The 57,671-nt window shown below is 39.7% G+C and carries 53 protein-coding genes and 1 other RNA gene (1 of these 54 only partly in view); 35 read left to right on the forward strand and 19 right to left on the reverse strand.

The window, feature by feature from the left end; translation table 11 throughout:
• Positions 1-268 precede the first annotated feature (268 nt).
• From AC0VXV_RS01555 to AC0VXV_RS01585, 7 genes are all read right to left on the reverse strand, one after another.
• Entirely contained in the window at positions 269-580 is a 312-nt protein-coding gene (locus tag AC0VXV_RS01555; protein WP_475530046.1) for a hypothetical protein, read from the reverse strand.
• Positions 581-685: 105 nt separating this feature from the next.
• Positions 686-1,246: an SLOG family protein gene (locus AC0VXV_RS01560; protein ID WP_475530047.1), complete on the reverse strand. Its 561-nt coding sequence runs from the start codon at positions 1,244-1,246 to the stop codon at positions 686-688.
• Positions 1,247-1,316: 70 nt separating this feature from the next.
• Positions 1,317-2,513, reverse strand: a complete 1,197-nt coding sequence (locus tag AC0VXV_RS01565; protein ID WP_475530048.1) for an ornithine--oxo-acid transaminase — start codon at positions 2,511-2,513, stop codon at positions 1,317-1,319.
• 66 nt (positions 2,514-2,579) lie between these two features.
• Complete coding sequence (gene norA / locus AC0VXV_RS01570) at positions 2,580-3,743, reverse strand: multidrug efflux MFS transporter NorA (RefSeq protein WP_475530049.1); 1,164 nt, start codon at positions 3,741-3,743, stop codon at positions 2,580-2,582.
• Between the two features lie 112 nt (positions 3,744-3,855).
• Entirely contained in the window at positions 3,856-4,689 is an 834-nt protein-coding gene (locus tag AC0VXV_RS01575) for a MerR family transcriptional regulator (protein WP_475530050.1), read from the reverse strand.
• Between the two features lie 118 nt (positions 4,690-4,807).
• Positions 4,808-5,992 (reverse strand): YbfB/YjiJ family MFS transporter, encoded by a 1,185-nt coding sequence (locus AC0VXV_RS01580; RefSeq protein ID WP_475530051.1) that lies wholly within the window; start codon positions 5,990-5,992, stop codon positions 4,808-4,810.
• A gap of 156 nt (positions 5,993-6,148) precedes the next feature.
• Positions 6,149-7,423 carry an L-lactate MFS transporter gene (locus AC0VXV_RS01585; protein ID WP_475530052.1) on the reverse strand — a complete coding sequence of 425 codons (1,275 nt, stop codon included), beginning with the start codon at positions 7,421-7,423 and terminating at the stop codon, positions 6,149-6,151.
• Between the two features lie 808 nt (positions 7,424-8,231).
• Between AC0VXV_RS01585 and AC0VXV_RS01590 the strand changes: the two genes are divergently transcribed.
• From AC0VXV_RS01590 to AC0VXV_RS01665, 16 genes are all read left to right on the forward strand, one after another.
• Entirely contained in the window at positions 8,232-8,843 is a 612-nt protein-coding gene (locus tag AC0VXV_RS01590) for a flavin reductase family protein (RefSeq protein WP_475530053.1), read from the forward strand.
• Between the two features lie 18 nt (positions 8,844-8,861).
• Positions 8,862-9,971, forward strand: coding sequence for a mandelate racemase/muconate lactonizing enzyme family protein (locus AC0VXV_RS01595; protein WP_475530054.1), 1,110 nt, complete (start codon positions 8,862-8,864; stop codon positions 9,969-9,971).
• Positions 9,972-10,649 carry a GNAT family N-acetyltransferase gene (locus AC0VXV_RS01600; RefSeq protein WP_475530055.1) on the forward strand — a complete coding sequence of 226 codons (678 nt, stop codon included), beginning with the start codon at positions 9,972-9,974 and terminating at the stop codon, positions 10,647-10,649.
• A 616-nt stretch (positions 10,650-11,265) separates the two neighbouring features.
• Positions 11,266-14,397 carry a BTAD domain-containing putative transcriptional regulator gene (locus tag AC0VXV_RS01605; protein WP_475530056.1) on the forward strand — a complete coding sequence of 1,044 codons (3,132 nt, stop codon included), beginning with the start codon at positions 11,266-11,268 and terminating at the stop codon, positions 14,395-14,397.
• 287 nt (positions 14,398-14,684) lie between these two features.
• Positions 14,685-15,938, forward strand: coding sequence for a substrate-binding domain-containing protein (locus AC0VXV_RS01610; protein ID WP_475530057.1), 1,254 nt, complete (start codon positions 14,685-14,687; stop codon positions 15,936-15,938).
• A gap of 265 nt (positions 15,939-16,203) precedes the next feature.
• The gene (locus tag AC0VXV_RS01615; protein ID WP_475531381.1) at positions 16,204-16,962 is read left to right on the forward strand and encodes an ABC transporter ATP-binding protein; all 759 of its coding nucleotides are present in this window, start codon (positions 16,204-16,206) and stop codon (positions 16,960-16,962) included.
• Entirely contained in the window at positions 16,955-17,662 is a 708-nt protein-coding gene (locus tag AC0VXV_RS01620; RefSeq protein ID WP_475530058.1) for an ABC transporter ATP-binding protein, read from the forward strand. Before AC0VXV_RS01615 ends, AC0VXV_RS01620 begins: the two co-directional genes overlap by 8 nt.
• A gap of 13 nt (positions 17,663-17,675) precedes the next feature.
• Positions 17,676-18,539 carry a branched-chain amino acid ABC transporter permease gene (locus AC0VXV_RS01625; protein ID WP_475530059.1) on the forward strand — a complete coding sequence of 288 codons (864 nt, stop codon included), beginning with the start codon at positions 17,676-17,678 and terminating at the stop codon, positions 18,537-18,539.
• 4 nt (positions 18,540-18,543) lie between these two features.
• Positions 18,544-19,569, forward strand: a complete 1,026-nt coding sequence (locus AC0VXV_RS01630; protein WP_475530060.1) for a branched-chain amino acid ABC transporter permease — start codon at positions 18,544-18,546, stop codon at positions 19,567-19,569.
• Positions 19,566-20,570 carry a 3-oxoacyl-ACP synthase gene (locus AC0VXV_RS01635; protein ID WP_475530061.1) on the forward strand — a complete coding sequence of 335 codons (1,005 nt, stop codon included), beginning with the start codon at positions 19,566-19,568 and terminating at the stop codon, positions 20,568-20,570. The genes AC0VXV_RS01630 and AC0VXV_RS01635 overlap by 4 nt, the downstream gene beginning before the upstream one ends.
• 1 nt (position 20,571) lies before the next feature.
• Complete coding sequence (phaZ, locus tag AC0VXV_RS01640) at positions 20,572-21,471, forward strand: intracellular short-chain-length polyhydroxyalkanoate depolymerase (RefSeq protein ID WP_475530062.1); 900 nt, start codon at positions 20,572-20,574, stop codon at positions 21,469-21,471.
• 17 nt (positions 21,472-21,488) lie between these two features.
• On the forward strand, positions 21,489-22,220 hold the full coding sequence (gene fabG / locus AC0VXV_RS01645) for a 3-oxoacyl-ACP reductase FabG (protein WP_475530063.1): 732 nt from the start codon (positions 21,489-21,491) through the stop codon (positions 22,218-22,220).
• Between the two features lie 15 nt (positions 22,221-22,235).
• Complete coding sequence (locus AC0VXV_RS01650; protein ID WP_475530064.1) at positions 22,236-23,711, forward strand: class I adenylate-forming enzyme family protein; 1,476 nt, start codon at positions 22,236-22,238, stop codon at positions 23,709-23,711.
• A 146-nt stretch (positions 23,712-23,857) separates the two neighbouring features.
• Positions 23,858-25,960, forward strand: coding sequence for an MMPL family transporter (locus tag AC0VXV_RS01655; protein WP_475530065.1), 2,103 nt, complete (start codon positions 23,858-23,860; stop codon positions 25,958-25,960).
• A gap of 104 nt (positions 25,961-26,064) precedes the next feature.
• A complete protein-coding gene (locus AC0VXV_RS01660) occupies positions 26,065-26,733 on the forward strand; it encodes a response regulator (protein ID WP_475530066.1) in 669 nt (222 codons plus the stop codon).
• The gene (locus AC0VXV_RS01665; protein WP_475530067.1) at positions 26,730-28,103 is read left to right on the forward strand and encodes a sensor histidine kinase; all 1,374 of its coding nucleotides are present in this window, start codon (positions 26,730-26,732) and stop codon (positions 28,101-28,103) included. Before AC0VXV_RS01660 ends, AC0VXV_RS01665 begins: the two co-directional genes overlap by 4 nt.
• 51 nt (positions 28,104-28,154) lie before the next feature.
• On the opposite strand, the gene AC0VXV_RS01670 is transcribed toward AC0VXV_RS01665, so the two are convergent.
• The 3 genes from AC0VXV_RS01670 to madL form a co-directional block, all read right to left on the reverse strand.
• On the reverse strand, positions 28,155-29,093 hold the full coding sequence (locus AC0VXV_RS01670) for a carbohydrate kinase family protein (RefSeq protein WP_475530068.1): 939 nt from the start codon (positions 29,091-29,093) through the stop codon (positions 28,155-28,157).
• 273 nt (positions 29,094-29,366) lie between these two features.
• Positions 29,367-30,128: a malonate transporter subunit MadM gene (gene madM, locus AC0VXV_RS01675; protein WP_475530069.1), complete on the reverse strand. Its 762-nt coding sequence runs from the start codon at positions 30,126-30,128 to the stop codon at positions 29,367-29,369.
• 1 nt (position 30,129) lies between these two features.
• Positions 30,130-30,537 (reverse strand): malonate transporter subunit MadL, encoded by a 408-nt coding sequence (gene madL / locus AC0VXV_RS01680; protein ID WP_475530070.1) that lies wholly within the window; start codon positions 30,535-30,537, stop codon positions 30,130-30,132.
• A 193-nt stretch (positions 30,538-30,730) separates the two neighbouring features.
• Here madL and AC0VXV_RS01685 point away from each other — a divergent pair, with 193 nt between their 5' ends.
• The 7 genes from AC0VXV_RS01685 to AC0VXV_RS01715 are packed head-to-tail and all read left to right on the forward strand — an operon-like array spanning position 30,731 to position 37,390.
• Positions 30,731-31,381, forward strand: a complete 651-nt coding sequence (locus AC0VXV_RS01685; protein WP_475530071.1) for a GntR family transcriptional regulator — start codon at positions 30,731-30,733, stop codon at positions 31,379-31,381.
• Positions 31,382-31,405: 24 nt separating this feature from the next.
• Entirely contained in the window at positions 31,406-32,332 is a 927-nt protein-coding gene (locus tag AC0VXV_RS01690) for an ACP S-malonyltransferase (RefSeq protein ID WP_475530072.1), read from the forward strand.
• 2 nt (positions 32,333-32,334) lie between these two features.
• Complete coding sequence (gene mdcA, locus AC0VXV_RS01695) at positions 32,335-33,984, forward strand: malonate decarboxylase subunit alpha (protein WP_475530073.1); 1,650 nt, start codon at positions 32,335-32,337, stop codon at positions 33,982-33,984.
• Positions 33,985-33,996: 12 nt separating this feature from the next.
• On the forward strand, positions 33,997-34,866 hold the full coding sequence (locus tag AC0VXV_RS01700) for a triphosphoribosyl-dephospho-CoA synthase (RefSeq protein ID WP_475530074.1): 870 nt from the start codon (positions 33,997-33,999) through the stop codon (positions 34,864-34,866).
• Complete coding sequence (locus AC0VXV_RS01705) at positions 34,820-35,116, forward strand: malonate decarboxylase subunit delta (protein ID WP_079523867.1); 297 nt, start codon at positions 34,820-34,822, stop codon at positions 35,114-35,116. The genes AC0VXV_RS01700 and AC0VXV_RS01705 overlap by 47 nt, the downstream gene beginning before the upstream one ends.
• Entirely contained in the window at positions 35,109-36,797 is a 1,689-nt protein-coding gene (locus AC0VXV_RS01710; RefSeq protein ID WP_475530075.1) for a biotin-independent malonate decarboxylase subunit beta, read from the forward strand. Before AC0VXV_RS01705 ends, AC0VXV_RS01710 begins: the two co-directional genes overlap by 8 nt.
• Positions 36,788-37,390, forward strand: a complete 603-nt coding sequence (locus AC0VXV_RS01715; RefSeq protein WP_475530076.1) for a malonate decarboxylase holo-ACP synthase — start codon at positions 36,788-36,790, stop codon at positions 37,388-37,390. The genes AC0VXV_RS01710 and AC0VXV_RS01715 overlap by 10 nt, the downstream gene beginning before the upstream one ends.
• A 131-nt stretch (positions 37,391-37,521) precedes the next feature.
• Here AC0VXV_RS01715 and AC0VXV_RS01720 read toward each other — a convergent pair whose 3' ends face one another.
• From AC0VXV_RS01720 to AC0VXV_RS01735, 4 genes are all read right to left on the reverse strand, one after another.
• On the reverse strand, positions 37,522-38,052 hold the full coding sequence (locus AC0VXV_RS01720; RefSeq protein WP_475530077.1) for a GNAT family N-acetyltransferase: 531 nt from the start codon (positions 38,050-38,052) through the stop codon (positions 37,522-37,524).
• Between the two features lie 175 nt (positions 38,053-38,227).
• A non-coding RNA gene (ssrS, locus tag AC0VXV_RS01725) (6S RNA) lies at positions 38,228-38,419 on the reverse strand.
• 157 nt (positions 38,420-38,576) lie between these two features.
• Positions 38,577-39,221, reverse strand: a complete 645-nt coding sequence (locus AC0VXV_RS01730) for a YfbR-like 5'-deoxynucleotidase (protein WP_475530078.1) — start codon at positions 39,219-39,221, stop codon at positions 38,577-38,579.
• Positions 39,222-39,581: 360 nt separating this feature from the next.
• Positions 39,582-39,770, reverse strand: coding sequence for a YjfB family protein (locus AC0VXV_RS01735; protein WP_079523864.1), 189 nt, complete (start codon positions 39,768-39,770; stop codon positions 39,582-39,584).
• 550 nt (positions 39,771-40,320) lie between these two features.
• On the opposite strand from AC0VXV_RS01735, the gene AC0VXV_RS01740 reads away from it, so the two are divergent.
• The 7 genes from AC0VXV_RS01740 (at position 40,321) to AC0VXV_RS01770 (ending at position 47,228) form a co-directional block, all read left to right on the forward strand.
• Positions 40,321-41,064 carry a 3D domain-containing protein gene (locus AC0VXV_RS01740; protein WP_475530079.1) on the forward strand — a complete coding sequence of 248 codons (744 nt, stop codon included), beginning with the start codon at positions 40,321-40,323 and terminating at the stop codon, positions 41,062-41,064.
• Positions 41,065-41,149: 85 nt separating this feature from the next.
• Positions 41,150-41,689, forward strand: a complete 540-nt coding sequence (locus AC0VXV_RS01745; RefSeq protein WP_475530080.1) for a superoxide dismutase family protein — start codon at positions 41,150-41,152, stop codon at positions 41,687-41,689.
• Between the two features lie 324 nt (positions 41,690-42,013).
• Positions 42,014-43,036, forward strand: coding sequence for a TAXI family TRAP transporter solute-binding subunit (locus AC0VXV_RS01750; protein ID WP_475530081.1), 1,023 nt, complete (start codon positions 42,014-42,016; stop codon positions 43,034-43,036).
• Between the two features lie 107 nt (positions 43,037-43,143).
• The gene (locus AC0VXV_RS01755; protein ID WP_475530082.1) at positions 43,144-43,662 is read left to right on the forward strand and encodes a DUF1850 domain-containing protein; all 519 of its coding nucleotides are present in this window, start codon (positions 43,144-43,146) and stop codon (positions 43,660-43,662) included.
• Positions 43,649-45,664 carry a TRAP transporter permease gene (locus AC0VXV_RS01760; protein ID WP_475530083.1) on the forward strand — a complete coding sequence of 672 codons (2,016 nt, stop codon included), beginning with the start codon at positions 43,649-43,651 and terminating at the stop codon, positions 45,662-45,664. The genes AC0VXV_RS01755 and AC0VXV_RS01760 overlap by 14 nt, the downstream gene beginning before the upstream one ends.
• A gap of 165 nt (positions 45,665-45,829) precedes the next feature.
• Positions 45,830-45,967 (forward strand): hypothetical protein, encoded by a 138-nt coding sequence (locus AC0VXV_RS01765; RefSeq protein WP_475530084.1) that lies wholly within the window; start codon positions 45,830-45,832, stop codon positions 45,965-45,967.
• Between the two features lie 148 nt (positions 45,968-46,115).
• Positions 46,116-47,228: an amidohydrolase gene (locus AC0VXV_RS01770; protein WP_475530085.1), complete on the forward strand. Its 1,113-nt coding sequence runs from the start codon at positions 46,116-46,118 to the stop codon at positions 47,226-47,228.
• Positions 47,229-47,525: 297 nt separating this feature from the next.
• Here the strand turns inward: AC0VXV_RS01770 and AC0VXV_RS01775 are convergent, their stop codons facing one another.
• Positions 47,526-48,233, reverse strand: coding sequence for a Fe-S oxidoreductase (locus AC0VXV_RS01775; RefSeq protein ID WP_475530086.1), 708 nt, complete (start codon positions 48,231-48,233; stop codon positions 47,526-47,528).
• Between the two features lie 208 nt (positions 48,234-48,441).
• On the opposite strand from AC0VXV_RS01775, the gene AC0VXV_RS01780 reads away from it, so the two are divergent.
• The 4 genes from AC0VXV_RS01780 to AC0VXV_RS01795 all read left to right on the forward strand — a co-directional run bounded on the left by AC0VXV_RS01780 (position 48,442) and on the right by AC0VXV_RS01795 (position 52,117).
• A complete protein-coding gene (locus AC0VXV_RS01780; protein ID WP_475530087.1) occupies positions 48,442-48,870 on the forward strand; it encodes a DUF4395 domain-containing protein in 429 nt (142 codons plus the stop codon).
• A gap of 368 nt (positions 48,871-49,238) precedes the next feature.
• On the forward strand, positions 49,239-50,516 hold the full coding sequence (locus AC0VXV_RS01785) for a polysaccharide deacetylase family protein (RefSeq protein ID WP_475530088.1): 1,278 nt from the start codon (positions 49,239-49,241) through the stop codon (positions 50,514-50,516).
• A gap of 26 nt (positions 50,517-50,542) precedes the next feature.
• Positions 50,543-51,037 carry a sigma-70 family RNA polymerase sigma factor gene (locus AC0VXV_RS01790; protein ID WP_475530089.1) on the forward strand — a complete coding sequence of 165 codons (495 nt, stop codon included), beginning with the start codon at positions 50,543-50,545 and terminating at the stop codon, positions 51,035-51,037.
• A 3-nt stretch (positions 51,038-51,040) separates the two neighbouring features.
• Positions 51,041-52,117 carry a S26 family signal peptidase gene (locus AC0VXV_RS01795; RefSeq protein WP_475530090.1) on the forward strand — a complete coding sequence of 359 codons (1,077 nt, stop codon included), beginning with the start codon at positions 51,041-51,043 and terminating at the stop codon, positions 52,115-52,117.
• Between the two features lie 25 nt (positions 52,118-52,142).
• Here AC0VXV_RS01795 and AC0VXV_RS01800 read toward each other — a convergent pair whose 3' ends face one another.
• From AC0VXV_RS01800 to AC0VXV_RS01810, 3 genes are all read right to left on the reverse strand, one after another.
• Positions 52,143-53,108, reverse strand: a complete 966-nt coding sequence (locus AC0VXV_RS01800) for a DMT family transporter (protein ID WP_475530091.1) — start codon at positions 53,106-53,108, stop codon at positions 52,143-52,145.
• 97 nt (positions 53,109-53,205) lie between these two features.
• On the reverse strand, positions 53,206-54,429 hold the full coding sequence (gene pepT, locus AC0VXV_RS01805; protein WP_475530092.1) for a peptidase T: 1,224 nt from the start codon (positions 54,427-54,429) through the stop codon (positions 53,206-53,208).
• A 30-nt stretch (positions 54,430-54,459) separates the two neighbouring features.
• Complete coding sequence (locus tag AC0VXV_RS01810) at positions 54,460-55,122, reverse strand: lysoplasmalogenase (protein ID WP_475530093.1); 663 nt, start codon at positions 55,120-55,122, stop codon at positions 54,460-54,462.
• A 171-nt stretch (positions 55,123-55,293) separates the two neighbouring features.
• Here AC0VXV_RS01810 and AC0VXV_RS01815 point away from each other — a divergent pair, with 171 nt between their 5' ends.
• Positions 55,294-56,973 (forward strand): hypothetical protein, encoded by a 1,680-nt coding sequence (locus AC0VXV_RS01815; RefSeq protein WP_475530094.1) that lies wholly within the window; start codon positions 55,294-55,296, stop codon positions 56,971-56,973.
• Between the two features lie 44 nt (positions 56,974-57,017).
• On the opposite strand, the gene nfsA is transcribed toward AC0VXV_RS01815, so the two are convergent.
• Positions 57,018-57,671: the 3' portion of an oxygen-insensitive NADPH nitroreductase gene (nfsA, locus tag AC0VXV_RS01820; RefSeq protein WP_475530095.1), read on the reverse strand. 81 nt of this gene lie beyond the right edge of the window; only the last 654 of its 735 coding nucleotides appear in the window; its start codon lies beyond the right edge, outside the window; the stop codon is at positions 57,018-57,020.

Raw genomic sequence — 57,671 nt, forward strand, 5'->3', positions numbered from 1 at the left:
TTATCTTTTCGAAATATGAGAAAAGTAATTAATGAGTTTCGAATCTGAACTGGGGGGAACAGTATCGAAAAGGTTTTATTAACCTTACGATGATAATGATAATCTTTATCAATTGGAAAGTCAAGGCTTTTATTAAACAAATTTTTAGAAAATTCTATTTGCTGAATCTCCCAATATGTAAAACAACGCCGAAAGCACCGAACCGAATAGGATACTTTAGACGTTGTTGTTTTTGGTAATCACTTAGGAAGTCATCCCCTTAATTTTGTTAAACTATTTTTACATAAAAGTCGCGACCGTTTGTCAGTTCAGGAATTTCTACATTTTTTTCGTTCTTATAATAGTCTGAAATAATATTTGCAAGACCGGCATAGCCATTTAACAATGTTCCTTGTTTAATTTCTTTTGCAATGTTATGGAACTCAAAATAGTGAAGTGCATCATCGCTCAGCCCATACAAAATTCTTTCTATATCTGCAAGGGGAATGTTGATGCCTCTCGTATATCGGCACTCACGCTTATATGTATGGTGCGCGATATTTATTGGTGTTGTTTCATTAATCATCGTCAATTGGTTCATAATGTGGCCTCCTTGAATAGTAAATATAATTTGTTTAATATATTATACCCCAAAACGAACGGCTGTAATCAGAATATTTACTAAATTTAGACATCTACATAGCTTTTACCAATCATCTCCTTGCTGCATTTCCTCAGCTACCATTTGTAAATCATATGCATTGATCATCAATAGCTCGTATTCCTCATGCTGCTCCATATACTTTTGGATGAGGCGAAGCACATACTTTGGGGACCCTTCATTTTCTACATCGTAGACGAGCAATGTCGCATCTGTATTATCGATAATGAATTTATCCTTTTCGATAAACTGCCATGGTGCTTCATAAGGGCGCTTCGTCACGCTTGTCACAAAATCGGCATTACTTACTATATGCATAAAGGTCTCTTGTTTATGCTCATTCCAATTTTTTTCCTGTTCCAAGAAGGGGGTAATAATGGAGTATTTGAGTTGCGGGTAGTCGTTTTTAAGTTCAAGTACAACTTGTGCCGCCCATGTTTCAACGCCTTGCTGGCCGCTGATTACGACCCACTCGAGCCCATCTTCTATAAGAATGCGCAGCTGGTTTTCCAGCGCCTTTTTAATAACCGGGACACCAGGATGCTTGTCATTAAATATGCCTAGTTCATGTGGACGGTAGCCCGTAATATAAAGTGATTTCATCATAAGTCTCCTTTGCTAACCATCAATAAAATAAGGGCACTATGCATAACACAGCGCCCTTTAAATATACTATCTATTCACTAAAAACAGCTTTAATCTGCTCAATTGCCCAATCTAAATCATCTTTTGAAATGATTAGCGGTGGAGCGAAGCGGATTACAGTGTCATGTGTTTCTTTGCAAAGCAATTTGCGTTCTGCCAGCTTTTCGCAGTAGGGGCGAGCTGATTCGTGAAGCTCAACACCTATGAAAAGACCGCGCCCGCGAACTTCTTTAACCATCGGGTTCTCAATTGTCTGAAGCTGTTCTTTAAAGTAATTTCCAAGCTCCAATGAACGCTCTGTCAGCTTTTCATCTATTAATACATCAATCGCTGCAATTGATACGGCACATGCAAGCGGGTTACCGCCGAATGTTGAGCCGTGTGAACCTGGATTGAACACACCTAGAATATCATCGTTTGCAACAACTGCTGAGATCGGATAAACACCACCGCCAAGCGCCTTACCTAAAATGTAGACGTCCGGTGTAACATCTTCCCATTCACAAGCAAACAGTTTTCCTGTCCGTGATAAACCTGTTTGGATTTCATCTGCAATAAAAAGAACATTATTTTCTTTACATAAGTTATACGCTGCTTTTAAGAAGCCTTCAGTCGGGATGATGATACCTGCTTCTCCCTGAATCGGCTCGACGATAAATGCCGCTGTATTCGGTGTAATAGCTTCCTTCAATGCATCAATATCACCGTAAGGAACTAATGTGAAGCCTTCCAGCATCGGACCGAAACCACGCTTATATTCCGCTTCCGAGGATAAAGACACAGCACCCATTGTACGGCCATGGAAATTGCCGTTACAGCCGATAATTTGCGCTTTATTTGCCTCGATGCCTTTTACTTCATATCCCCAGCGACGTGCTGTTTTAATGGCTGTTTCCACAGCTTCAGCGCCTGTATTCATCGGCAGCACCATATTTTTGCCCGTTAGCTTACTGACCTTTTCATACCAAACGCCTAATGTGGCACTATGGAAGGCACGTGACGTAAGTGTCACCGAATCTGCCTGATCTTTTAACGCCTGAATAATTTTCGGATGGCGATGACCTTGGTTTAAGGCAGAATACGCCGAAAGCATATCTAAATAACGGTTGCCTTCAGGGTCTGTCACCCAAGAACCTTCTGCTTTTTCGATTACGATCGGAAGTGGGTGATAGTTATGCGCCCCGAATTTTTCCGTAGTTGAAATAAGTTGTTCTGATTTTGTTGTCATGATGAAATCCTCCTTAAGCAAATTTACTTGTAAAACAGATAAATCCATTGCAAAAGACAGAAAAAATTACATATACGATGCAGGTTTCTTCCAAATTAATGTTAACAGAATACCGAAGAAGATGACAACCGTTGCAAAGTAATATGGGTAGTTAATATCAATATCGAATAACATTCCGCCTAAAATCGGACCGAAAATATTCGCCAGACTTGTAAACATCGAGTTCATTCCACCGACGAAACCTTGCTCATTGCCGGCAATTTTTGATAAATAGCTCGTAACGGCAGGACGGAATAAGTCGAAGCCGATAAAGACAATACATGTGACAAGTAAAATAGCAAAATATGAGCTGACAACGGTCATTAAAAATACGAGAACACCCGATAAAATTAGGCTGTAGCGAATGAGTTTAATCTCTCCCCATTTTTGTGCAAGCCTATCAAACAGCAGAACTTGCGCAACCGCTCCGAAAATCGCGCCACCTGTAATAATGATCGCGATATCCACAGGGGTAAACCCGAATTTATGATCGACAAACAGACTGAAGAACGATTCGAATGCCGCGAGTCCGAATGATGCGACAAAAATTAAAATAAACGCGATCAAGTACATCGGTTCTAAAATGCGTTTAAATCCGGATGTTTGTGCCGGTGCATTTTCCGCATTTTCCGTATTGCGTTCCGGTTCACGCAGTAAAATAATCGATAAAATCGCAGCTGTTGTACCGAGTGCCCCTGCAAAGTAGAAAGGCACACGTGTACCGAAATCGGCTAAAAATCCACCGATGCCCGGTCCGATAATGAAACCTGTACTAATTGCCGCACTCATGTAGCCAAGTGCTTTTGGACGTGTTTCCATTGTCGTAATGTCCGCAATAAATGCCGTAACAGCAGGCATAATAAACGCTGCACTGATTCCGCCTAAGACACGGGAAATGAAAAGAACTTCTATCGTTTTCCCTAACCCGAATAGAAATTCCGAAATACCGAAAATAAATAATCCGAGGACGATCATAATTTTACGTCCATATTTATCAACCGCTTTACCGGCGATTGGTGAAACAATCAGTTGTGCAATTGCGAATGCTGCTGTTAAATAGCCGATAACCTGTCCGCTTAATTGCAGTTCATTCATTAGAGTAGGGAGTACAGGGATCACCAAACCGATTCCTAGAAAGGCGATGAACAGGTTTAATAATAGTAACCCTAATGTTATTTTATAGTCTTTCATTGTTATTGCTCCTTATTAAGTTGTGAAAAAATCGTTAATCCGCACTTTCTAACATAAACCCTACAGTAGCTATAGAGTCAATAGAACTGTTTTAAGTAATTGTTAAAATTAGTTAAAGCAGCTTAACCTTTAATTCCACGATGAACTGGTCTTCTTCGCTTGGAGAATAGTTAAGGGGCATGAAGATTTCATAGACAACCGGTACAACCTGTAAATGATGCTCTTCTATATAATGATAAAGTTTCTGGTATTGTGTTAAATACGTATCCGGCTTAAAAATAAACGCAATACACACGTAGCGTCCTGCAGGTATCGTTTTCACGTCCATATCTGTTGTTAAATGGGTAATATACCGGTCTGTAATCAGCGGTGTGAAAACATGGCTGTAATGCAGTTCATCCAGACTGTCATATTGCTCGTAAGGGAAAATACATCCATAACGATTGCTCAGCAAGCTGTTTTCAACTTCCAATGTTTTATTTAAGGAACTGTAGTACGTATTTGGAATATAGTACGGTGTCAGTTCATTTGTTTTAATCGATAAAATCCGGACTGATTCTTCATTTTTGAAATATACCGTATCCATCACATCAATCGCCAGCTGTTCTTCCATCTGCCTTTTTGTTTTATATAAGGATTGCTGAATTTCGTACATGCGATTCATCTGCTGTTCGATGACAATTTCCTGCTTCTGCAAAAAGGATAGAAGTTCGGCGGGGGTAAACTGCTGTGCTGCTTTAATTTCCTCCAATGAGACACCGATATATTTTAATGATTTGATAATATCCAAATGATAAAATTGTGAGTCTTTGTAGTAGCGGTAATTTGTTTTAGGATCGACATAGGAAGGTTTAAATAAGCCGATCTGATCATAGTAGCGTAAAGTTTGAATAGAGATATTCGTCAGTTTGGAAACCTCACCGATTGCATAATATTTTTCTTCCATAGGATGTCCTCCGAAGTACAATGTTATCGGTATCTTAACATTAATGGGGATAGGGGGTAAATTATTTTGGAAAACCGAAAAAATCACACCTCCATATTTCATGAGATGTGATGTGCATTCAATATTTTATATTAGCAGCTAGATGAACAGGGCTTTTCCTGCTGTAGAAATACCCTACGAGTAATAATACAAGCGCGACTGTAACGGTACCGCCTGCAAACAGCAGGGGGGCTTTAAACGTGCGAAAATGAGTTTCCAGACGGGATGCAATGACTGGTCCTATAATTTGCCCAATAGCATAGAACGTAGTCAATATAGATACGACATAGTTGCTTTGCTTTGGAAACAGCTGTCTAGCATAGGCGGTCGACATTGTTACGAGTCCAACAAACGTAAAACCAAAGGACATCGCCGACAACAGTACGCTCCATGCAGATTGTGATAAAACAGGAAGTAAAATGCCGATAATCTGTAAGGAATAGGCTATAGTCATCATCGAAACTGGTGAAAAACGGGACATGTATTTCATCCAGATTGGTGCTGACGGAATAGCAGCCAGCCCGGCAAGTACCCAACTATATCCGGCATAGGCACGCAATGATTCGATATTATATATAATGTCTACTAAAAAAGTACCTGTAATAATATAGCCGAGACCTTCCAAGCCATATGCAATAATTAGCCATGGCATAAATCCTCGCCAAATATTGTTGTCCGCAGACTTTGGTTCCTTTATATGATTTGCAACGCTTAACTGGCGCCATAAAAAGATTATCGTTGCTAAAAATAAGACAGATAATGCGCCAAGACCAAGCCAGGACCCTTGCCAGTTAAAGCTTGCTTCAAAGTATGGTACGAAAAGTCCTGATAATGCGATACCCAATCCAACTCCGCTAAACAAATAGCCGCTCCAGCGGGTTAATAAATTTGCCGCTAAATAATCCATCACAATACTTGATGTAAGAACAAATATGAATCCACTCGTTAAGCCGGCGATAAAACGTAAAAGTATCCAGATTAAATAGGATTCAACCAGTCCCATTAAAATGATTGAGAACACATTCAGAAATACATTTATTAATAGAAAGTTTTTTTTTGACTTGTAAACAAAGCCGGCACCTAAAGCTCCGATGAAATATCCGATATAATTGCTTGATGCGAGCCAACCGCCTTGTGCAAACGATAAATTTTCATCAACACGCATGAACGGTAAAATCGGTGTGAAAGCAAAGCGGCTAATCCCCATTGCAACAGCTAAAAATAAAATGCCCCCTAAAATAACACTGTAGTGTTGACGGTTCATGAACATCCCCCCTGGAAAAAACATACCCTTACAGTAATTGTAACACTCTTAAATTCAAGAGTAATAGAGAAAATACCCGTAAAAATGAGAGAAACTAAAAAAGAAAAGAGATGAAGCGAAAGTTGGATACTTCCGTTTCATCTCTATATAAACTCCTTATGAATGAGCAGGTGCTCCCTGTTTCCCTCTGTTGTTGGCACTTGCTTCTTCTTTTGCACGCTGTTTTTTCATTTTGTTTACATTTGAACGTAATAGTAAAGAAATACCTAATGAAATCGCGATTAAGAAGCTGAATAAATAGAATACTGGAATATAGCTGTTTGTCGCTTCGTGAATTGTTGAAACGATAATCGGACCAAAAATACCACCAAGTGACCATGTTGTTAATAAATAACCGTGAATTACGCCAAGTTGCTTCGTACCGAATAAATCACTAGCGAATGCTGGTAAGTTCGAGAAGCCACCACCGTAACAACTAACTACTAAGAAAATGAATAGTTGTAAAAGAAGTGCATTTGTCGTAAATGGTAATGTAATAAAGGCAATTAATTGAATCGTGAAGAAGATCACGAATACGTTAGAACGCCCAATATAATCTGATCCAGCCGCCCATAGTAAACGACCACCACCGTTGAATAATCCCATTAATCCAACCATTGTCGCAGCAGCGGCTACTGACAAGCCGGCAATTTCCTGAGACATTGGCGAAGCAACGGAAATCATCATTAAACCAGATGTAACGTTAATTAAGTGCATTGCCCAAAGCATCCAGAACTGTTTCGTACGAACAGCTTCACGTGCTGACATTTGAGCGATTTCCTGTGTTTTTGCTTTACCTGTAGCAACAGCTTCTTCTACTTCACCTGGCTTAGGTGGAGCAATGTAAAGTGCGCCAATCATCATTAATACAAAGTAACTAATACCTAAAATAAAGTACGTATTTGAAATCCCTACAGCCTCCATAAGACTTACGGCAACCGGCGCTGTAATTAAAGCACCTGAACCGAATCCTAATACAGCCATCCCTGTCGCTAAACCACGACGGTTAGGGAACCATTTAACAAGTGTTGATACTGGAGCGATATAACCAATCCCCATCCCAAGACCACTTAATAACCCATAAGTTAACCAATATAAGACAACCGAATCCATAGCAATTGCAATCCCTGCGCCACCTTGACCTAAACCAAAGAGTACTGCTGCAACCATCGCTGCTTTTCTCGGACCTAATTTTTCTACTGTACTACCAAATAGTGCGGCAGCAAAACCTGCTAACCCCATCATAATTGTAAACGCAATTGTAATTTGCGATGCATCCCATCCAAGCTCAGAAGCAATTGGATTTTTATACACACTGTATGCATAAGCTCCACCGATCGAAAGGTGAATAGCGATTGCTGATGCAGCAATTAACCAACGATTCTTTTTCAAAAATATTCCCCCTCACACAAAAATAAATATCAGTTATACGACATTTCTCTACTTGAAGTAGTTATGTCTAAAGTATGAACGTCCATGTACAATAACTTAACACTAACTTATTATGTTGCGCAAGTAGAATTTCTTAAAATAAATTATCTCGAAAAAACATATATTTCTCTTTTGGGTAATAAATCTGTACTTAAAGTAAATATTTTTTGATGGTTAAATGGCGCTGTAACGTTGATAAATCAAGGTTTCTCAAGGGTTGAGTGTTTGTTCAATATAACAATGTATAAAGGGGAGGATAATATTGTAAACTATAATAAATTCTATTTAAATAACTAAAAATACTTAGTTGTGCCTATAATTTCTCTTAAATGCAGAAAGGGAAATCAAAGAAAATACTTTTGAACTCATAATATAACAGTTACTAATACACATATAACTAACTCAAAAATTGCTTTATGCACTGGTAAATCAACGTTTCGGGGGTAAATAAGACCCAAGAACCCTTCCCATTTCTAATTTTTATTAAGTAAATTAAAACTGTTTATAACAGATTGCAGGAAATGAAATTTTTGAAGTTACGCTTAAGAATTATGATTAAAAAAGAAAAATTTTTAGAGGTTGAAAGAGATTTTCTGTTTTAGTTACTTTAATGAAGCCTTTAAAAAAGACCTAAAAATCACATAAAAAATGGAACTGGAGGAATATGTATAAAAATACTTGTCCTTTCTTTATACTCAAATAAATTAATTGACGTGTTACGTTCTGTTCTCTAAAGTCAAATTAGTGATAAGAAAAGAGGCGAATTTTTATGAAAAAAATAGATCCGAAACAATTATCCGAACGTGAAAATTATAAATTTTTGATTGGCTCGATTATTCCGAGGCCGATCGCTTTTGTTACATCCGTTTCTGAAAAAGGTGTCGTAAACGCTGCACCATTTAGTTTCTTCAATATAGTGTCTTCAAATCCTCCTATGATTTCGGTAAGTATCCAAAGGAAAAAAGGGGAGAAAAAAGATACGGCAAGAAATATTATTGAAAAAGAGCAATTTGTTGTTCATATTGTCGATACTGAAAATGTTGAGCAAGTAAATGAAACTGCAGCTAACTTGCCGCCAAATGAAAGTGAAGTAGCACTTGCGGGAATGACATTGGTAAAGAGTGAAAAAATCGATGTTCCAGGTGTAAAGGAAGCGAAAGTCCGACTGGAATGTGTCCTTGAAAAAGTGCTGGAACTTGGCGGCAATGATGAAACTGCAGGCAGCGACCTAATCATTGGAAAAGTCGTCTACTATCATATAGAAGAAACTCTGTATGAAGATGGTCGAATTGATCTGGAAGGACTTGGCGCAATCAGTCGTCTTGCTGGAAATGACTATGCAAAAATCGGTGAACAATTCACAATTAAACGCCCGGAGTAATAAAGGAGAATAACGAAGATGCAAATCAAAACAATTGAATTATTTAATATCGAATTACCATTAATTGAACCGTTTATCGTAAGCTACGGGACTTATCCGAATATGCCGTCGATTATTGTAAAGGTGACAACACAATGCGGTTTAGTCGGCTGGGGTGAGGCAGTGCCGGATGAACATGTGACAGGTGAAACATTGGAAGGCACTTATGCTGTATTGAAACATACGCTGGCGCCAGCAATGATTGGGGAAAACCCGATGAACTTTGAAAAAATCCATGCCAAAATGGATGAACTCATTTACAGTGCACCAGCTGCGAAAGCGGCAATTGATATCGCTTGCTTTGATCTGACAGGAAAAAAACTTGGTGTACCTGCCTATCAGTTAACAGGCGGGCGTTACTATGAAAAGTTCCCGATTACACATGTGTTAAGTATCGGAACCCCTGAAAAGATGGCAAATGAAGCGGCAGAACGTGTAGAAATGGGTTACAATTCATTCAAAATGAAAGTCGGTCGCGATGTAGCGAGTGATGTTGCCCGCATTAAAGCAGTGCGTGAACGTGTTGGAAATGAAATTGCCATTCGCGTTGATGTTAACCAAGGTTGGGTAAACAGTTCAACGACGATGCAAGCAGTTCGTGATCTGGAGCAATTGCACATCGACTGGCTGGAACAACCGGTGCGTGCGGATGATATTGATGGCATGGTTGAAATTAAATCGAAAACATCGATTCCTGTCATGATTGACGAAGGTTTACGCGGTGTACGTGAAATGCGCGAAATTATTGCAAAGCGTGCAGCGGACAAAGTGAATATTAAATTGATGAAATGCGGGGGAATGTATCCTGCGATGAAGCTTGCACATATGGCAGAAATGGCGGGAATTGAATGCCAAATCGGTTCAATGGTCGAGTCTTCGGTTGGTTCAGCGGCAGGTTTCCATGTTGCCTTTTCGAACAAAGTATTTACGAGTGTGGAATTAACAGGTCCGTTAAAATTCTCAAAAGATATCGGAAACCTTCAATATAATGTCCCGTATATTCAGTTGAATGAACGTGCAGGTTTAGGTATTGTTGTTGACGAAGCGGTTTTAGCGGAATTAACACGTGACCATAGTGTGGTGCAGTAAATGATTGCGTCAGGATTTTTAGGAAATGAACGATATGAAGTGTATTTATTGGATGAGACCAATATACCGGAATTAATCACTTTGCAGCAGGAAGTAGTCGATGCACTGCCGGACAAAGCGATATTGCAGCCACTAGATAATGAAGAGCTGAGCTTTATTTTAAGTGGGAACGGACTGATGATTGGGGTTTTCGTTGAAGGAAAATTAATCGCCTTTCGAGCATTGCTGGAGCCAATGATTGATGAAGAACATTTAGGCTATGATATTGGACTGGAAACAGAGGAAGAACTGCGAAAGGTGCTGTATCAGGAAATATCCAATGTTCATCCGGATTATCGCGGTTATCGTTTGCAGCGTACGATGGCAGATATCATTATGCAGCAAGTAGATGAATCGAAATTTAATACCGTTTGTGCAACGGTCATGCCGGGCAATATCGCAAGTTTGAAGGACAAGTTTTCGCAACATATGCATATTGCAGCATTAAAGCTGAAGTATGGCGGGAAACTGCGCTATGTGTTTATGAAGTCACTTCCTTATAAGGGATATGAGTGGACTGAAGAACGAATTGTCCCAATGGAAAATACTGAGGCACAGCAGCAAATTCTAAAATCAGGTTTTATCGGTATATCGATGAGAGCGGATGGGCCAGACTGGCTTATTCAATATGTAAAATAATAAAGGATGTGGCGATAATCAGTTATTCGCCATATCCTATATCGATTTAATTCCGTCCATGTTGTATGAATACTCCTTTAAATATCATTGTCGTCAAAGCAATCTAGATCGTAGCAATCACTGTTATCTTCGTATAGGTAAGATACGTCATTTTCGTCAGATGCAATGTAAGTATAGTTTGGCATGTGTATCAACTCCTTTTCATAATTATAAAATATTCAGAAAATTAAGTAAAGTACTTTTTTGAGGGGAACAAACTTAGAAAATTGGCGATAAATGCCGTAAAATCTATATTTTTAGGCATTGGTTTCGCTTTCATTTCTATAAAATTACTATTTATTTGAATCGTTTTCATACAGGTTTTCATACATAATTGGCCATTTCTTCTCTGGTTTCATGGCAAATGCAACTGTCTTAATAATTTTATTAATACTTCAGGACAAAATTCTCTAATGTAACATAGAGGATTTTTTCTTTCTTTAATAGTTATAATATTCAATGTGAAAGATTAATATACTATATATGAGTCGCGTTTTATATAAATTCTGTATTTTAAAGAATAATTTTCTGCTTTATGTTAATATGTTTGTAATTAATTACAGATGGGGTGGGAAGCATGGAGCAACATATCTTTGTCTCGAAACTTATACCTCCGACACCAGTCAATAACTATTTAAGAAGAGCAAAGTTAATGAAAATGCTTTCAGATTGGCCGTATGCAAAGTGTACCATTTTACATAGTAGCGCAGGTTACGGGAAAACATCGCTTATTAGCCAGTTTTTAAGTGATCAAAAAAATAAATCCTCCTGGTATCAGATTACGCCGGATGATGACTCGATATTTCCGTTTTTACGTCATTTTATCTATAGTATTCAGCAGCATTTCCCGTCGTTCGGAGAAAAATTAAAAGGCTGGGATGAGACATTAAAGTTTCATAATATGGAAGAGTTACTGCAGCTTTCAAAACAAATCGCCAATGAGCTGCACTATATAAAAGAACCCTTTTTAATTGTACTGGACGATTATCACCATGTGTCACACGTATTTCCGATCAATTACATTATGAATCAGCTGCTTCAGTTTTTACCTGCCAACCTCCATATCATTGTCGCAACGAGGAAAATGCCTGAGTGGAGCTGTTTGTTGACGCTTCGTATGAATAATCAGCTGATTGAATGTTTAGAGCCGGAATTCACTTTTTCAGAAGAAGATGTACAATATTTATTTGAAGCTTTTTTTGACCGGCAAATAACGGACGAACAAAGCGAATTTATTATGCAAATGACTGAAGGCTGGGCGATGGCAATTATGTTGCTTGGCTATAAAGCGAAATATAGTCAGGAACAGCTCATCGATATCGCGGAAGGGTCGGTCGGGAATTTTTTTGCTTACCTTTCTGCGGAAGTATTCGATAAGCTGGACGAGCAACTGCAGCTTCAGCTTTTGAAGCTTGGCATTCATCAAGTAATTTCCCTTGATGTCATTACAGAGTTGTATGGAGTGAAATGGATTCAGCAAGTGATGCCAAAGTTGGATGATCTTGCATTTATAACACCATTGGCTGGAGGAACAAAATATCGGTTCCATGCACTGTTCCAACAGTTTTTGCAGCAACGGCTGAGCGAACACTATCCGGATCTGCATGAGGAATTCCATGAACAGGCTGCCAGGTATTATGCTAATCAAAATTTAGGTGTATTAGCTGTCACACATGCAACCCAGCTGAAAAAAAACCGGTACTATATCGAGTTACTGATGCAATTTGCACCAAAGTTTATTGAAGCAGGGCAATTTGAATTTTTACTCGAACGGCTGAAAGATTTTGCGATTGAAGAAAAACCTTATCAGCTTCTTTATTATGAAGGGGAATGCCAGCGTTACCGTGCGCAATATGAACGGGCAAAAAATGCGTACAATGAATGCTTTATAAAAGCGCAGCTGCAGCAGGACCGGTTGTTTTTAATGCGTTCGCAGTTTGGGTTGGCCAATATATATTTGGATACCCTTCAGCCGGTTTTTGCGGAACATCATTTACAGCAGGCGATTAGCTTATTAAATGAAGTAAACGTGAGTGATACAGAACGTCATCTTATTAATAGTTTATATACCGAAAACCTCATTAATTTAGGGAAAGCGGGGGAGGCACTGCGCTGGAGTCAGTCGCAAAACCTGCAGTTAAGCATTAATAATATCGATGCGCGTCTTTATTTGCGCCACGGTCAGCTGGACAAAGCGAAAGAGTTGCTGAATGCACGTGTGTCAAACCCGTTCCAATGGGAAGAAGCACACCGCACGACCGATTTACTGCTAGTTTTGATCGATGTTTTAATGGGTGAAAATACACAAGCCTATAGCCGAATTATAGAAGGCGGAAAAGAAGCGCTCGTTGATATGCCGTATACACTAGCGTTGACAAAGCTGCGTAAAGGGCTGGCGCTGCTAAATATGGAGATGAAAGATTTTGAACGTGCGAAAGGCTGTTTTGATGAGACACTTGAGCTCCTCAATCTCATTCATGTAAAACGCATTACTGCCGAGTGTTATATGGGGCTTATTTTGTATCACCGCGATAATGTGTTTGAGGCGAAGCGCAATGCACAAATAGGACTTAGGGAAACGAATAAAGTACAGGACTTCTGGATGTCGGCATTACTATTGACGGCTTTGACTAAAGTGCTGGCAGAAAACAGCCAGTTTGAAGAAGCGATTGATACGGCAAAACAGGCGATGTCATATTATGAGCGTAGTGAGGATACGTACGGTCAGATGATTTGTTCCTTTTGGCTGGCGTATTGTTTTGCCAAATTAAATGATCAAGAACCTGCGTTAACATATCACTGTCGCTTTTGGGAATTATGTGTGTTTGATTATCCGTTTTTCATGGAGAAGAAAACCCTTTTTGGACCGCGCTATTTAATCGTATTTATTCAACTCGCAAAACAGTTGCAGCAGGAGACGCTCGTATTTAGCCAGTTAAATTTAGTTGCAGCACCAAGTACAGAGCTTTCATTGACGTTATTTGGCCCAGTGCAAATTTACCGTGAGATTGAAATGGTTCAAGATAAAGAATGGAAGCGTTTGAAAGCGAAGGAACTTTTTTTGTATTTATATATTCACCGTGAGCAGTTTGTATCACGCCAGCAAATTTGCGATGCGATCTGGCAGCAGGATGAAGAAGCGATGCAGCGTGATTTTAAAGTTGTTTTTAATGCGATGTTAAAAGCGTTGGAGCCGACAAGATCGGCGCGTGAAGAAAGTAACTTTATTAAACGCCATCAGCATTTATATAAACTGGAAGATAGCTGGATTCATAGTGACGTTGCCCATTTTACGTCTTATGTGCAGCGCGGACTGGAAGAAAAGGCCGCAAAGCTTTCAAATGAATGGCTGAAGCTGGCGATGCGGCTTGTGGATGGAGAGTTCTGTTCTGACATGGAACGGGAATGGCTTGAACCTATAAAGGCGCATTATAATGAACAAATACTGCTCATTTTAGAGCGTGTCGCCCAAAATTACGTTCGCCTGCAGCAGTTTGAGAAGGTGATCAGATGGGCAGACCGGATTATTGCACTTGATGACGGTCATGAAGAAGGCTACCGGCTGCTCATGCTTGCCCATTACTATTTAGGGAACCGCCGGGAAGCAATCAAACATTATGAGCGCTGTGTAGATGTGCTGGATGACCAATATAAAATCACGCCGATGGAACCGACCGAGCGTCTGTATGAGCTTGTGTTGAAGATGTGAATAGATAGATTGAGAGCTATGTTGAAGATGCAATTCAACATGGCTTTTTTTACTGCCTTTTTATTAGAACATTCGAGCGGGTCAACCGCCCGATATATTAGAAAATCGCAATTATCATTAGAACAATTTAATTTTTATTAGAACAAATCAGCTTTTATTAGAACAAATCTCCAGCAATTCGCGCTTCCCGGGAGTCCCTCTTAAATGTAACTCATTTGTAACTTCGCGATGTTACATTACGGTTAAGCAGATAGCTATGCTGAAAATTTTGCTAGGAGGGACATTGAATGAAAAAGCGTTTATGGTTAATTTTTGCGGTATTATCGATTTTCTTATTGGTTGCATGTAACAGTGATTCAACAGACGGCGATGATTCATCAACTACAAATTCAGCTGAGCAAGGTGAGAGCGGAACAACGGAAACAGCTGCATCCACAACTCCAATTAAAGTCGGTGTACTTGCATCGTTAACGGGAGCTCTTGAATCATATGGTAAGCAAACGAAAAACGGATTCGAATTAGGTCTTGAATATGCGACAGACGGCACGATGGAAGTGGAAGGAAGTAAAATCGAAGTCGTTTGGGAAGATACAGAAACGAAACCTGAAGTAGCCGTTCAAAAGGCAACGAAGCTTTTAGAGGATGACGCGGTTGACTTTTTAGTTGGTTCATCAAGTTCAGGTGACACATTGGCAGTACTACCACTAGCAGAAGAATACGAGAAAATTATGATTGTAGAACCAGCAGTAGCTGACAGTATTACAGGTTCTGAGTTTAACCCTTACATTTTCAGAACGGCGCGTAACTCTTCACAGGATGCATACGCAGCTGCAGCGGCAATCGCTGGAGAAGGTGTAAAAATTGCAACGTTCGCACCGGATTATTCATTCGGTTGGGATGGTGTATCGGCATTTAAAGCAGCAGCTGAAGGATTAGGTGCTGAAGTTGTATTAGAGGAATATGCAGATCCGGCTGCAACAGACTTTACGTCAAACTTGCAAAAAATTATTGATGCGAAACCGGACTTCTTATTCGTTGTATGGGCAGGGGCGAACTCTCCTTGGAACCAAATTGCGGATCTAAAACTGCAGGAAAAAGGGATTAAAATTTCAACTGGTGCACCGGACATTATTGCACTTCAATTTATGGAGCCATTAGTAGGTATGGAAGGATTCTCTGTATATCACCATACACTACCAAAAAATGAAGTGAATGATTGGTTAGTAGAAGAACATATAGCACGATTCAATGGTGAAGTTCCTGATCTATTTACACCGGGTGGATTTACAGCGGCAGTTGCAATTGTAGAAGCATTGAAAAAATCAGGTGGAGATGCGGACGGAAATACGTTAATCCCATTAATGGAAGGTATGTCATTTGAAACACCAAAAGGAACGATGACATTCCGTGAAGAAGATCACCAGGCATTACAAACGATGTATGCAATCCGCCTTGAAAAAGTAGCGGAATTTGATTATCCGGTACCAGTATTACTACGTGAATTACTTCCAGAAGAAACGGAACCTCCTATTTTAAACTAGTAAATAAGTGAGGCTGTCTAAAAAGTGTTGAGCTTTCAGACAGCCTTTTGTTATAAGGGTTTCCATGGAGTTTATACGAAATGGAATGGTTTATGTAAATGAGTTGATTGGAATGGAGGGGAGGCGACTCCAGCGGGAACAGCAAAATTTATTTTGCGACGAAAGCGTAGCGTCAGGAGCACCGACGCCTGAGACGCTCGTGTAAGGCCATGCCCGCGGAAAGCGTCCGACCCGTAATGGAAATCAACTAAGAGAGGGTGAGATGATGGAACCGATTTTAAAGACGAACAATTTATCGATTAAATTCGGCGAGCATAAAGCGGTAGACAGCATTAATTTTGAAATGACAGCAAAGCATTTTAAATCCATTATTGGGCCAAATGGTGCGGGGAAAACAACATTCTTCAATTTAATTAGCGGCGAGCTGGAGCCGACTGAAGGAGATGTGTTCTTTAAAGGACAATCGCTTCAAAAAAAGTCATCGGTGGACCGGACGCGATTAGGAATTGGAAGGTCATTTCAGATTACAAATGTATTCCCGAATTTAACGGTGCTGGAAAATGTGCGCCTTGCTGTGCAATCGAAACGAAAAGTGCGCTTCCATATGCTCAATCACTTTTTGAAATATAAAGAGATTACAAATGAAGCGGTTGAAATTTTGGAACAAGTGCTATTAACAGACAAAATGCAACAAGTGGCGAATCATCTTTCACACGGTGAAAAAAGAAAGCTTGAAATCGGAATGTTACTGGCACTTGATACTGAAATTTTACTATTGGATGAGCCGACAGCGGGCATGTCATTGGAGGAAGTACCTGCAATATTGGATGTGATTCGTTCGATTAAGGATCGCGGCGATAAAACGATTTTATTGATTGAACACAAAATGGATATGATTATCGATTTGTCCGACTCGATTATGGTGCTATTTAACGGTGCGCTGTTAGCCGATGGGTCACCTGAGGAAATTATGAACAATGAAACGGTACAACAAGCGTATTTAGGAGGCCTTGCATATGAGTAATATTTTAACGCTGGAGCGTGTGGAGACATTTATTTCACAATATCATATTTTGCAAGGCATCAATTTTGAAGCAAAAGCGGGAGAAGTGTCAGTTTTACTGGGGCGGAATGGTGCAGGGAAAACGACGACACTTCGCACGATTATGGGATTAACGCCGGCATCAAAAGGGGTGATTCATTTCGACGGGAAAGATATTACGAAAATGACGCCTTATGATATTGCGAATAGTGGTATTGGCTATGTGCCCGAAGATCAGGGTATTTTCGGACAGCTTACAGTAGAGGAAAACATGAAAGTGGCAATCCGAAAAGAAACGGACGCAACAATGCAAAAGCAAGCGTACATTTTAGAGTTATTCCCGGATTTGAAAAAGTTCTGGAAAAAGCAAGGTGGCAATTTATCGGGTGGTCAAAAGCAAATGCTTGCGATGGCAAGGGCTTTTGTCAATGACAGCAAGCTGCTTTTAATCGATGAACCATCCAAAGGCCTTGCACCAATTGTTATTGAGAAAGTAATGGAAGCTATTACTGAAATGAAAAAGCATACATCGATCGTACTTGTCGAACAGAACTTTATGATGGCGAGTAAAATCGGCGATACATTCACATTAATCGATGACGGGCGGACTGTGCAATCAGGGGAAATGCACAGTTTAATCGAAGACGAGCAGCTTAAGCGTAAATATTTAGGAATCGGATAAGGAGGGGAAGCGGATGGAACTAATAATCAGTTTAACGATAAATGGACTAGCGACAGGAATGCTTATTTTCTTACTGGCAGCCGGATTGACGCTTATATTCGGGTTAATGGATGTGCTGAACTTTGCCCACGGCGGACTGTTCGTATGGGGTGCCTATACAGGGGTGTTCACATATTTATGGAGCAACAGTTTTATAGTCGGAATTGTTGTCGCGATTCTCACTGGTCTAGTTCTTGGATTTATTACGGAAAAGCTTATTATAAAGCCGGTTTACGGAAATCACGTACAGCAGATTTTAATTACGCTCGGGTTCATGCTCGTGCTGCAGGAAATGATCAAAGTAGTTTTCGGTCCAAACGGTGTACCTGTTAAAGTTCCTTCTTATTTGGCAGGCAGCTGGCAAATTGGTGATTTAACGATTATTAAATACCGTATTTTTATTATCGTTGTAGGTTTTGCTTTATTCGGTGCTCTGTATTTCATTTTAAATCGTACGAAAATCGGATTGGTCGTTCGGGCTGGTGTTATGAACCGTGAAATGACACAGGCAATAGGTATTAACATTAAGCGCGTATTTTTAATTGTCTTTATGTGCGGTGCGGCATTGGCGGCATTGGGCGGAATGCTGATGGCTCCGTATTCAGGGGTTGTTTATGCGGAAATGGGAATGGAATATGCGATTTTAGGATTTATCGTTGTAGTAATCGGTGGAATGGGAAGTTTCCAAGGTTCATTAATGGCAGCGATTTTAGTAGGGCTTGCCGGAAGCTTTATGGCGTATTATGTGCCGTTTCTATCAGTTGCGGTCAATATGATTTTAATGGCAAGTGTCCTGATTTTCCGTCCACAAGGTTTATTCACAGTTGCGAAGGGGTGATTCTATGTTAAAACAGCCATTAATTTTATCGAAAATGAATTTAGTGTTTGCAGTCGTAGTAGGAATCATGGCCGTATTACCGTTTGTACTGGATTCTCGAACGATGACGATTTTATTAACGCAGTTTTGTATTTTTGCAATACTCGCGATGAGTTACGATATTTTACTAGGTTACACGGGCATTATTTCATTCGGTCATGCGATGTTTTTCGGGATCGGTGCGTATACGACAGCAATTATGCTGAGCGATTTAGGTCCCTCAATCGGTATATTCGCAGCTTCAATTGTAGTAGGTATCGTGCTATCCGCAATTATTAGTGTAATAAGCGGCGCATTGACGCTTCGTTTGAAAAGTCACTTTTATGCAATGTTTACGCTAGCGATTTCAGGGTTGTTTTTAGTGCTTGCGGAAAAGTGGCGTACGGTAACGAAAGGAAATGACGGATTTACATTCCGTGCACCGGAACTGTTTCGTGAACGACTGTATTTTTACTTTTTAGTGCTCATTTGCCTCGTTGTCATTTTCATTTTACTGAAACGAATTGTTGCATCACCATTCGGAAAAGTGCTTGTTGCGATTCGTGAAAACGAGCAACGTACACGATCGCTCGGGTTTAAAACGTTAGGCTATAAAATCATCGCTTCTGTTATTGCGGGTGCTGTTGCAAGTTTAGCAGGTTCGCTTTACGCGATATCGTTGCGCTTTGTCAATACGAGTGTTCTGACGATGGACATTACACTTGATGCACTGATGATGACGATCATCGGTGGAGTTGGAACGCTAATCGGACCGATCATCGGGGCAGGTGTCATTGAATTTGCCCAGCATTATTTATCAGGTCTTGCAAGAGACTATCCTATTTTTGAACGATGGATTATTTTCTTCGGTATTCTGTACATTTTAGCTGTAATATTCTTCCCACGAGGCATCGTAGGTACAGTTTCAATGCGCTACCATGAGTGGAAGATGAAAAATGGGCAAAAAACAAAGGCATCTGTAAAGCTTCGTGAAAAGGAGATACAGCGATGATCGGAATAACAGGATTAGGAATGTATTTACCTGAAGGAAGAATGACCGGTGCCCAAATTGCGAAGAAGGCAAATATCCCGGCAACTGTCGTTGAAACAAAAATGGGCATTATTGAAAAAGTGGTTGCTGGTCCAAATGACCACCCGGTTGAAATGAGTGTAAAAGCGGCGAAGGAAGCGATTTCCGAAGCACAAGTGGATGCAAAAGATATTGATGTCGTCATTTATATCGGGGAAGAGCATAAAGAATACCCGTTATGGACGGCTGCCATTAAAATTCAGGAAGAAATCGGGGCGGTGAACGCTTGGGCTTTTGATGTCCAGCTTCGTTGCGGTACGGCAATTATGGCAATGAAAGTAGCGAAAAGCTTAATGCTGGCAGATGATTCAGTTAAGACAGTGCTGCTGGCTGGAGGTTATCGCAATCATGATTTTGTCGATTACGAAAATGAGCGGACACGTTTTATGTTTAATTTAGGCGCAGGTGCAGGTGCGATGATTTTACAGGAAAATGCAGGCGGACACGAAGTACTGGAAGCTGCGCTCATTACAGACGGTTCATTTTCGGAAGATGTCGTTGTTCCGGTAGGGGGTACAAAGGAACCGCTAACGGTTGACCATATACAGGAAGGCCGCTATATATTGGATGTTCTCGATCCTGAAGGCATGAAGCTTCGTTTGGAGCAGAAATCATTAAGCAATTTTTTAAAGGTAATTCGCCAATCGCTGCAGAAAAGTGGATATAGCGAAAATAATTTACATTATGTTGCGATGCTCCATATGAAAAAGTCTGCACATGACTATGTATTAAAAGAGCTCAATTTATCAGAAGAGAATTCGATTTATTTATCGCATTACGGGCATATCGGGCAAATCGATCAGATTTTATCTCTTTGCCTCGCGCGTAAGGAAGGGAATCTGCAGGAAGGGCAAATTGTTTCATTAGTGAGTGCAGGTATAGGCTACGCATGGGGTGCTATTACAGTAAAGTGGGGGGCTTAATATGAATAAGCTGGACGTTTTAGCAAAAGTGGAATTATCAAATGGTGAAACTTTATCATATCGGAAGCGAGAAGGCGGCGATGAACTTGTTCTATTAGTTCATGGCAATATGACGAGTTCGAAGCATTGGGATTTACTGATGGAATCAATGGATGAGCGATTCACAATTTATGCGGTGGATATGCGCGGCTTTGGTGAATCCACGTACAATAAACGGATTACATCGATCAAAGATTTCAGCGAAGATATTAAGCTTTTCGTTGATGCGCTTGAGTTAAAGGACTTTACGATCATTGGCTGGTCGACAGGCGGTAATGTGGCGATGCAGTTTTGTGCAGATTACCCGGACTACAGTAAAAAGCTCGTATTATTTGCTTCCGGTTCAACACGAGGTTATCCATTTTATCGTTCAAATGCGGACGGTACACCGGATCTTACAAAGCGCTTGGCGACAATCGAGCAAATTGAGCAGGATCCCTTTAAAACGATACCGATACAGCAAATGTATGACATGAAAAATCGCGATGGCCTGAAGTTTGTATGGAACAGTGCAATCTATACGCAGAAACAGCCAGAAGAAGCGCGCTATGAACAATATGTGGATGACATGCTGACACAGCGTAATTTGGCGGATGTGTACCATGCATTAAATACATTCAATATAAGTGCAGTCGATAATGAAGTCGCAAAGGGAACGAATCAAGTGAAGGATATTCGCATTCCGACATTTGTTTTATACGGCGACCGCGATTTTGTAGTGAATGGGGCAATGACAAATGAAATTATCGAGGATTTTGAAGGCCGGGCTCAAATCATGAAACTGGCAAACTGCGGACACTCACCGCTAGTCGATTGTTTGGATGAAACAAAAGAGGCAATTGAGGAGTTTATCTTATCTTAAAAGGGGGTCGGGGCTATATGCGTTTAGAAAATAAAGTAGCAATTATTACAGGTGGTGCGGGCGGTATTGGCCTTGCAGCGGTAAAGCGTTTTTTGGAAGAAGGCGCAAAAGTAGCTATCATAGACTATGACAAACAACAAGGCGAAAAAATTGGAGCAGAGCTGGGGGAAAATGTCGCTTTCTTTGCAGTTGATGTATCGAAACTGGCTGACATAAAGGAAATGGTTGAACAGGTTGTTGATCGTTTCGGCAAAATCGATATTTTAATAAACAATGCAGGGATTACCCGTGATGCAACGCTTGTAAAAATGAGCGAGGAAGATTTTGAAAAGGTCATTCAAATTAACTTGAATGGTGTTTACTACTGCACACAAGCAGTAGCTCCTCATATGATCGCACAAGGGTCGGGGAAAATTATCAGTACTTCATCGGTAAGTGGTGTATACGGTAATTTTGGTCAAACAAACTATGCCGCAACAAAAGCGGCAATAATCGGTATGACAAAAACATGGGCAAAGGAGCTTGGTCGTAAAGGAATTAATGTAAATGCTGTTGCTCCTGGATTTACCGCAACGCCAATGGTCGAAAAAATGCCGGAAAAAGTGCTCCAGCAAATGGAGGGTATTACAAGTTTGCAACGATTAGGGAAACCGGAAGATATCGCAAATGCTTATTTATTTTTAGCATCGGATGAAGCGAGTTATATTACAGGTCATGTTCTGCAAGTTGATGGCGGCATTATGATGTAAAAGGTGGGATGGCTAATGCAACAGCTGGACTTTTGGATTGCGAAACGAGCGGGCCAAACACCGGATAAAACGGCTTTAATTCAAATAGAAACAGGTGAGACGTGGACATATAAAGAGCTGATGCAGCATGCGAATGGGTGGAGCAGCACTTTTTCCAAACAGCAGTTACAGCGGGGAGATCGTGTCGTAACGTTGATGGGAAATTCAATTGAAAGCTTTGCCATTTTAATTGCTTGTCGCTTAAACGAATTGATCTATGTTCCGTTGAATACAAAATTATCTATATCCGAATTACAGGTGGTTTTATCCGATTGCACACCCGCTTTATTAATCACGGATGATACGCATTGTGTACGCGCAATGCAGCTATCGCCAGCCAAAATTTTAACATGCGGTAGCTCTGAATTAGTTGAGCCTACTACATATAAGTGGCGTGATGAACCTCAGCTTCCGTGGATGATGATTTACACCGGGGGGACGACCGGTAAACCAAAAGGTGTTGTCCTATCAAATGAAGCTGTCACTACGAATGCGATGAATACCGTCATTAGCTGGGGGTTAAACGATAAAGACCGCACACTGAATTATATGCCCCTTTTTCATACAGGAGGAATTAATGCACTAGCATTGCCGATTCTAATGGCAGGAGGGACAGTAGTAATCGGCCAGAAATTTGATCCGGAAAGAGCAGTTCGGGCCATTAATGAATTTAACACGACAGTCTCATTGTTTGTACCGACGATGTATCAGTCGATTATTGAAACTGAGTATTTTAAACAGTCCAGTTTTCCGACAGTGAAGTTTTTTTTATCGGGAGGCGCACCATGTCCGAAGCCTATATATGATTGTTTTCAAAAAAGAGGGCTGTTTTTTAAAGAAGGGTACGGGTTAACTGAAGCAGGTCCGAATAACTTTTCCATCGATGCAGAAGTAGCAATGAATAAAAAAGGTGCTATCGGAAAAAGTATGCTATTCAACGAAGTAAAAATTATTAATAAAGAAGGTCAGCTATGTTCAGAAGGAGAAGTTGGCGAACTTTGCTTAAAAGGCAGCCATGTTTTTTCATACTACTGGAAAAATGAAGAGGCAACGAACGAAACATTTGAGGATGGCTGGTTAAAGACAGGCGACTTGGCGAAATTTGATGAAGACGGTGATTATTACATTGTCGGTCGGAAAAAAGAAATGATTATAACGGGCGGAGAAAATGTGTACCCTCAAGAAGTCGAACAATGTTTAATCGCCCATGAAGTGGTGCAGGAAGTATCCGTTATTGGTATTCCAAATGACAAATGGGGTGAATGTGTTGTGGCGTTTGTAATTTCTGAATATCCCTCCGAACAACTTCAATCGGAGCTTTTAAAGTACTGTAAAGAACACCTCGCCAATTACAAAGTACCGAAGCGAATTTACTTTCTTGAGGAACTTCCTAAAACTGTCGTTGGTAAAATTGATAAAAAGCAATTAATGAATTATGTATTAATAACTTAATAGAAAATATGTGCCCGATAGTTAAAGGACCAAAATGTTGGAAAGTAGACATTTTGGTCTTTTTTATTGATTTGATTTACCGGAAAGTTTATATAAAGTTCATATAGCTCCTTTATAATGCAGAGGTGTTAAAAAGGAGGATATCGATGAACAAGTTATTAAATCCAATTACAGATTGGGTATCAACAAAACGCGGTGCCTGGATTACACTTATTGTCTGGCTAGTGTTGATGATTGCCTTAAGCGCCGGTCCAATGCTAAGTGAATATAAAGTGACAAACTTCCAATCACTGCCGGATGATGCACAGTCAATTATCGCTGAAAATAAATTAAGCGAATACTTCCCGAATGATGAAGGAACACCAGGTATATTGGTTTTCCATAATGAGAACGGGGAAATTAACGTCGAAAGCGTAAAAGAAATTTTAAATGCAATGATTGCGGAAAATATTGAAGGTGTTGACCAGATTGTTGACATTTCGAACTTGCCGCCACAAGCTTTAGCAGGATTCGCGTCGGAAGATAAAACGACTATGATCGTGCCAATGACGCTTGAGCAAGGTCTTGGAAATTCGGCATATGCGGAAATTAACGATTTTGCATCTGAAATCGGAAATAAAGCAGCTGAAAAAACAGGAGATACACAATTTTACATTACTGGGCCTGCGGGAATTGCCGGCGATACAGTAAAACTGTTTGAACAAGCAGACTTAAAGCTGCTATTCGCGACAATCGGGATTATTTTAGTATTATTAATCATTATTTACCGTTCACCACTTTTAGCGATTATTCCTTTACTGGCAACGGTTATTGTTTATCAAGTAGTGAATCAGACAGTCGCTCTGCTTGGCGCAGGTGGTTTGGAAATTAATAACCAGACAACATCAATTATGAGTATTTTATTATTCGCGGCTGTAATCGATTATTCGTTATTCGTATTCTCGCGCTACCGTGAAGAACTGAATCATTACGAAAACAAATATGAAGCGATGAAATATGCAATGCGTTCAACAGGTGAGCCAGTATTCTTTGCAGGCGGCACAGTGTTGGCGGCAATGCTTGTACTATTCTTCGCCGATTTCCGTGACTACCAAAACTTCGCACCAATATTTGGTACAGCAGTATTTGTTATTATGTTAGGGTCAATTACATTAGTACCGGCGTTATTCTCATTATTTGGCCGTAAAGCATTCTGGCCGAAAGTGCCGAAATTCGGTGAAACAAAAGAAGTAAAACACGGTGTTTGGGGAGCAATTGCCAAGTTTGTAGTAAACAAACCGTATTTATCCGGTGGGGTTGTTCTGATCATCATGGTAATTACTTCATTGAATGTGTTCAATTTAGAATACGAATTTGATATGGTAAAATCTTTCCCGGAAGAACTGCCATCACGTGTCGGCTATGAAATCGTTGAGTCGCGCTTTGACAAAGGGGAACTTGCACCAACTTCACTATTAGTTGAAAGTGAGCAGGCGTTAACTGAACAACAAAAGCAAGACTTAACCGAAGCATTGTCAGCAGAAGATAAAATTGCTTCAGTTCGTCCATCCGCTGTATCGGAAGATGAAACGAAACTAAAATTATCAATGGCATTTGATTTAAATCCATATTCACCTGAAGCTGTTGAAAAGCTTGAGGAAATGCGTGAAAACAGTGCCGATTATTTAGCGGCATCAGGTATCGCAGGCGAGCTGCACTTTGCGGGAACAACAGCTAAACTGCTGGATGAACGCGATGTAAACAACGATGATATTATTAAAATTGTTATTTTAGAAACGATTTTAATTTTAGTACTATTATTTGTCCTTACGAAGTCTTGGAAAATGCCGATTTACATGATGGCAACAATTTTAGTTTCCTATTTATCTGCATTAGGGCTGGGCGTCTTCCTTGTTGATGTATTATTCGGCTATGATGCGATCAGTACACGTGTGCCTGTCTACGCATTCGTTTTCTTAGTTGCACTAGGCATTGACTACAACATTATTTTAGTGTCACGATTCCTTGAAGAGCGTAAACGTACAACAGTGAAACAGGCGCTCGAAATTGCTATCCGTAATACAGGCGGCGTTATTTCGTCAGCAGGCATAATACTCGCAGCAACTTTCGCGGCATTAATGACAATGCCGATTGCCGATCTATTCGTATTCGGCTTTATCGTTGCAGTTGGTATTCTTATTGATACATTCCTAGTACGTGGTATGTTATTACCGATGTTGATATTAACATTTGAAAAAGACAAGAAGTAATGGTTAGATGAAGGGACATCGAGTAATTCGATGTCTCTTTTTATGGATAGAATGAGAGTAAATATACACGAAATAGAACTTCAATTATTAAAGGCGGTGATTCAATGCGGATATTAGTTGTAGATGATGATGCATTTATACGGAAATTAATCGGCATCCATTTGAAAAAAGAAGGGTTCGAAGCGCTGTTTGCGAGTGATGGCATGGAAGCGTTAAATTTATTGCAGCAGGAGCCAGTCGATTTGGCAATTGTTGATGTTATGATGCCGAAAATGGATGGCATAAGCTTGACGAAAAATCTTGCTGAAATCGGTGTACCTGTATTGATGCTAACTGCCAAAACAACACTTGATGATAAAGAAAAAGGATTTTTGGCAGGGGCAGATGACTATATGGTGAAGCCATTTGAACCGAAAGAACTGCTGTTTAGAGTGCGCGCGATTTTACGACGCTTTCAAAAAGTTGAACGAAGTCAAATAAAGATTGCCAATATGCTCATTGACCGGCAAACGTTTGAAGTAAAAGTAGGGGAGCAAGTATCATTACTTCCTTTAAAAGAATTTGAGCTATTAGGTATTTTATGTTCAAGACCGGAAGTCGTATTTACGCGAGACCAGCTGATGGAACAAGTATGGGGCTATGATTATGACGGGGATGATTTTACACTGACAACACATATTAAGCGCCTGCGCAGCCGTTTGGAAGAAGTGAATGCACAGGTGAAAATTCAAACCGTACGCGGAATCGGCTATAAAATAGAGGAATTGAAATGAAAACATTATACAGGCAATATATTGTCGTGACATTGGCTGTAATCATTATAAGCATTACGATGTCGATGCTGTTAATCGGACAAATTTATAAATCGCAAATACGACCTGATACAGATGCCAAAAATTATGGGGTAGCCCAGGAAGTACAGCAAATTTTAAAATCAATGCCTAAAGAAAGCGTGGATGCCTACTTTGAGTCCATTGCAAAACTGGGCTACCAAATAGGGGTTATTTATCCTGATGGTAGTTTAACTTCATATGGAAGTGCATTTAAAAAATCAAACCTCAAGCCTGAGATGTTAGGCATCGTCGGTACGGATGAAGTGTATCACGGCATTCGCGATTATAACGGATCTTCATACTTTATGAATCATTTCGCGAATGATATTCGAAATACAATCGGTGTGTCGTTTCAACTTAATGATGAAAGCTATGCTTTTTTTATTCGCCAGGAAAATGCCACACTCTTTTCTGAAATGCATTTATTGATCGTTAGCTTCATTATTATTACAGCTGTCGTTATTTTATCGACGATGATTTTACTTGCCCGTCAGCTTGTAAGACCATTAAAACAATTGCAGCAGGCCACAAATCAAATCGCTCTTGAAAATTATGATATTCAATTAACGATTGATCGTAATGATGAGCTAGGGCAGCTTGCAACACAGTTTCAAAAGATGGCCAACCGTCTCGCAGAAAATGACCAGATTAAGAAAGACTTCATCAATAATGTATCGCACGACTTTCAATCGCCTTTGCTCAACATTCAAGGCTATGCAAATGTACTGAAGGATGCCGACAATACGGAAGAAGAACGTGTGCAATATTTGGAGATTATTGAGCAGGAAACGAAGCGTCTTTCCGCATTAACAAAGCAATTGCTTTTACTAAGCTCGCTTGACCAGAAGAATTTACCGGTTCAAAAAAAGACCTATTCGTTAGATAAACAGTTGAAAGAACGGCTATTTTCAAAGCGATGGAAACTGGACGATCAGCAAATGGAGCTTGTATACGAGCTGGAACAGGTTGAAGTTTTTGCAGATGAGCAGCTAATGGAGCAAGTTTGGGATAATTTGCTGTCAAATGCCATTCGCTACAGCGAGGATAAAGGGAAAATTATAGTTACATGCAGTAAAAAGGACAATCAGATTTTTGTAACGATAAAAGATAACGGGATCGGTATTCCTGAAGAAGCGCTTGAAAAGGTGAAAGAACGATTTTACCGGGTAGATCCTTCACGCTCTAGTCAAAGCAGTGGGTTAGGTTTGGCGATTGTAACAGAAATTGTTAACCGGCATGCGGGACAGTTTATTATTGAAAGCGAGCTTGGGATGGGAACTAAAGTGACAGTTGTTTTAAATATCCAATAATAGAAGAAGGGCGCGTTAAAAGAGAGTGGAACTTTTAACGCGCCCGTTTTATTACTGAAGTTCTTTTAATGAAGAAAGGGCTTCGATTGCACCGACTTTTTCGCATACTTTTGATGCAGAACGGTTGGCAAATTCAATAACGGTTACCCATTCATTAAACGAGAGATTTGTGTCTTCGTATTTACTTAATTGATACAAAACGGCACCGACAAAAGCATCACCTGCACCGGTTGTATCGATGGAGTTTACGGGAAATGCCGGAACGGTTGTAATTTGCCCGTCTTGGATAAGCATTGTACCAGAAGCGCCTTGTGTAATCGCGATTGTCTTTTCATTAAACTGTGTCAGCCATTCGATTGCCTGTTCGAAGTTTTCTGTCCTTGCGAATAATAACAGTTCATCATCGCTCATCTTTATGAAATTTGCTGCTTCAATGAAAGGTTCGCATTTATGAATAAATAAATCGGAATCACCCTTCCATAAGTCTGCACGGTAGTTTGGGTCAAATGAAATAAAATAGTTTTGCAGGTGCAAAGTTTGCATTAACTGTTCGTACGTTTTACTGAAAGGTTCGCTCAAAAGGGCAGTGGCAGAGCCGAAATGAATCATATCCATTGTCATGAGCTGTTGCAGTTCCAAATCTTCAATACTGAGCAATTCGTCGGCACCACGATTAAAGATAAAATCCCGCTCACCATCTTTCTGTCTTGAAACAAAGGCCAAAGTAGTCGGTGCAGACGGATCCATTATCAATTGATCTGTATGAACACCGGCTTGTTCCAACGTTTGCTTTAAAAAGTGTCCAAATGCATCGGCACCCACTTTTCCGCAAAAATAAGCCTGTCCTCCAAGAATCGCGATAGTTGCTGCTACATTTGCCGGAGCACCGCCTGCCTGCTTTTCGAACGATTTTGCTTCTATAATGGATACTTCCGTATGAGTTGTAAAAAAATCGATGAGCAATTCGCCAATACAAAGAGTTTTTTTCATTACCGTTTCCTCCAAATTTATGTGTTTCACTAAATATTGGCATAAAATTAATAGAATTAAAAATATTTAACCTATGAGTTAATAAAAAGCACAAAAAAAAACGTGAGATACGGAAATGTCCTCACGTTTTATCTACTATTCATTTAATTGCAAGTTCAATTTCCGGAAGGTGGATTTATCTTATAAAATTCTGGGGGAATGTTATAGAGAAAAATGTGTCCCCTTTTTGAAAATATGAAATTGCACCTTATATATGGAGAATGAATTATTAACTTACCAAATCATATCTGTTAAGATGAATAACAGGGTAGGGCAAAGTAAGCAGCCTAATCCTGTGTAGAAAGTAGCTGTAACGGCGCCATACGGGACCAATCGTACATCCGTTGCAGCTAATCCTCCCGTAACACCGGAAGTAGTTCCCATTAAACCACCGTAAACCATTGCAGTTAATGGATTGTTTAAACCAATGAATCGGGCAATAAATGGTGTACCTACCATTACTAATACCGATTTTACTAACCCGGCTGCAATACTAATTGCAATAACTTCCGAACTTGCACCTAATGCAGCGCCCGTTACTGGACCAACAATATAAGTGACCGTGCCGGCACCGATTGTAGCAATACTTACGGCATCTGTATAACCAAAAATAAGCGCAAAAATAATACCAACTACAAACGATAATCCAACACCGATAAAGAGTGATGAAATTCCGCGAATACCTGCTTTTTTAATTTCGTCAAAGTTTGCTCCGAATGATGTAGCAACAATGGCAAAGTCACGAAGCATACTGCCACCTAAAAGACCGATACCTGCGAACAACGAGATATCAGCTAACCCCTTTGTACCTTCACTGTAAACGCCGCCGAAATAAGCCAATACTAATCCGAGAACGATCGCAATAGCCGAGCCATGAATAAGCCCCTTCGTTAATTTATTTGAAATCAAGTATGCGACATACATTGTAATACCGACAATGACGAATCCCGTGATTAAACCATTAGATTCTAATGCTGTTTTGAGTGCTTCCCACATATTAGTTCGCCTCCCCTGTTACTGGGTGATTTTTATTGAACTCAATGGCAGCTTCCTTCGCCTTTTTCCCGCTCAACAATGGAACAACTAACCAACTAATAAGAACAACTGCAATTCCTGCAATGATTGCTAGAGGACCTCCAGTTAATGCACCTAATACATTTTGACTCGCTGCCATTGCAATTACGATTGGGATATACATTGCATTCCAGAAAGCTAAGCCACTTTGAGCAGGCATACTGATTTTCCCATTCTTCTGTAATTTATCAACGACTACGATTAATAATAACATCGCAATACCTACGCCACCCACATTCGAATCAATCCCCATTAAAGCGCCGATCAATTCACCACAAAACATTCCAAATAAGAAACACCCAGCTAAAATGGCAACACCATATATAACCATAATTCCACCCCTTTATATTGTTTATAACAGTCGACTGTATTCTGAATATAGAATAAACAATAATATATACATAATCAAGAAAAATATTATTTTTTTTAGAGAAAAGTAGATAATACGATTGAAATTTACGTTTTAAAGATATATTATAAATTGTATACAGTCGACCAAGTTCTTATAGAAGGAGAAGGTTTAATTGAATTATTTTGAAAGAGCATTAGACAATGCCTTATCGATTAGAATCGCCAATAACTTGCTCGAACAAGTATTGAATGGTGAGTTAAGACCGGGAGATCAAGTGGTGGAATCGATATACGCAGAACAGTATGAAACGAGCCGTTCTCCTGTAAGAGAAGCAATTTATTTATTAGCGACAGAAGGAATTATTGAGCGTGTTCCACGAAAAGGGGCATTCATTAAGGGCTACACATTGGATGATATGAAAGATTTATTGGATGTGCGAAATCATTTGGAAATGCTGGCAGCCGAACGTTTAGAAAATCCTAGTAAAGAAAAAGGCACACTGAAAGAAATGAAAGCCGTCTTAACTAAGATGACGAAAACGAAAAGCTATACAGAATATACGCACTTAAATTATCAATTTCATTTTCTTATATTTAAATTAAGCAATAGTCCGGTGCTAAATGAAATGTACAGTAAAATAGCGCTGCCATTACTTCGAATTCAAGTAATCCATTTTTCCAATAACGAAATTATCGAAAAATCGATTATAGAGCATACAAGTATTTACGAATGCTTAAAGAATGATGACTTGGAACAGCTGAAATCCATTTTAAGAAAGCATACAGAGGATGTAATTTTCAGTGTGCGGAATAAGCAGTTATAAAGCTAAGGGAGGGGGAAGTTAACGATGAAACAGGCATGGCTTTTTCCAGGGCAAGGTTCGCAATATGGCGGGTTTTTAGAGTCACTTCCTACGCACCCAACTATTAAAGAAACTTTGGATGAAGCTTCAGATGTTTTAAAAACAGATATTAAGCTCATTGCAACAGCAGAAAAATTAAAAAGCACAAAAAACGTCCAGATTACAATGCTGGCAGCCGGTGTTGCAACAGCCCGCGCCTTTCTAAATGAAGGATCAAAACCAGACTATTTGGCAGGTCACTCGGTAGGTGCATTTGCCGCCGCGGTGACGAGCGAAGTACTAACATTTAAAGATGCCCTGCATTTAGTTTCACTTCGTGGGGAACTGATGGAATCTTTACAGGATGAGGCGTATGGAATGGCGGTTGTTGTAGGATTGCCTGAATCAGTCCTTATAGAAATAACACAGAAATTTCATACGGATGGAAAACCGGTCTATGTATCTAATCGTAATGCACCGCAGCAATTGACTTTATCGGGTCATAAAGAAGCAATGCAAAAGGTATTGGACTACGTGGCGGGAAAAGGGGCAAGTTCAGCAAAGATGCTGAATGTTTCAACACCATCCCATTGTCCATTGTTTTTACCGGTTCAGGATCGATTGGCAAAGGAGATGGAGAACATAAAGCTCCAAAGACCTAGATTCCCATTAATTTCAAATCGAAATGCACGGGTACTTCGCCAGCCTTCCCGTGTCGTTCAAGATTTGGCTGAAAGTATTGCTTTACCTGTCAGATGGCATGATGCAACTTCGATTTTATTTGAAAACGGTGTTCGTCAATTTATTGAAATGTCGCCAGGGGATGTGTTAAAAAAACTTGCCAAAAATGCGTTTCCAGAGGCGGATAGCTATAGTGTGGAAAAGAACGGATTTAATGATTGTCTATATTTAGCAAAAAATGAAGGGGTGTAAATATGGTATTAATTCAACAGCAGCGTTCTTGGTCAACAAGATTGGAAGGGAAGAAAAAGAGATTGGCGGAAGTGGAGCATCTAGTAAATGGTGTAACAATTCCTACAGAGAAAATTGTAGATGTACTTGAGTTGCTTATTAAACCGGGGGATCGGGTTGTTCTTGAAGGAAACAATCAAAAGCAGGCATCATTTTTATCTCAAGCTCTTGTAAAGGTAGATCCAGACCGTGTACATGATTTACATATGATTATGTCCAGTGTGTCGCGTCCGGAACATTTAGATATTTTTGAGGAAGGTATTGCCAAGAAAATCGACTTAAGTTTTGCTGGACCACAAAGTTTACGTATTGCACAGATGATTGAAGATGGCCGATTGATTTTAGGGGATCTGCACACATATGTGGAGCTTTATGGAAGACTGTTTATCGATTTAATTCCAAATGTTGCATTAGTTGCAGCAGATAAAGCAGACCGTTTCGGAAACTTATATACAGGACCAAATACGGAAGAAACACCAACAATTGTAGAAGCAGCAGCTTTCCGTGATGGAATTGTAATTGCTCAAGTAAATGAAATTGTGGATGAACTGCCGCGTGTCGATATTCCGGGTTCTTGGGTCGATTTCATCGTTGAAGCAGATGAACCGTATGAGCTCGAGCCTTTATTTACACGTGACCCGCGCCATATTACAGATATTCAAATCTTGCAGGCGATGATGTGTATTCGCGGTATTTATGAAAAACATGGTGTTCAATCATTAAATCATGGGATTGGTTTTAATACGGCTGCAATCGAGCTGCTATTACCTTCATATGGTGAGCAATTAGGCCTGAAGGGGAAAATATGCAAAAACTGGGTTCTCAATCCGCACCCTACACTAATTCCGGCGATTGAAACAGGCTGGGTAGAAAGTGTCCACTGTTTTGGCGGTGAATTAGGGATGGAAAAATATGTGCAAGCACGTCGCGATATTTTCTTTACAGGTAAAGATGGCAGTCTTCGTTCAAATCGTACGTTGGCACAGCTTGCAGGTCAGTATGCGGTTGACTTATTTATCGGATCGACTTTGCAAATGGATGCATACGGCAATTCATCGACGGTAACAAAAGGGCGCGTTGCAGGTTATGGTGGGGCACCGAATATGGGACATGATCCGGGCGGTCGCCGTCACTCAACAGAAGCTTGGTATAACATGATGACAAGTCAGGATGAATTAGCTCGCGGGAAAAAGCTAGTTGTACAAGTAGCTGAAACATTCCAGGATGCCAACACACCAGTCTTTGTTGAACGTTTAGATGCAATTGATGTAAAGAAACAGGCGAATTTGGCAGTTGCACCGGTCATGATTTATGCGGAAGACGTTACACATGTTGTGACAGAAGAAGGGATTGCCTACCTGTATAAAACAGATAGTCCTGCAGAACGAAGAGAAATGATTGCTTCGATTGCAGGGGTAACACCGCTAGGGATGGAAAATGATGTGAAGCGCACAAAATCACTTCGCGAGCGCGGTTTAGTGGCAATGCCGGAAGACTTAAATATTTTACGCGGTGAAGCGAATCGTTCATTGTTGGCAGCAAAAAATATTGATGAGCTTGTTCAATGGTCTGGCGGTTTATATGAGCCACCATCGAAATTCAAAAGTTGGTAAGGAGCTGAAGGGATGAAACAGCATGTAATTTGTAAACGGATTGCTGATGAGGCTGTTGCAGCATTAATCGAAGAAGTTCAATTAACACCAAAGCCAGGTTTAGTAGATACAGAAAATAATGGTGCACATCATGATTTATCTTTAACAAAAATGCAGAATTCAGCACATTCATTGCACAATACGTTTTATCAAATGGCAATGCTGAGTTTCAACCGACAGCCAACCGTAAAAATAAGGGAACAATTTGGTGCAATTGGACGGAATGGTGAAAAGGAAATGTTTGCGGTTACTGAAAATAGTAATACGCATAAAGGGGCAATCTGGTCGATTGGTTTACTTTGTTCCGCAATTGCAAGAAGACAGGGCAAGGTACTCTTTCCACAAGTATTTAATGATGCTGCAGAACTGGCCAATCTTCCGGATCAATATATTCCGAAGTCCAAAACGAACGGGATCAAAGTAAAAGAGAATTATGGGATTCCAGGTGCCAGAGAAGAAGCGCAGCAGGCGTTTCCCCATATTCAAAAGTATAGTTTGCCAGCATTTTTACAGGCGGCTCAAAAGATGTCGCTAAGAGATGCGAAACTTACTACATTACTAGTATTGATCGCAAATTTAAATGACACTTGTTTACTTCATCGAGGCGGTCTAGAGGGATTGGATTTTGCGAAACAGGAAGCGAATAAACTGCTAACAAACTTTTCAATCTCAAATATGAAGAAATTAGATCAATTGTATATTAAGAATTGGTTATCTCCAGGGGGATCGGCTGATTTGTTGGCGGCCACATTATTCGTAATTAATATGTCAGATAAACTGAAAAGGGGTGCACAGCATGGAAAAGTTGAATTACACATTTCAGGCAAATCGTCCGGTTACTAAGCAAGCACATATCGGGGTTGTAGGATCGGGGGATTTAGAAATACTGATCCAGCCAATCGAAGGTTCGGAAACAAAAGTAGAAGTTCGTACAGGAATCACGGGTTATGCGGAAACTTGGCAAAAAGTAGTGGAGCGTTTTGTTTCTCAGCAGGATATATTGGCTTCAATTAAAATTAATGATTTTGGTGCAACACCAGGTGTCGTATCGATACGACTTGCACAGGCAGCGGAGGTGGTTTTCGGTGAATAATTCTATTACATTACCTGTAAGTATCGTAGAAAGTAAAGCAAGAGAACGTGCACTTTTACTATTAGATGAAGGAACAGCACATGAAATATTAGGTCCTTTCGACTTTTTTGAATCACCTCATTTAGAAGCGCAAAATATCGTGCCACAAAGTGATGACGGAATGATTATAATGCAAGGAAAAATTCGAGGTCGTCGTTCATTAGTTATTTCAATAGAAGGAAGTTTCCAAGGCGGAGGAATTGGTGAAGTTTCAGGAGCAAAATTTGCAGGTGCTTTAGAGCGTGCATTTGCGTCGTGTGAAGCAGGGGAACTGATTTATCCGGTCATCATTTACGATACAGGCGGCGTTCGTCTGCAAGAAGCGAACTACGGACTTCTTTCGATTGCTGAAATTAGTTCTGCGATTGTGGCTTTGAAAAGATATGTACCGGTAATCGGCATTATTCCGGGGAAAGTCGGTTCTTTCGGAGGGATGTCATTAACAGCTGGTCTTTGTTCCGCTTTAATCATGACACGAGAAGGGCGACTTGGCATGAATGGCCCTGAAGTAGTTCAGCAGGAAGCGGGTATCCAAGAGCTAAATGCAAAACAAAAGCCGTTTATATGGAAAATGATTGGTGGATCAATGCGCTACAATTCAAACTTAGTGGATGCTATCGTTGAAGATGATGTCGTAAACTACTTAGATACGCTGGAAGATTTATGGGCAAAAAACAGCTTCAAACAAAGAACATCAGAATACGAGACGTTTTTAAATATGTTGAATCATTTGCAGTTTGAGGAAAAGATCAACCCTGATGAAGCACAGGAAATTTTAAGCGACCGATCTGAATTGGCAGTTGCTGAATTAAAGGTTGCAAACGGAGAGAATCCGAGCAGAGGCCGTACATGGTTTAATGCATTTACAAATAATGCACCATCGATTTCGGAAACACCATCTATTTTAGTGGCAGATGCCGAATTAAATGGAGAGAAAGCCCGTTTTATTGCTGTAGTGCCAAACAGTGAAAGTAAATTTTACCGTGCCCGTAACGGGGAGTTTGGTCTGCAGGAAGCGTGGACTGTTGCAAAATATGTTCGACAGGCAATTGAAGAAGATAAGGATTCAGCGGACAAGAGATTAATTGTTCCTATTGTCGATGTTCCGGGTCAGGCATTCGGCTATCACGAAGAATTGTTAGGTATTTATTTAGCTTGTGCAGCAAGTGTTGAAGCGTATGCATTTGCGCGTCAAAGCGGACATCCGATCGTTACATGTGTTGTAGGTAAAGCAATTTCAGGAGCATTCTTAGCACACGGCATGCAAGGTAACCGTATTATTTCGCTTGATGACCCAGAAGTGCAAGTACATGTAATGTCCAAAAAGTCGGCAGCGCTTGTTACAATGCGTACTGTTGAAGAGCTGGACGAATTCGCAAAGTCTGTTCCATCGATGGCGTATGATGTCCATTCATTCCAAACGCTTGGCGCATTACATGAGTTGATCGACGGTATTAACGCAGACGGACCATCTAATGAACAAGTTCAAAAAGTACTTCATTCTATTGCAACGGCAAAAGAAGATATAATTCAGTCTGGAGATAGAACGTTAGCAAATCGAATTCAATCAAAAGTAGCGATTGAAAATGGTCGTAAAGCATCGATTGCTGTACGTGAAAAAATAACGCAACAATGGAACTAACTGTACATGATTTAGTGTATTTAAAGTCCATGGATCAAATCGAGTACTTCGGTGATTATCCTGATTGGATGAATGAGGATGAAATGGCTCAAGGCATTGCTGTTGTGAGACGTATGAAGGTAGAGGATGGGAAAGTTGCGATAGGCTTTCGAGGGGATAATCGGTCTAAACGATTTGCAGCGTTTACAACGATATCTAACATTAAACATGTAATTCGGCCGTTTGATGTTCTGGCAAATTCATATCCTGAGACGCATGTCCAATCACTTACTTGTATTGAAAAGGTATTGGATGGTTTTAAATGGGGGTTTGGCGGAAGTATTGGTTTTTCAATGGGAACTGGAATCAACGTCTGCCATGAAAACAGTGATATTGATATTATATTGTACTGTAAAAAGCTACAGGAGCTTGATCAGTTGAAGCCTATTCTTTCACAGTTGAAAAATAGTCCTCACCGTGTTGATGTCCAAGTGGAGATTTTAGGTGTTGGGGCCGTTGTTTTAGCTGATTATTTAGAACATGCTTCATTTATCGTAAGAACAAGTACGGGCCCGATCCTGCTTGAAAAAGATTCATTATACAATAAGGTATAGGATAATGATAACATCTTTTTCCTCATTAAATAACGAGTGATTATTTAATGAGGTTTTTCGTTTTGGGAAATTTTTTATATTAAAAATAAATGCCTATATCTCATTCAAGATATAGGCAGGAGGGAGCTAGATCAATCTGTTTTTAAACGTGAGTACATATTGACATCAATAAAGTTCCCTTTAGAATTTTCGAATTGTCTAAGAGTTCCTTCGAATTTGAAATTAAGTTTTTTTAGAACCTTGATTGAATTAACATTTGCAGGTTCAACCTTTGCTTCGATTCTATTCAGTTTCAAAGTTCCGAAAGCATAGTCCATTAAAGCACGGATACCTTCTGGCGCAAACCCCATGCCCCAATAGGCTTTAGCGATGTCATAACCGATTTCCGCTTTCGCATTATCGAAATCTATAGAATTGAATCCACACGTACCTATTATTTCTTTTGAATGTCGCTCAATCATACTGAATCGAACAGCTTTACCAGCCTGGGCCAATTCCTCAAGTAGCTCAATCATTTCTTTCGCCTGAGCTTCATGTATAAAGCTGGAAATATTCATAAATTCAGTTACATGTGGATCAGACCATATTTTAAACAAGCTTTGGGAGTCTGAAATTTCCATTCTTCTTAAATGCAATCTTTTGGTATTCAATTCTTTTATCAATATTTTTACCTCCAATATTTTTAATCAGTTAGATAAAAAATATTGCCATCTGCGCATAGTTCAGTCCCTTCAAGGTTATAGGTTGTATATTGAATGATACCAAAAAAGCAAAAAAAAAACACCTACACGAAAAAATCGTGTAAGTGTCTGTAAATTTTATGGCTATATTGCTATGTAAGCAGCCACATTGCCGTAGTTATTATAGAAAGTTTTAAACCACCACTCCTCAAAGTGGGTGTTCGCAAATGCTATCCTGTCTATCCTGAAGTCAAAAGAGTCCAGGCACGCCATTCCAACATCGATGTAAAACTCCCTGTATAAGTATAAAGGTTAAAACTTAATATTCGTACGTACAACGTAGCCTTATTGTTATCTTATAGTAAGTTAATGTGGAATGCAATAAAGTATGTTTTAAAAAAAAAGTCAAATGATTTGAATGGTTTTAATGAGGTTTTCGAAAACAAAAGCTGGATTTATTTCCAAAATAAAAAAGCCTTCCTTATATATTAGGAAGCCTTCCGTTATTATTCTGTATGCTGCTGTAAAATATTTTCTGTTAAAAGTGCAATATCGATGACTGTCTTTTCCGTTACAACATCAGATAAAATTTCGTTGCGGAAATAGTCTACAGATACCGGCAGATCGATCAACAGTAACTTGCTTAGTGCAGTTTCATACATATGGACAAATTCTTTGTCGGTATTTCCTCGCTTCAGCTCTGAAAATGACTCGTAAAACTGATCCAGCTTATCGGCGAACTCAAGAAGTCGTCCTTCAATTGTGTGATCTTTGCCTTCTTTCATACGGTCAAAGAATACATCCTGTAAATCAAGCGGAATTTCTTCCACAATAAATTTTTCCATCATTTTCTCTTCGACATGTGAAAGCATTTGCTTTAGTTCGACACTAGCATGTTTGACAGGCGTTTTAATATCCCCAATAAAAACTTCGGCAAAGTCATGATTAATCGTTTTTTCGTATAACGATTTCCAATCAATCTGACTGCCTGCACGTTCCTCCAATGTTGCGAAAAACATCGCATACTGGGAAACCTTCCATGAGTGTGCTGCCACATTATGTTCTTCGAATTTAAAGCGACCCGGACAGCGGATGATGCGCTCTAAATCATTTAAACTTGTAAAAAACGTATGGATACCTATAATAATCACTCCTTACCTTTATAGCAACAGTGTACTATTAGTTATACCCGGAAAATGTTTTTTTAAAAGTATTTAACCGAAATTTAACGCAGCGTTTACATTTGGCATAAAGATTTCTAATAAAATGAAAAAACTTCATAAAAATTTGATCGATTGTCTAATAAAAGTTGGATTATCTAATATAGTATGTAGAATTTCTAAAATGTCTCCCCGCTTTTCGAATATGTGATTTTGAAGTGCCAATAGCAGGCGCCTATTTTCTAATAAATAAAAAAATGTTCTAATATTCTCTGTCTGATGCCCGTAATACCGAATTTAAAACAGAAGGGACGCTCACCATCTTCGTGAGCGTCCTTTCTGTTTTTATAACTAAACCTGGACGTCAATCGTTTGTCCTTTATAAGGGTGGGGTGCTGGAGTTGCTTGCGGTTGAGGCATTGCTTCAATCATTTGGACAGCAGTTGCCGCGCCGGTATTCATTGCCTTGTCTAGAATACTCATCTGCACAGTTTGCTGCAGTGATGCTAACTGTGCTGACATAATTGCGTTTAATTCCATAGTAATCCTCCTTTTCAATTATCCCGCATTAACGGGTAGTAATTTATCTGCCTCGAAAGCGTATCGGCAGAGGTAAGGCTCCCGCCTCTATAATTAAGCAGTGCGAAAATCTAGAGGCGGGATATCAACTACCCGTAAAAGCCCGATTGGCTCTGGCCAACACGATGTTGGTCACACAAGTGTTGTCACAGTATGTGACGTTTTTAACTTGTGTTCCTCCAAACTCAGTGGGATTGAGAAAAATCCCACTGTTTGAAGTTTCACTTTATATCGTCAAAATAGACAGAAAGATTAAAGAAACAAGCTGGTTTGTAATAAGTCTGAAAACGAATTCCCATTTATTTTTCCTTCTTTTCCTGTCACTTCGCAAAAAAATGGTAAATCTATGTATAAATCGCTTCAAATTTAGTAATAATTATCCAAAAGCCCTGCAATGTGCTTGTAATGCAGGGTTCATATCCGCGTCATCGTGTTGCAATGTATTTGCTGTAAGGTTATAGGAGAGTAAAAACAACTTAAATTTATTTGGAAAATATGGAGGGACAGAAATTTGACAAAGAAAAAATTAATGGCAGTTCTATTGGCAGGAGTATTCGCTACAGGGGGGCTATTTGCATCTCAAGCTTCTGCAGATACTTATACAATCCAACCAGAAGATACACTTTATAAAATAAGTAAACAATTTCAAACATCAGTTGAAGAGATAAAGGAATTAAACAATTTAACGAGCAATACAATTTTTGTTGGGGATACATTAAAAATTGGCGGTCATGATGATAAAGTATATACTATTGCACCAGGTGATACGCTGTTCCATATTGCATTGGCCCATGATGCAACAGTTGACCAGCTGCAGAAATGGAACAATATCAATTCAGACTTAATATATCCGGGTGACTCCATTACAGTATCCGGACCTCAACAGGAATACGCCAAGAGTGAAGTGAAAAGCGCGACAGGCGGTACACAGGAAAAAACTTCAACAAGTTCAGCTCCTGATACAGGAAGAACAATGACTGTTGAAGCGACAGCGTATACAGCCTACTGTGAAGGATGTTCAGGAACAACGGCAAACGGTACGGATTTACGTGCCAATCCAAATTTAAAAGTAATTGCAGTAGACCCGCGTGTCATTCCGTTAGGGACAAAAGTTTGGGTTGAAGGATATGGAGAAGCCGTAGCAGCTGACACAGGCGGGGCAATTAAAGGGAATAAAATTGATGTATTTATTCCAGACCTAGGTAATGCCTACGAATGGGGCCGCCGTACAGTACAAATAAAAATTTTAGACTAATACGAAAAGAAGCCACTCAATTTTGGGTGGCTTTTTGTATATTCAGCCCTCTTTATTGAAATACTAGTTGTAAGGAGGGGATAGTATGCGAAAAATTAGCTTATTCGTATGTGTACTATTATTAAGCGGATGCAGTATGTTTCAAAAGGAAACCGTTCCGGTAAGTGCACCAGAAACATTATCTGCAAAGGCGCAGATGTATGATACAAAAAACAACCTAGTAGGTGAAATTTTATTTGAAGAATCTTCAAAAGGGGTCGAATTGACCGCTGTATTAAATAGTTTACCGCCGGGTGATCACGGAATTCATCTGCATGAAGTAGGAAAGTGTGAACCCCCTAGCTTTGAATCGGCAGGAGCTCATTTCAATCCAATGAAAAAGCAGCATGGCGTGGATAATCCAGCAGGCCCGCATTTAGGGGACTTACCGAATATTACTGCGGATGAGGCGGGGGAAGTGGAGTTAAATTTTGTGACAGCTGATTTTACTCTTGGAAAAGGAAAAGAAAATTCGCTGTTCGATGCAGATGGCACGTCTGTTGTCATTCATGAAAAAGCAGACGATTATAAAACAGATCCGTCAGGAAATTCAGGTGCGCGAATTGTTTGTGGTGTAGTCAAGTGAAAATACTATGCTAAAAGTGAAGTTCTTTTAGCATAGTATTTTTTTATGTAAAATTTTATCTGTTACTATATGGAAAATATAAATTGAGAGGTAACAATTATTTTAAAATAATCTTATTTATGTAATTTGTATAAATGAACTGAATTAATAACTCTTATAATGCAGTATTTATGAATATTTAAAGCACTGTTCGAGTATTAATCGGACAGAATATAGATAATAAAATATTGACAGTAAATTTGGAATTTTTAAAATAACGTTGACTTTTGTATAATTATGTATGTAATATGAATTTATATTTTACTATAAAGGGGGAAACTGCTTATGTTTAAATCTAAAAACCTACTTTTTCTGATGTTATTAAGTGCATTTGTACTCATACTGGCTGCTTGTGGTTCTGATGATGAAGGTTCATCTAAAACTGAAACAGATAATGAGACGAGCTCTGGGGAAGCTACAACAGAAGAAGAGTTGGATTTTGAAGGTACAAAGTTTGTAAGTATTTTAACTGGTGGTACACAAGGGACTTATTATCCATTAGGCGGTACATTTGCTGATTTAATTACTACAGACACTGGGGTAAAAGCAACTGCTGAAGTTTCACAGGCGTCTGCAGCGAATATGACTTCCCTGGCAAACGGAGATGCAGAGGTAGCATTCGTACAAACGGATATCGCCTACTATGCAACGAACGGTACACTAATGTTTGAAGGTGAAGCAATTGATTCTGTAGTAGCTTTAGGTGCTCTATATCCAGAAACAGTTCAATTAGTAACATTGGCGGATTCAGGGATTAAAACATTTGCAGACTTAAAAGGTAAAAAAGTTTCTGTAGGAGCTCCAGGATCGGGAACATTCGCAAATGCTGAGCAATTATTGGAAATCCATGGTTTAACAATGGACGATATCGAAGCACAAAACTTAGACTTCGGTGAATCGACAGATGGTATTCAATCAGGTCAAATTGATGCAGCATTTATTACAGCTGGTTACCCAACTGGTGCTGTTGAAGCATTAAATGCAACAAATGGCGTATATATTATTCCGGTAGAAGCAGATAAAGCAGAAGAGCTTATTGCAAAATATCCTTACTATGCAGTGGATAACATTCCAACTGGCACATACGGTTTAGAATCTGACATTCCAGCTGTATCGGTTGGTGCAATGTTAGCTGTTAAAAAGGAATTACCTGAAGATCTAGTGTATGCAATGACAAAAGCAATCTATGACAACACAGACAAAATCAGCCACGCAAAAGGCACATTCATTAAAGCTGAATCTGGCTTAGATGGAATTGGTATTGATGTACACCCAGGTGCACAACGATACTTTGATGAGGTAAAGTAATTAGCGCGAGGCTGTCTAGAGTGTAATTTACTACTAGGCAGTCTCTTGTTTTCTTTCCAGGTATGCTTGCTAATAGTTAAATAGAAATTAATTTTAGTAGGATGTTTATGAAAAAACTAACTATAGTTGTATTTATTATAATCTGTGCAAGCTTTGTACTTTGTATGATTCCGTATGAGCGTTCAATCATATTTATGGAAACTCGTTCAGAAAATCCGGCTACCTATTATAAAGAACTGGAAGATGTTGACGAGTTTAAAATTATTTATACACATTCGATTCATTTAACGGATGTTTATGAAAGCTATGTAGCGCTACCTTCAAATGCAATCCAAATGCTTTCGATGGAATATTCGGATGTAGCAATCGGAATGCCGGGTTATGCGGAGGAAGGGCAAACGTTGCTTTACGAAAACGGAATATACAAACTTCAATACGACGATGCGAAATTAACTAACTTTGTACTACATATAGGAAATGTCGATTTTCGATTGGATTTGCAGCATAACAATGAAACAGTGGAACTGAAAAAATTTTTGACTCGTGGAAAATCTTATGACGTGCAAATTCAAAAACTGTCCTTGTATGAAAAAATGAAAGGAGTCGAGTTAAATGAGCGAAAATAAAAAAGAAACAACTGAACCACAACAAATAGAAGCATTGTCATTAGAGCAACAGCAAGAGTTATTGGAAAAGTTTGATATCGAATCCAATCAGCGAAACCCGCAGAACTTTATGAAATATGTCATTTATGTTGGGTTACTTGCATTTTCACTATTTCAACTCTATACAGCGATATACGGTCAGTTTCCAGCCCAAATTCAGCGTACTGTTCACTTAGGGTTCGCATTAATTTTTGTCTTTCTGCTCTTTCCGCTGCGCCGTAAATTTTCAAAAAGATCTATTCCTTTTTATGATTATATTTTAGCTATTCTGTCAGTTATTGTTGGTAGCTATTGGGTGATGAATTACGACCGATTAGTGAGAAGTTTAGGGAAGCTGGAGACGATAGACTTCTGGATTGGTTTATTTGCAGTCCTCCTAGTGCTGGAAGCTTCACGTCGGGCAGTTGGTCTGCCAATCGCTATTATTGCAGGTCTATTTTTGGCATACGCATTTTATGGACCGTATATGCCGGACTTTATGGCACACCGTGGGCAAAATTTAGAGAGCCTTGTAAATCTGATGTTTTACTCAACAGATGGTATATTAGGTACGCCGCTTGCTGTTTCGGCAACATATATTTTTGCATTCCTGTTATTTGGTGCCTTTTTAGTAAAGACAGGTGTAGGGGAATACTTTAACGACTTGGCGATTTCCGTTGCAGGAAAGTTAGTAGGGGGTCCAGCAAAAGTTGCGATTTTCTCATCTGCACTGCAAGGAACAATTTCAGGGAGTTCCGTAGCCAATGTAGTTACTTCAGGTGCCTATACAATTCCTTTGATGAAACGTTTAGGTTATGAAAAAAACTTTGCGGGAGCGGTTGAGGCGTCTTCATCTACTGGGGGCCAATTGATGCCTCCTATTATGGGTGCCGCAGCGTTTTTAATGGTTGAATTTATCGGACGCGGTGTTTCATATTGGGATATTGCAAAAGCAGCGGCGATTCCGGCAGTTCTTTACTTTGCGGGTATTTGGATTATGACTCACTTTGAAGCAAAACGTTTAGGGTTACGAGGCTTGACAGATGAGGAAATGCCGAATCGAAAAGAAATATTCAAGAAGTTATATTTATTAATTCCAATTGCATTAATTATTGTAATAATGATGGCTGGAGTACCAGTTATTCACTCCGCACTTTATGGTATATTGGCTTGTATTATTGTCGGATTTATAAACCCGGATGTTAAATTTGGTTTTAAGGAGATCATTGATGCTTTAGTAGATGGGGCACGTACTGCTGTGCCAGTAGCTGCTGCTACGGCATGTGCGGGTATTATTGTTGGGGTTGTTGTAAAAACAGGACTTGGCTTGTCATTGGCAAACAGTTTGGTAAAACTTGCTGGCGGCAGTATTTTGATCACACTATTCTTTGTAATGATTGCTTCTTTAATCTTAGGAATGGGTGCTCCAACAACGGCCAACTATGTTATTACATCAACGATCGCAGCACCGGCAATCATTGCCTTGCTTGCTCCGGATGTACCGGCAAGTGCAGCGCCGATTATCGTTGTATTATCTGCACACTTCTTCGTATTCTATTTCGGGATTATTGCAGATATCACCCCTCCTGTAGCACTCGCCGCATTTTCGGCCGCTGCGATATCAGGTGGAGATCCGATAAAAACGGGTATTCATTCTGCCAAGCTTGCCATTGCGGCATTCATTATACCGTATATGATTATCTTTTCACCGGCATTGCTTATGATTGACGTAACGGTTTGGGAAATCATATGGGTTGTATTTACAGCGATGATGGGAATGATTGCGATTGGTGCGGGAGTCATCGGTTATTGGTATCGCCCGATCAACTGGATTGAACGAATTATTCTAGTTGCTGCAGGTGTTGCTATGATTTATCCAGAGTCCCTTTCGGATACTATCGGACTTATTGTATTTGCTGTTATGTTTGTGATTCAATGGATGACAAAAAAGAAAGTAAATAATTCTAAAATAGCAACTTCATAAATGAGGGCGTCTGAATTTATTTCAGGCGCTTTTCTATTTATCTCAAAAATAGATAGATTTAATACTTTTTATGCATTAGGTGCATTTATCTGTTGATTTTCTTGAAAATCCATTATATTATTTAAATTAATTAAAAATTCAAATAATTTAAAGGGGAGAAATGATATGTCAACACTTTTAAAGTCGACGTTTGAAACATACCTATTTGACGAAGAGGTGGAGTTTGAGTTAGCCGAGCAGCAAGAGGTAACGGAAAGTGAAGAACGCACTCAATATCCGCAAGGGTTTTTCACAAGCTTATAAAGGAGTTTTTAAAATGAATTTAAAACTATTACGGCGTCTATCCAACGAAACTGATTGGATAGATGTCTTTTTTTTAGGCACTAATAATGTAGTATGCAAAAATTGTACTGTATAATAGAAGTACTAAATAATATTCGAGGTGCGTTTCATGTTAGCGGTTAATTCTACAGAGCAAATGATTTTTGATTGGTTTCAATATTTCCATGCAAACCCTGAAGTAAGCTGGAAAGAGATAAAAACAACAGCAAAATTAGCAGAAATTTTAGATGATATGGGCGTCAGCTATAAAAAATTTGATGATGTGACCGGTCTTGTGGCGGAAATCGGAAAAGGCGAAGAAACAATTGCGGTTCGCGCGGATATCGATGCACTTTGGCAGGAAGTGGATGGCGTTATGCAGGCAAATCACTCTTGTGGACATGATGCAAATATATCAATTGTTTTAGGTGCGCTTTATGCTTTAAAAAATGAACCTTTGAATAAGAAAATCCGTTTTATTTTCCAACCGGCCGAGGAAACAGGTGGCGGAGCATTGGCAATGATTGATCGTGGTGTAATGGATGATGTTACCCATTTATTCGGTGTTCATTTACGTCCGATGGAAGAGCTGCCATTAGGAAAAGTATCACCTGCAATTTATCATGGTGCTGCAGCATTCTTAACTGGGACAATTACTGGCATTGATGCACATGGCGCTCGTCCGCACCAAGGGAAAAATGCAATTGATGTAGTAGTAGCGATTCAGCAAATGCTGAAAAATATCCATGTTGACCCATTTGAAGTATACTCAGCGAAGTTAACGAAAATTGTAGCAGATGGTGGAAGTGTCAATATTATTCCGGGCAATGCGACCTTCTCGATCGATGTACGTGCACAGAAAAATGAAGTATTGGCGAAAGTACAGCGTGATGTTGATAAAGGCTTGAAACAAATTGCAGCGATGTTCGATATTGTGGTTGCATGGGATTGGATGGACGTTACACCAGGTGCGGAAGTTTCATCGGAAGCCGCTGCAATTGCAGAACGCTCGATTGTTGAAGCACTTGGAGAAAAAAGTCTGGCACCGGCAGTAATAACACCGGGAAGCGATGATTTCCACTTCTATACGATTAAAAATACGGAGTTGAAGGCGACGATGATCGGTGTTGGTGCAGATCTTGGTCCGGGACTCCATCATCCGAAAATGACCTTTGATGCAAAGGCATTGCTCGATGGCGCAAAAGTAATGGCAACAACATTGAAAAACAGTGCAATGAAATAAGATGATAAGGCGATGCTATGAAGTTTGTGGCATCGCTTTTTGCGTCGAGTGGTTGCTGCGATATTGGAAAAGTTGAACCGGATATTAGAAAAACGGCGATCTTATTAGAAGACCTGATACTTCTATTTGAACATCTCCGTCCTTTATTAGAACATCGGATTACTTTATTTGAAAATGAGGAACTTATTAGAACTTTTCAAATTATATTAGAAAAAGCAACCAGATATTAGAAAACATGCCCCAGGACATCTTGCCAAACAAAAAGTGCCGCGATTAAACGGCACTTATAACGAAACTCTATTTCATCGGGCAAAATCCGCAAGCCATTAATCCGGGGATGTCTTTTGAGAAACAGCAGCTTTTACGAACAGGCTGATTGATAAGAGCGGAAGGGCTTTTTCCGCCTGTATAATTTAAAAACAGCGATTTGTCCGAGAAGTAACGCCAAACATTTTTATCTTCGAGCATATCCAGGTCCTCGAAAGCGCGGTCAGCCAATGCCGGATTTTCAAGTAATGTATGGAAGTGCCAAAGCATGTATCCGAAAATATTTTCCCATAAAGTCAGGGGCGAAATGGACGTTGTTTTCCTTAACTGGCCAATAACAACAGATGTCTTGTATAAAATGTCCGTCATCGCTCGTTCGCGCTCATCATCTTCCACATAGCGGAAATCATTTGGGTTTATATACATCCCGAGTGTATGAATGCCGAACTCCTGAACAATAGCAAAACGAAGATCTTCCGGCTTGCCGTCCCAAATTTCATCATACGTTGTCAGCATATAAAACTGCATCGCGACAAACATGCCGTAGCGACGTCCGAAGTGGGAGATGGCCGCCGCTTCTGTAGCAGCATTCGTAATGCCCATCATCAAATTGCGGAAATCCGTCAAATAGAAGTCTTTATGTAGATTCGCCAATGTAAATAATGGACGGTCAGGTTCTTCGGTAAAAATACTATAGGAATTTAATTGTCGTACTTGATCATAAGAAAGTGCAGGCATCGTATCACCTTTTCTAAAAAATATTTATCCCGCATTAACGGGTAGTAGGACTACCCGTTAATGCCCGATTGGTTCAACTAACAATCAGTGGGGGATGAACCAACCCCCACTGATTGAAGTTTCACTTTATATTTACTATACCATTTCTCTTCCCAAACGAGGTGAAAAACGCTAAAATGAATAAAACGTATAAGAAAGGTTGGTTTTAATGACGAAACCGATTTCTGTTCCAAGACCATTAGTTCGTGTAAATCAGTGGGTTATATTTTTATCAGTTGTTATCACATGGGTGACAGGACTGTTCTGGATTTTGGCGATTCCGTTAATTGCAAATTTACTAGGGATTTTGACCGGGTTTAATCCAATTATGCGCTTTGCGAAAGTATTTTTAACGAAAGATATCCAATCGTATATTCCGGAAGAAATTGGACAGCAAAAGTTCAATTCAGCGATTGCGAGTATTTGTCTGGCAGGTGGAATAGTAGGGTTTGCATTTAACTGGCCGGTTGTTGCATACAGCTTTACGATTATTGTGGCGGTCGCATCATTTGTAGCAATTTTAGGCTTTTGTATCGGCTGCTTTATGGTATTCCAATACAAACAGTACCAATATCGTCGTTCACTAAAAAATTTTTAAAAAGATTATTGGAAATAGGTTGACAATGATACTGATAATCATTATCATTATAACTGTAGCAAGAGCTTATTTGTAATACAGTACAAATAAGTCTGAGCTAACAACTTTTCTCCAGGAGTTTGTTAGCTCAGCCATAGCGTTCTAAACCCCCTCATTTAGAATGTAAGTTTGACTGTGTGTCAGACACTGAGTTTTTCACCCTTTATATTTTTCTTCTAGTTTTTCTTCCTTTGTTGGGAGACCCATTGCCCGTGTCGCTTACAGATACGGGTATTTTTGTGTGCAAAAAAATTTATAAAACTTTTTTGAAACTTATTATGAATTTCTCCGTCTGTACGTTGCTTAAATAAAAAACGTAGGCGGAGGAAATGATGAAAAAGTTAATTGCTGTAGGGTTTATCGCTGTATGCGTATTATTCCTGACAATTGAATATAGAGGTTCAAGTGAAAAGATTGAACGTGCAGTTGCAAATGAAAAGGATATGGCAGGTATAGAAAACGGAACCCAAATAGAACAAGCTACACATCTATTTGAAAAAGTTATAGTCTTGAATGAAGAACAGCCGATTTATATAAAAGGAAATGCACTCAATGAAATTGGAGTTGTACATCCGAATACTTCATTTGCGATCGTAGGAGAAGATGAACTTTATTATGAACTGCGATTCGGGAAAATTTCGGCTTTTATTAAAAAGGGAAGTGCTACTGTAGAAAAACGTCCGCTTGAGACGTTAGTAAATACAGAAATAACGAACTCCATTAAAACGACAGAACAAATAAATGTATATGAAGAAAAAAATCTTAAGAGCAGTGTGTTACTGCAGCTTTCACAGGGGTTTCGTTACCCAATCTTGGGGGAGATTGATGATTGGTTTGTATTAAAAGTAGGAGAGCGTGCCGGTTATATACATAAAACATCAGTTGAAATAGATGAAGGAATTCCAGTTTTAGTGTATCATCATATTTTGCCGAAAGAAGAAATGGTAACAAATGCGAGTACGGTTTCTGTACAATCCTTTGAACAGCAAATGGCCTTTTTAGCTGAAGAGCAATTTACAACAATTTCGACAACACAGCTTTATGATTATTTGGAGGGTCGCCAAATTTTACCGGTTAATTCATTACTCATTACATTTGATGATGGTTTATTATCGACAAAGGTCTATGCTTACCCAATCTTAAAAGAACATGGATTTTCTGCGGTACAGCATATTATATCTTCTCGTACAGAGCGCTTTCGAGGTGAACAAGTTTTTGATGCCAAAGGACCGCTTCAATTTTTCACAGCCGAAGAGATGCAGCAAATGGCGGACGTGTTTCAGTACGAAGCGCATACACATAACTTGCATCAGTTCAAAAATGGGGCAGCAATTGCATTAGAGCTGTCATCCGCTGACATTGCGATGGATTTGCAGCAAAATGTTAACATGCTGACGAATGCGACTTCTTTAGCGTATCCATTTGGTCATTACGATGAAGATATGACCGCAGCGATGAAAGAAGTAGGGCTGTTAATCGGTTTTACGACAAATGAAGGCTATGCTAATATGCAGCAATCAAATTATGAGGTCAATCGTTTCGGCATAACGGAAAATAAAACATTTGAACAGTTCACGTCCTTTGTAAAGGGGGTGGACTGGTCTTAAGGATATAAGAAGGTGTTAATCGTTACATGAGAGAATTTGATGCAATTGTTGATGAGCACACGCGTTATTTAGTACGCATCGCTTATTTGTACGTTAAAAATTGGGCTACCGCCGAGGACATCGTACAGGAAGTGTTTGTAACATACTTTCAAAAGAGCGACCAGTTTCGCAGTGAGTCGTCATTGAAAACGTATTTAACAAAAATGACAGCCAATCGCGCAAAAGATTATTTACGCTCATGGAAGCATAAAAAGGATGTCGTTTTTGAGACAATCTTTGCTCAAACAAAAGGTACGGACGAAGAAGTTATACAAAAAGAGCATCTTGCATCACTTGAACAGAAGTTATTCCAGCTACCACTGAAATATCGAGAGCCGCTCATTTTATTTTATTATGACGAACAGTCCATTGCCGATATTGCACTGTATTTACAGCTTAATGAAAATACGGTAAAAACACGTTTACGTCGAGCAAAGCAACAATTGAAAGAGTTTTTTAGCGAAGAGGGATTGGAGGAATGATGCATGGATCCATTTAAAAAACAACTGGATGAAATGATGGGTGATACACGCTTGCAGGAAAGTCGTATTAAGCAGCGTGTGAAATCCGAATTGACTCCGCCCCCCCGAAAACAGAAACGTTCGTGGCATGTTCAATTAGTGACGGCAGCTGTTGCAGCAGTTGCGGTATTCCTATTTATGACGGCCGTTCCTTTTACGCAGAATTCGGGAAATGAAGGGCGGGGTGCCCCTTATGATCCGCTTGATGATTTAGCGGAAATTGCTACTCTTCAAAAACAGAAGCAATTATCAACAATCGATTATGATTCCTTTGCACAGCTACCTGTGGTGGAACAATTATCGGATTTACAATATGTAGATAAAGAAACCTTTACACTTGCAGGGAAAAAGGGACTTTACCATACAGTGATAGAACGTCAGGAAAATTTATTTGATGAAGCCGTATACGAAACTGGCGATGTAGTACGAACGATGACAAATACGAGCAGTCATTTACCAATCTACGAAAACGCCTATTATGAAGTAGTCGCTGTACCAGGAGACCGTGTCGTTTTGCAAGACGGCAAGTTAACGGTAAATGGGAAGCCTGTAAGATCGGAATTAAAGGAATTGTATGAGGAAAACGGCAATACGATTGCAGGAGGCTACGATCAGTTATTAAATGCGCGTGAATACTTTTTGGTAAATCATTTCCCGGCAAAAAATACAATGCAGGCAGGTACAATTACCGCTGTGCATAAAATTTACGGGGAAGTCGTAGCATTGGCAGAGCAAAGTACAACAGCATCAATTTATTTTGATTTACAAAATGACTATACACCAGAACAATATTTTGATCTTTATTTGTATGATCAAATTTTTGGAGATGGGTCAATTAGTGAAAGATTATCGGCAAGTGATATTCCATTTACACATTCGAACCGTTTAGGTGAGTTGTTTTTGGAAGCGTCTTACCGAAATGCTACGTATTTATCCGATACAGAAGTGGAAATACGCTACCAGTATGACCGTGAAGCTGTAGGGGAATATGTATTTAAAATGTATAAAGATCCGACTGGCATTTGGCAGTGGGGAATATAGCAAAAAGGGTAGTGACAAAATGTCGCTACCCTTTTTCACTTGCTGCTTGTAATCTTTTATTCCTAAGTACTGTGTGATAGCTATGTAGCAGCATGCCGATAATAATAACCGACAGTCCGATTAAAGCGATCGGCTGCGGGAGGGGTACACTTAGTAAAATCATTTCACCGACCATCGCAAAAAGAACTTCTGTCGATTGTGTTGCTTCAACGGCTGCCAGCTTTCCTTGATCATGGCGCACACGGTCTGTTGCGATAAAGAAGAGTATTGTCGCGATAACACCAGAAGAAACAGCAACTAGCAACGATTGATACACTTGGCTCGCTGATGGCAGACCAACAGTAAATAATGCATAGATTGCGAGTAAAATCCATGCTGGTAAGGAAGCGATTGTCATGCCTAGAACACGTTGAAACGGATCGACTCTTCCCTTACAAAGCTCCATCATTTTCCGATTGCCGAGCGGGTAGGCAAATGCCGCGATGATCACTGGTAGTATACCGAGTAGCAGGCTTTTCATAGAAACTGACTGTGCCTGCGGGATTTGAATAAGCAAGATCCCAAATAAAATAATGCCCGAGATGCCTAGTGAAATAAGCGGGATTTTTGCCCTGACGTTTTTTCCGGCGATAGTTGTAATAAATAGGGGAGCCAACAAAACACCTGCTACAATCGTAAACTGCCATGTACCTGATACGAGCCAGCCTGGACCGAATGCCGCGGCAAATGTAAGCGGCGCATAAAATAATACGAATCCGACAAAGCTCCAAACGAGCCATGCGCCCGGATGTTCTTTCATTTCATTCGTTAAAATACGAAATCCGCCTTTTCCCCGAATAGCGACAATGGCAAAGAGAAAGGGAAGCATAAAGAAGTAGCGGAGTGAAGAACTCCATAGCCAGCTGCCGCCTTCCAATTCCATTGAGTGGTTTAATACAAATGTAACCGCAAAAAATAAGGCTGCTAAAATGCCAATCAGTATTTCCTTCATCACACACCTCGCTTGACTGTATTGAATTTTCTGTCTATTAAGTATACAAAAAAATGAAGCGAAAGTAATCGCCTCATTCAAAAGTTTCCATTTTTTATTAACGCTTTTCAAATAACTGAACGATTTCAATAATGACTTCCGTCGCTTTTTCCATCGTTTCAGCTGATACAAATTCGTATTTACCGTGCATATTTTCGCCGCCAGCAAAAATGTTCGGTGTCGGTAAGCCCATATACGAAAGTTGGGAACCGTCAGTACCGCCGCGGATTGGCTCGACAATCGGTGTAATGTTAAACTTGGCAAACGCTTCTTTTACGATATCGACGATTTCCATAACAGGCTCGATTTTTTCGCCCATATTGTAATATTGATCTTCAATCGCTACAGTAATTGCTTCTTCACCGTATTTTGCCTGTAACTCTTTGCCGACCTTTGCCATATACTCTTTTTTCTCTTCGAATTTAGCGCGGTCATGGTCACGGATAATGTATGACATTATTGTTTCTTCAATTCCGCCGTTGAAATGCATTAAGTGGATAAAGCCTTCATAGCCGTCCGTTTTTTCAGGAACCGCATCTTTAGGCATTTCATTTTGGAATTCAATTGCCATTGTAATCGAGTTTACCATTTTATTTTTTGCTGAACCCGGGTGGATGTTCGTGCCGCGTGTCGTTACTTTTACGCCAGCTGCATTAAAGCTTTCGTATTGTAACTCACCAAGGGGACCGCCATCCATTGTATATGCATAATCTGCACCGAATTTCTCGACATCAAACTTATGCGGACCGCGCCCGATTTCTTCGTCTGGTGTAAATGCTACACGGATTTTCCCGTGTTTGATTTCCGGATTGTTAACTAAGTATTCCATTGCCGTCATAATTTCTGCGATGCCGGCTTTATCATCCGCACCAAGCAATGTATTGCCATCTGTCGTAATTAACGTTTGGCCAACATAGTTTTTTAAGTTCGGGAAGTAGTCCGGTGCCATTACTAAACCATTTTTTAATGTAATCGCTTCACCGTCATAGTTATCGATGCGCTGAGGCTGTACGTTTGTTCCTGTGTAATCTGATGTCGTATCAACATGAGCCAAAAATCCAAGTGTCGGTACATCTTTATCTGTATTTGATTCAAGTGTTGCAAATAGGTAGCCGTTTTCGTCCAGCGTAATATCTGTTAAACCAATTGCTGCTAATTCATCTTCTAATACATGTAATAAATCGAATTGCTTCATTGTTGAAGGGGTTGTGTCAGAGTTGAAATCTGATTGTGTATCAATTTTTGCGTAGCGTACTAAACGTTCAATTACTTTCTCTTTCATACGAAAAAGACCTCCTCATACTTATTGCTTTTATTCTACACTTTTTATTTCGGTTTTTGAACTAAATTTGTCATATTCCATTATGCTGAGCATGAGGAAAAACTGGGCGCCGTAATACGTGAACATGATCAGGATATGGGAAGCGGGAACATCAAACATAAAGCGGTTAATAGCCAATACCGAATCCGACATGATAAAGAGGATAGCGCCGATTACAGCAAACTTACTGCCTGTTCGGAACGAGGTCCATCCCATCGTTAAGATAACGAAAATATAAGCGGTTACTGCAATGGCGAGTACAGTATCTCCTTTTTTTAGCAGGCTTCCCGCAATCCAGAACATCATCACCGCACCGTATAAAGCTAATACAATTTTTACGTACAGTGGTGTGTTCTGCTGATTCGTTGAACGGAAAGCAAAAATATAGAAAATATGACCAACCAGGAAAAAGCTCAGTCCAACGATGAACCACTGCAATGTATAATCGCCAATCGCACAGAAAATTAAACCGATGGAGATGAGCCAATAATACGGAGATTTCACTTGTACTTTTGTTAAAAAAGCAAGCCCTATAAGCAAAATCATTGGCAAAAGTTTAAAGACCATTTTTAGTGAACTATCAATCGTTTCAAAAAAGAATACATAGTACAAGCCAAGCCCGAAGAACAGTAAAGTCAGAACTTTACGTGCCATCCATTAACCCCCTAAGTAAAAAATGTTTATATATAATTACCAAATAACCAAACTATGATTTCATAAAAATTCAATATATGCTCTATTATGCCAGAAATTATGCAGTTTTACTTGTTTATGAATCTTTTTGGAAGGTTATTCGTACATAGTAAGTAAGAGAGGGTGATTGTTATGGGACAATTATTGCTAATAACGGCAATTGGATCACTTTTGATCACATTATTATTAATGCCGTTATCAAAAAAGGTTCGCAATAAGGAGCTTTCATCAAAAACATTTACGAGCTTATTCATTACAACATTTATAGTAAGTTTTGTTTCAGTATTTTTAACAGTATATATTTCTAAAATCGATCTAAGCTGGACGATTTTTTTATATGTAATACCTGTTGTAGCGATTATCGGGGCAATATTTGCAGTCGGTAAGGAACAAAAAATTAAATCGGCGATCGTGCTTGTCAGCATTATTGGGATTGGCTATTTAGTAAGTGCGCCATTTTTAAATGCAGATGAAAAATTCAAGTCTTCAGAGATGAAGGAAAAGACAGAAATTTCGCCGTTTGATGAGACGAAAACACCGGCAAGTGTACCGCCGAAGTTCGTTAAAAACAAAATGAAAAAAGCGTTTGGACAGGTGCCAAACACGAGCTATTATGAATTAGGAAATTTGCAAATTCAAAAAGTGAATGATCAGTATGTTTATATTGCACCTGTAGAGTTTTCAGGATTCTTTAAGTGGTTCAACGGAAAAACAACACCTGGTTATTTCACGATGAGTGCTACAGATTCAAGCGATAATCCAAGGTTTGTGAAGGCTGAAATGAGCTATGTTCCATCTGCTTATTTAAATAAAAATCTGGAGCGTCATATTCGTCTTCAAAATCCATCATTAATTTTCTATGGAGATCCGCAGCTGGAAATTGATGAGGATGGAAAACCATATTACATCCGTTCTTACGGCGAATTTATTTCGGCACGTAACGGCTTTGATGTAAAAGGGGTTGTGCTTGTTGATGCGGAGACGGGTGCAACAGAGAAAATTGCGATTGCAGATGTACCGGCATTTATTGACGGTGCTGTATCACCGGAAACAGTAAGTTTGCAAAACAGTTATTATGGTAACTATGTTCATGGCTTCTGGAATAGTCTTGTCGGCAAAAAGGATGTTAAGTTGCCGAGTGATGAAGGTACGGAAGCAAATGTAAGCCCGGTCTTTATGGAAGACGGGGAAATGTATTATTTCACTGATTTTACAAGTCCAAAAGAGGGCGTTGACTCGATGCTTGGTTATGCATTAACGCATGCACGTACTGGTGAAGCAACATACTATACCGGAAATCTGGAAGAGTCCTATATGGATTCACAAGGGGCTCTTGAAATTATCGAGAAAAAATTTATTGAAAAAGAATGGGAAGGCGAAATGCCGATCCTTTACAATTTCTACGGTGAAGCGAGCTGGCTGTCAGCTGTACTTGATGCGAACGGATTCCTGCAAAATTACTTCATCGTGTCTGCAGCAAATCCTGAAATTTCGGCATTTGGTACAACACCAAATGAAGCGTTAAGACTTTATAAAACAGCGCTAAGCCGTGGCGGAAGTACGGTAGACGGTACTTCGAATGCCGAAGAAGCTAAGGCAACGGTAAAAGTCGTGCGTGTTTATAAAGAGCGTGTAGGTGATTTCACAATTGTATCATTCCTGGCGAACACAGGTGAAAACTTCATCGTTTCTACAGAAGTTGCACCATTTGCGATTTACTTGCAAGAAGGTGACCAGGCGACGATTACGTATGCGAAAACAGGAGAAGATTTCCAGCCTGTAAAAGCATTACAGATTGAAGGGTTGAAATAAACAAAAGGAGTATGCCATTTTGCGGCATGCTCCTTTTTATTAGCTTACTTCCAAGTAAAGCCTTGTGAAGCAAGGAACTCTTTAATATGAGGACGGTTTTGTTCAACTAAGTAATCAGCCATTTGTTTCGTCCATGTTGCCGTCTTCTGATTTGAAGAACGGCTGTTATAATAATCTTCCATAATTCCATCGTATTCCTCTAGAAGCGTCTCGTATTTATCAACGTCATAACCATTTTCATGCAATACTGCAGCTACCGGTAAACGCGGCTTTGTTTCATTGCGTTTTGTCGGTGTACCGATTGTCATCGCAAATAATGGGAAAACGTATTGCGGTAAATTGAACAGCTCGCTGATTTCCTTAGGATTTGTACGGGCACCACCGATATAGCAAATGCCGTAACCCATTGATTCAGCTGCAATAACGAAGTTTTGGGCAAATAATGCAACATCTGCTACCCCTACAAGTACGTTTTCAGCCGTGTCAGCAGAAATATCGACCCCGTGCTTTTGACCTGCTACTTGCAGACGTTTGAAATCTACGCAAAACAAGAAAGAGGCACCCGCTGTTTTGAACTGGAATTCGTTTTTAGACAGTTCACCAAGCTTCGTTTTCTTTTCTTCATCCGTTACCCAGATGACACTGTATGCCTGTACAAAATGCGAACTTGCCGCCATTTGCGCTGTTTCGATTAAATC

It is taken from the genome of Solibacillus sp. iso_87 (assembly GCF_056173085.1).

Coding starts and splice junctions, on each gene's coding strand:
- AC0VXV_RS01555 (WP_475530046.1), bottom strand. CDS start 580: ATGAACCAATTGACGATGATTAATGAAACAACACCAATAAATATCGCG.
- AC0VXV_RS01715 (WP_475530076.1), top strand. CDS start 36,788: ATGGAACTAACTGTACATGATTTAGTGTATTTAAAGTCCATGGATCAA.
- pepT (WP_475530092.1), bottom strand. CDS start 54,429: ATGAAAGAGAAAGTAATTGAACGTTTAGTACGCTACGCAAAAATTGAT.
- AC0VXV_RS01760 (WP_475530083.1), top strand. CDS start 43,649: ATGAGCGAAAATAAAAAAGAAACAACTGAACCACAACAAATAGAAGCA.
- AC0VXV_RS01705 (WP_079523867.1), top strand. CDS start 34,820: ATGGAAAAGTTGAATTACACATTTCAGGCAAATCGTCCGGTTACTAAG.
- AC0VXV_RS01775 (WP_475530086.1), bottom strand. CDS start 48,233: ATGCCTGCACTTTCTTATGATCAAGTACGACAATTAAATTCCTATAGT.
- AC0VXV_RS01565 (WP_475530048.1), bottom strand. CDS start 2,513: ATGACAACAAAATCAGAACAACTTATTTCAACTACGGAAAAATTCGGG.
- AC0VXV_RS01765 (WP_475530084.1), top strand. CDS start 45,830: ATGTCAACACTTTTAAAGTCGACGTTTGAAACATACCTATTTGACGAA.
- AC0VXV_RS01650 (WP_475530064.1), top strand. CDS start 22,236: ATGCAACAGCTGGACTTTTGGATTGCGAAACGAGCGGGCCAAACACCG.
- madL (WP_475530070.1), bottom strand. CDS start 30,537: ATGGTTATATATGGTGTTGCCATTTTAGCTGGGTGTTTCTTATTTGGA.
- mdcA (WP_475530073.1), top strand. CDS start 32,335: ATGGTATTAATTCAACAGCAGCGTTCTTGGTCAACAAGATTGGAAGGG.
- AC0VXV_RS01595 (WP_475530054.1), top strand. CDS start 8,862: ATGCAAATCAAAACAATTGAATTATTTAATATCGAATTACCATTAATT.
- AC0VXV_RS01560 (WP_475530047.1), bottom strand. CDS start 1,246: ATGATGAAATCACTTTATATTACGGGCTACCGTCCACATGAACTAGGC.
- AC0VXV_RS01690 (WP_475530072.1), top strand. CDS start 31,406: ATGAAACAGGCATGGCTTTTTCCAGGGCAAGGTTCGCAATATGGCGGG.
- AC0VXV_RS01575 (WP_475530050.1), bottom strand. CDS start 4,689: ATGGAAGAAAAATATTATGCAATCGGTGAGGTTTCCAAACTGACGAAT.
- AC0VXV_RS01615 (WP_475531381.1), top strand. CDS start 16,204: ATGGAACCGATTTTAAAGACGAACAATTTATCGATTAAATTCGGCGAG.
- AC0VXV_RS01605 (WP_475530056.1), top strand. CDS start 11,266: ATGGAGCAACATATCTTTGTCTCGAAACTTATACCTCCGACACCAGTC.
- AC0VXV_RS01625 (WP_475530059.1), top strand. CDS start 17,676: ATGGAACTAATAATCAGTTTAACGATAAATGGACTAGCGACAGGAATG.
- AC0VXV_RS01735 (WP_079523864.1), bottom strand. CDS start 39,770: ATGGAATTAAACGCAATTATGTCAGCACAGTTAGCATCACTGCAGCAA.
- AC0VXV_RS01620 (WP_475530058.1), top strand. CDS start 16,955: ATGAGTAATATTTTAACGCTGGAGCGTGTGGAGACATTTATTTCACAA.
- AC0VXV_RS01660 (WP_475530066.1), top strand. CDS start 26,065: ATGCGGATATTAGTTGTAGATGATGATGCATTTATACGGAAATTAATC.
- AC0VXV_RS01745 (WP_475530080.1), top strand. CDS start 41,150: ATGCGAAAAATTAGCTTATTCGTATGTGTACTATTATTAAGCGGATGC.
- AC0VXV_RS01630 (WP_475530060.1), top strand. CDS start 18,544: ATGTTAAAACAGCCATTAATTTTATCGAAAATGAATTTAGTGTTTGCA.
- AC0VXV_RS01780 (WP_475530087.1), top strand. CDS start 48,442: ATGACGAAACCGATTTCTGTTCCAAGACCATTAGTTCGTGTAAATCAG.
- AC0VXV_RS01670 (WP_475530068.1), bottom strand. CDS start 29,093: ATGAAAAAAACTCTTTGTATTGGCGAATTGCTCATCGATTTTTTTACA.
- AC0VXV_RS01785 (WP_475530088.1), top strand. CDS start 49,239: ATGATGAAAAAGTTAATTGCTGTAGGGTTTATCGCTGTATGCGTATTA.
- AC0VXV_RS01770 (WP_475530085.1), top strand. CDS start 46,116: ATGTTAGCGGTTAATTCTACAGAGCAAATGATTTTTGATTGGTTTCAA.
- AC0VXV_RS01635 (WP_475530061.1), top strand. CDS start 19,566: ATGATCGGAATAACAGGATTAGGAATGTATTTACCTGAAGGAAGAATG.
- AC0VXV_RS01790 (WP_475530089.1), top strand. CDS start 50,543: ATGAGAGAATTTGATGCAATTGTTGATGAGCACACGCGTTATTTAGTA.
- phaZ (WP_475530062.1), top strand. CDS start 20,572: ATGAATAAGCTGGACGTTTTAGCAAAAGTGGAATTATCAAATGGTGAA.
- AC0VXV_RS01795 (WP_475530090.1), top strand. CDS start 51,041: ATGGATCCATTTAAAAAACAACTGGATGAAATGATGGGTGATACACGC.
- AC0VXV_RS01580 (WP_475530051.1), bottom strand. CDS start 5,992: ATGAACCGTCAACACTACAGTGTTATTTTAGGGGGCATTTTATTTTTA.
- AC0VXV_RS01755 (WP_475530082.1), top strand. CDS start 43,144: ATGAAAAAACTAACTATAGTTGTATTTATTATAATCTGTGCAAGCTTT.
- AC0VXV_RS01600 (WP_475530055.1), top strand. CDS start 9,972: ATGATTGCGTCAGGATTTTTAGGAAATGAACGATATGAAGTGTATTTA.
- AC0VXV_RS01810 (WP_475530093.1), bottom strand. CDS start 55,122: ATGGCACGTAAAGTTCTGACTTTACTGTTCTTCGGGCTTGGCTTGTAC.
- AC0VXV_RS01800 (WP_475530091.1), bottom strand. CDS start 53,108: ATGAAGGAAATACTGATTGGCATTTTAGCAGCCTTATTTTTTGCGGTT.
- AC0VXV_RS01750 (WP_475530081.1), top strand. CDS start 42,014: ATGTTTAAATCTAAAAACCTACTTTTTCTGATGTTATTAAGTGCATTT.
- AC0VXV_RS01590 (WP_475530053.1), top strand. CDS start 8,232: ATGAAAAAAATAGATCCGAAACAATTATCCGAACGTGAAAATTATAAA.
- AC0VXV_RS01665 (WP_475530067.1), top strand. CDS start 26,730: ATGAAAACATTATACAGGCAATATATTGTCGTGACATTGGCTGTAATC.
- madM (WP_475530069.1), bottom strand. CDS start 30,128: ATGTGGGAAGCACTCAAAACAGCATTAGAATCTAATGGTTTAATCACG.
- AC0VXV_RS01655 (WP_475530065.1), top strand. CDS start 23,858: ATGAACAAGTTATTAAATCCAATTACAGATTGGGTATCAACAAAACGC.
- AC0VXV_RS01700 (WP_475530074.1), top strand. CDS start 33,997: ATGAAACAGCATGTAATTTGTAAACGGATTGCTGATGAGGCTGTTGCA.
- fabG (WP_475530063.1), top strand. CDS start 21,489: ATGCGTTTAGAAAATAAAGTAGCAATTATTACAGGTGGTGCGGGCGGT.
- norA (WP_475530049.1), bottom strand. CDS start 3,743: ATGAAAGACTATAAAATAACATTAGGGTTACTATTATTAAACCTGTTC.
- AC0VXV_RS01815 (WP_475530094.1), top strand. CDS start 55,294: ATGGGACAATTATTGCTAATAACGGCAATTGGATCACTTTTGATCACA.
- AC0VXV_RS01610 (WP_475530057.1), top strand. CDS start 14,685: ATGAAAAAGCGTTTATGGTTAATTTTTGCGGTATTATCGATTTTCTTA.